The 42,803-nt window shown below is 68.3% G+C and carries 38 protein-coding genes and 1 pseudogene; 16 read left to right on the top strand and 23 right to left on the bottom strand.

What is annotated here, in order from left to right:
* Nucleotides 1–1,457, bottom strand: a 1,457-nt coding sequence (locus tag NBRGI_RS05220; protein ID WP_029893102.1) for a DUF3556 domain-containing protein, incomplete at its 3' end; no start/stop codon positions are given.
* 166 nt (nt 1,458–1,623) lie between these two features.
* A complete protein-coding gene (locus NBRGI_RS05225; protein WP_029893103.1) occupies nt 1,624–2,043 on the bottom strand; it encodes a pyridoxamine 5'-phosphate oxidase family protein in 420 nt (139 codons plus the stop codon).
* Between the two features lie 302 nt (nt 2,044–2,345).
* On the opposite strand from NBRGI_RS05225, the gene NBRGI_RS05230 reads away from it, so the two are divergent.
* Entirely contained in the window at nt 2,346–2,864 is a 519-nt protein-coding gene (locus NBRGI_RS05230) for a lytic polysaccharide monooxygenase auxiliary activity family 9 protein (RefSeq protein WP_029893104.1), read from the top strand.
* A 4-nt stretch (nt 2,865–2,868) separates the two neighbouring features.
* Here NBRGI_RS05230 and NBRGI_RS05235 read toward each other — a convergent pair whose 3' ends face one another.
* The 6 genes from NBRGI_RS05235 to NBRGI_RS05260 are packed head-to-tail and all read right to left on the bottom strand — an operon-like array spanning nt 2,869 to nt 9,657.
* Complete coding sequence (locus NBRGI_RS05235) at nt 2,869–3,924, bottom strand: N-acetylglucosamine kinase (RefSeq protein WP_051727518.1); 1,056 nt, start codon at nt 3,922–3,924, stop codon at nt 2,869–2,871.
* Between the two features lie 44 nt (nt 3,925–3,968).
* The gene (locus NBRGI_RS05240) at nt 3,969–5,258 is read right to left on the bottom strand and encodes a 6-phospho-beta-glucosidase (RefSeq protein WP_200882125.1); all 1,290 of its coding nucleotides are present in this window, start codon (nt 5,256–5,258) and stop codon (nt 3,969–3,971) included.
* Nucleotides 5,258–6,148 (bottom strand): carbohydrate ABC transporter permease, encoded by an 891-nt coding sequence (locus tag NBRGI_RS05245; RefSeq protein WP_029893107.1) that lies wholly within the window; start codon nt 6,146–6,148, stop codon nt 5,258–5,260. The genes NBRGI_RS05240 and NBRGI_RS05245 overlap by 1 nt, the downstream gene beginning before the upstream one ends.
* 3 nt (nt 6,149–6,151) lie before the next feature.
* Complete coding sequence (locus tag NBRGI_RS05250) at nt 6,152–7,108, bottom strand: carbohydrate ABC transporter permease (RefSeq protein ID WP_029893108.1); 957 nt, start codon at nt 7,106–7,108, stop codon at nt 6,152–6,154.
* Between the two features lie 7 nt (nt 7,109–7,115).
* A complete protein-coding gene (locus tag NBRGI_RS05255) occupies nt 7,116–8,450 on the bottom strand; it encodes an extracellular solute-binding protein (protein WP_029893109.1) in 1,335 nt (444 codons plus the stop codon).
* 22 nt (nt 8,451–8,472) lie between these two features.
* Nucleotides 8,473–9,657: an ROK family transcriptional regulator gene (locus tag NBRGI_RS05260; RefSeq protein ID WP_036557581.1), complete on the bottom strand. Its 1,185-nt coding sequence runs from the start codon at nt 9,655–9,657 to the stop codon at nt 8,473–8,475.
* Between the two features lie 226 nt (nt 9,658–9,883).
* On the opposite strand from NBRGI_RS05260, the gene NBRGI_RS05265 reads away from it, so the two are divergent.
* Both NBRGI_RS05265 and NBRGI_RS05270 read left to right on the top strand, forming a co-directional pair.
* Nucleotides 9,884–11,293: a metallophosphoesterase gene (locus NBRGI_RS05265; protein ID WP_029893111.1), complete on the top strand. Its 1,410-nt coding sequence runs from the start codon at nt 9,884–9,886 to the stop codon at nt 11,291–11,293.
* Nucleotides 11,294–11,390: 97 nt separating this feature from the next.
* Nucleotides 11,391–12,473, top strand: coding sequence for an ADP-ribosylglycohydrolase family protein (locus NBRGI_RS05270; RefSeq protein ID WP_235210859.1), 1,083 nt, complete (start codon nt 11,391–11,393; stop codon nt 12,471–12,473).
* Nucleotides 12,474–12,564: 91 nt separating this feature from the next.
* Here NBRGI_RS05270 and katG read toward each other — a convergent pair whose 3' ends face one another.
* A complete protein-coding gene (katG, locus tag NBRGI_RS05275; RefSeq protein ID WP_029893113.1) occupies nt 12,565–14,793 on the bottom strand; it encodes a catalase/peroxidase HPI in 2,229 nt (742 codons plus the stop codon).
* A 263-nt stretch (nt 14,794–15,056) separates the two neighbouring features.
* On the opposite strand from katG, the gene msrB reads away from it, so the two are divergent.
* A complete protein-coding gene (gene msrB, locus NBRGI_RS05280) occupies nt 15,057–15,512 on the top strand; it encodes a peptide-methionine (R)-S-oxide reductase MsrB (protein ID WP_014983723.1) in 456 nt (151 codons plus the stop codon).
* Entirely contained in the window at nt 15,509–16,024 is a 516-nt protein-coding gene (gene msrA, locus NBRGI_RS05285; protein WP_029893114.1) for a peptide-methionine (S)-S-oxide reductase MsrA, read from the top strand. Before msrB ends, msrA begins: the two co-directional genes overlap by 4 nt.
* 78 nt (nt 16,025–16,102) lie before the next feature.
* On the opposite strand, the gene NBRGI_RS05290 is transcribed toward msrA, so the two are convergent.
* The 3 genes from NBRGI_RS05290 to NBRGI_RS05300 form a co-directional block, all read right to left on the bottom strand.
* Nucleotides 16,103–17,107 carry an LLM class flavin-dependent oxidoreductase gene (locus tag NBRGI_RS05290; RefSeq protein ID WP_029893115.1) on the bottom strand — a complete coding sequence of 335 codons (1,005 nt, stop codon included), beginning with the start codon at nt 17,105–17,107 and terminating at the stop codon, nt 16,103–16,105.
* A 19-nt stretch (nt 17,108–17,126) separates the two neighbouring features.
* Nucleotides 17,127–17,420 (bottom strand): ArsR/SmtB family transcription factor, encoded by a 294-nt coding sequence (locus NBRGI_RS05295; RefSeq protein ID WP_226887405.1) that lies wholly within the window; start codon nt 17,418–17,420, stop codon nt 17,127–17,129.
* 157 nt (nt 17,421–17,577) lie between these two features.
* On the bottom strand, nt 17,578–18,354 hold the full coding sequence (locus NBRGI_RS05300) for a ferritin-like domain-containing protein (protein ID WP_235210860.1): 777 nt from the start codon (nt 18,352–18,354) through the stop codon (nt 17,578–17,580).
* A gap of 83 nt (nt 18,355–18,437) precedes the next feature.
* Between NBRGI_RS05300 and NBRGI_RS05305 the strand changes: the two genes are divergently transcribed.
* From NBRGI_RS05305 to NBRGI_RS05315, 3 genes are all read left to right on the top strand, one after another.
* Nucleotides 18,438–19,310, top strand: a complete 873-nt coding sequence (locus NBRGI_RS05305; RefSeq protein ID WP_029893118.1) for an NAD(P)-dependent oxidoreductase — start codon at nt 18,438–18,440, stop codon at nt 19,308–19,310.
* A gap of 45 nt (nt 19,311–19,355) precedes the next feature.
* Entirely contained in the window at nt 19,356–19,502 is a 147-nt protein-coding gene (locus tag NBRGI_RS45840; protein WP_014983729.1) for a hypothetical protein, read from the top strand.
* A gap of 372 nt (nt 19,503–19,874) precedes the next feature.
* Nucleotides 19,875–20,807 carry a hypothetical protein gene (locus tag NBRGI_RS05315; protein WP_235210861.1) on the top strand — a complete coding sequence of 311 codons (933 nt, stop codon included), beginning with the start codon at nt 19,875–19,877 and terminating at the stop codon, nt 20,805–20,807.
* 42 nt (nt 20,808–20,849) lie between these two features.
* On the opposite strand, the gene NBRGI_RS05320 is transcribed toward NBRGI_RS05315, so the two are convergent.
* A complete protein-coding gene (locus tag NBRGI_RS05320) occupies nt 20,850–21,842 on the bottom strand; it encodes an EamA family transporter (protein WP_051727514.1) in 993 nt (330 codons plus the stop codon).
* Between the two features lie 38 nt (nt 21,843–21,880).
* On the opposite strand from NBRGI_RS05320, the gene NBRGI_RS05325 reads away from it, so the two are divergent.
* A complete protein-coding gene (locus NBRGI_RS05325) occupies nt 21,881–22,411 on the top strand; it encodes a CGNR zinc finger domain-containing protein (protein WP_029893121.1) in 531 nt (176 codons plus the stop codon).
* Here the strand turns inward: NBRGI_RS05325 and NBRGI_RS05330 are convergent.
* From NBRGI_RS05330 to NBRGI_RS05350, 5 genes are all read right to left on the bottom strand, one after another.
* Nucleotides 22,408–22,956: a YaeQ family protein gene (locus NBRGI_RS05330; RefSeq protein ID WP_029893122.1), complete on the bottom strand. Its 549-nt coding sequence runs from the start codon at nt 22,954–22,956 to the stop codon at nt 22,408–22,410. The genes NBRGI_RS05325 and NBRGI_RS05330 overlap by 4 nt on opposite strands.
* A 12-nt stretch (nt 22,957–22,968) precedes the next feature.
* Nucleotides 22,969–23,532, bottom strand: a complete 564-nt coding sequence (locus NBRGI_RS05335; RefSeq protein ID WP_029893123.1) for a hypothetical protein — start codon at nt 23,530–23,532, stop codon at nt 22,969–22,971.
* Between the two features lie 263 nt (nt 23,533–23,795).
* Nucleotides 23,796–24,221: a hypothetical protein gene (locus NBRGI_RS05340; protein ID WP_029893124.1), complete on the bottom strand. Its 426-nt coding sequence runs from the start codon at nt 24,219–24,221 to the stop codon at nt 23,796–23,798.
* A gap of 22 nt (nt 24,222–24,243) precedes the next feature.
* A complete protein-coding gene (locus NBRGI_RS05345; RefSeq protein ID WP_235210862.1) occupies nt 24,244–25,704 on the bottom strand; it encodes a M20/M25/M40 family metallo-hydrolase in 1,461 nt (486 codons plus the stop codon).
* 44 nt (nt 25,705–25,748) lie between these two features.
* Nucleotides 25,749–27,683, bottom strand: coding sequence for an ABC transporter ATP-binding protein (locus NBRGI_RS05350; RefSeq protein ID WP_029893126.1), 1,935 nt, complete (start codon nt 27,681–27,683; stop codon nt 25,749–25,751).
* A gap of 215 nt (nt 27,684–27,898) precedes the next feature.
* Here NBRGI_RS05350 and NBRGI_RS47995 point away from each other — a divergent pair, with 215 nt between their 5' ends.
* The 5 genes from NBRGI_RS47995 to NBRGI_RS05375 all read left to right on the top strand — a co-directional run bounded on the left by NBRGI_RS47995 (nt 27,899) and on the right by NBRGI_RS05375 (nt 34,069).
* Complete coding sequence (locus tag NBRGI_RS47995; RefSeq protein WP_158439781.1) at nt 27,899–28,063, top strand: hypothetical protein; 165 nt, start codon at nt 27,899–27,901, stop codon at nt 28,061–28,063.
* A gap of 11 nt (nt 28,064–28,074) precedes the next feature.
* A complete protein-coding gene (locus tag NBRGI_RS05360; RefSeq protein ID WP_029893127.1) occupies nt 28,075–28,254 on the top strand; it encodes an FDLD family class I lanthipeptide in 180 nt (59 codons plus the stop codon).
* A 101-nt stretch (nt 28,255–28,355) separates the two neighbouring features.
* The gene (locus tag NBRGI_RS44965) at nt 28,356–29,669 is read left to right on the top strand and encodes a lanthionine synthetase C family protein (RefSeq protein ID WP_051727515.1); all 1,314 of its coding nucleotides are present in this window, start codon (nt 28,356–28,358) and stop codon (nt 29,667–29,669) included.
* 14 nt (nt 29,670–29,683) lie between these two features.
* Nucleotides 29,684–30,943, top strand: a complete 1,260-nt coding sequence (locus NBRGI_RS05370; RefSeq protein ID WP_081877933.1) for a lanthionine synthetase C family protein — start codon at nt 29,684–29,686, stop codon at nt 30,941–30,943.
* Between the two features lie 9 nt (nt 30,944–30,952).
* A complete protein-coding gene (locus NBRGI_RS05375) occupies nt 30,953–34,069 on the top strand; it encodes a lantibiotic dehydratase (RefSeq protein ID WP_029893130.1) in 3,117 nt (1,038 codons plus the stop codon).
* Here NBRGI_RS05375 and NBRGI_RS05380 read toward each other — a convergent pair.
* The 4 genes and pseudogenes from NBRGI_RS05380 to NBRGI_RS05395 form a co-directional block, all read right to left on the bottom strand.
* On the bottom strand, nt 34,062–34,748 hold the full coding sequence (locus NBRGI_RS05380; RefSeq protein WP_051727517.1) for a response regulator transcription factor: 687 nt from the start codon (nt 34,746–34,748) through the stop codon (nt 34,062–34,064). The two genes, NBRGI_RS05375 and NBRGI_RS05380, sit on opposite strands and share 8 nt — an antisense overlap.
* A 184-nt stretch (nt 34,749–34,932) precedes the next feature.
* A pseudogene (gene dnaE / locus NBRGI_RS43435) lies at nt 34,933–38,441 on the bottom strand (DNA polymerase III subunit alpha).
* 140 nt (nt 38,442–38,581) lie between these two features.
* A complete protein-coding gene (locus tag NBRGI_RS05390) occupies nt 38,582–39,526 on the bottom strand; it encodes a LysR family transcriptional regulator (RefSeq protein WP_029893132.1) in 945 nt (314 codons plus the stop codon).
* 68 nt (nt 39,527–39,594) lie between these two features.
* Nucleotides 39,595–40,368: an enoyl-CoA hydratase gene (locus tag NBRGI_RS05395; protein WP_029893133.1), complete on the bottom strand. Its 774-nt coding sequence runs from the start codon at nt 40,366–40,368 to the stop codon at nt 39,595–39,597.
* Between the two features lie 155 nt (nt 40,369–40,523).
* Here NBRGI_RS05395 and NBRGI_RS05400 point away from each other — a divergent pair, with 155 nt between their 5' ends.
* Nucleotides 40,524–41,270 (top strand): glutamine amidotransferase, encoded by a 747-nt coding sequence (locus NBRGI_RS05400; RefSeq protein WP_029893134.1) that lies wholly within the window; start codon nt 40,524–40,526, stop codon nt 41,268–41,270.
* 9 nt (nt 41,271–41,279) lie between these two features.
* Here the strand turns inward: NBRGI_RS05400 and NBRGI_RS05405 are convergent, their stop codons facing one another.
* A complete protein-coding gene (locus NBRGI_RS05405) occupies nt 41,280–41,747 on the bottom strand; it encodes a DUF6194 family protein (protein WP_029893135.1) in 468 nt (155 codons plus the stop codon).
* A gap of 62 nt (nt 41,748–41,809) precedes the next feature.
* Between NBRGI_RS05405 and NBRGI_RS05410 the strand changes: the two genes are divergently transcribed.
* Nucleotides 41,810–42,520: a MerR family transcriptional regulator gene (locus NBRGI_RS05410; protein WP_036557587.1), complete on the top strand. Its 711-nt coding sequence runs from the start codon at nt 41,810–41,812 to the stop codon at nt 42,518–42,520.
* The last annotated feature ends 283 nt before the right edge of the window (nt 42,521–42,803 follow it).

Below are 42,803 nucleotides of genomic sequence, written 5' to 3' on the forward strand. Positions count from 1 at the left end.
CAGATGCGTTCGCCGTCGGTGAGGACGTAGTCGTCCTCGTGTCCCGCGGGCATCGCCCGGTGCACCAGCGTGAACAGCGCGCGTCCGTGGGTGTTCATGGCGCGGAAGGCATATCCCATGTACATCGGGACCTCCGCGCGGTCCTTTCCGTAGAACCGTTCCAGTTGAGCCTGCGGCATGCTGGCGATCGCGACGACGTGCCGGCTGATCTTCGCCGCCGCGGACGGCTTGACGCACCACATCGTGGTATCCCAGTTGCCCGCGTAGTACCGCATGCCGGGCAGGAAGGAAATCTTGCGCGGGAACAGATTTCCGGCGACGACGATGCCCGCGGTCACCACGAACAGCACGGCCACCGGCACCGGCTGGGTGAGCGCGGCCAGGCCGAGATCGGCGTGCGCCACGAACAGCACCAGCACCCCGAAGATCATGAAGACGTTCCACTCCAGCGGCACTCCCATCGGCACTGCCGTCAGGATGGCCAGGTGGAAGCCGATCATGAGGATCGCGGCCACCACCGTCACCGGACCGCCGTGCGAAAAGAACAGCACGACCGGCACACCCATCTCGACGACGGTGCCGCCGTGCGCGAACAGCCGGGAGAGGCGGCCGGGCCGCAGATCGTCAGGGAAGTTCTCGAAGAACCTGCGTTTGAGCGATTTGCGCCGGAACACCGGGCTGTTCGACATCATCGTGGACACCACGAACGGGAAGTGCTTGTTCAGCTTCGAGGTCGCGGCGCCCATCCAGATCACCACGAAAACCACCTTCGCGGCGACGATCGGATCGGCGGCCGTGAAGAGGAAGGTGACCGTCAGTGTCCCGTACACCTCGCCGCGGGCCGCCAGGAATATCACCTTGTCGCGCAACCCGATTGCGACGAGCAGTCCGAGGATCACCGCGATCTCCCATCCGGGCAGCAACCCGACGGAGGTGCTCAACTCCGGCACCGGTCCGGTGCCGTCGGAGCACAGCGCGACCGAAACCGCCACCAGCAGTGCCGCATACAGCGCGATGTCGATGATCGTGCGATCGGTGCCCTTGGTCAACGGCACCTTGCCGGGCCAGGGTGGCAGCCGAATCGTCTTGGGCCGCAACCAATACAGGATCGAGCCGAGGGGCGGGAAGAACCTGTTGTTCAGCGGCCCGAACCCGCAACCGAGCCCGACCACCTCGAACAAGAGGGTGTAGAGCACCACCTTCTGGAAGACGATCGGCTCCGACCACCAGTCGCCCACTGCGGTGAATCCGTCGATGCCCGCGGTGGTCAGCACGACCAGCCAGCCGCCGAGGATGTAGAGGAAAATCTTGCCGACGTAGAAAAGATGCAGTGCGACCGGAGTGCCGAAACCCACTTCGGCCCAATGCCGGGCCATCGGCCGAATCCGTTCGCCGCGTGTGCCTTTACGCCATTCCGGCAGATCGACCACTGGCAGGTCGGGCTCGAGAAAACCCATCAGCACGCTCCGCTCGACAACGCCGGGGCCCACCGGATCAGGACCTCGCGGTCCCTGGATACGTTGGCAGTTGCGACATTTGCTGTCAATCAACTGCCCGGACATGCGCACACACCGGGACAGTTGATTGACATAGCGACGGCTCATGTGGTGGCCGCGGGATTCGCTACTCCTTGGAGTAGTCCGTGCTCAGCCACTTCTCCGGGCGCAGGCTGACCAGCAGCGAGGATTCGGAGAGGTACTGCTCGGCGAAGGCCTTGCCCTCGTCGGGGCCGAGATAGCGCACGGCGATGGCCAGCACGTCGTCCGCGGTGGCGCGCTCGATGCTGGTCACCGTGCCCTCCACGGTGACGTACCGGTACGGCGGCTGCTCCACCTGCGCGGTCAGCGAGAACCGCCCCGCGGCCCGGATCAGGCGCTCCTTCACCGAGCCGTTGTCGGTCCAGATCTTCACCTCGCCGCCCGGCTCGTACCCGTACCAGATCGGCACCGCCAGCGGCGCGCGATCGGCGCGTTCGATCGCGATCACCCCCACGTGCAACTCGGCCAGGAACTTCTCGCGTTCATCGCTGGTCATCTTCGCCATCGGGGATCCTTTCGGTCGGTGGACTTCCCTACGACGAACCTTGCGACATCGCGATCTATTCCGGGCGCCGGAAGATCGAAATTCGCTATTGCATAATGAGCAATGAAACGAAAATGATCTTCGGCGGAAACGCGGCGAATACCGTTCGGCTCGAGTCTATTTCGTTATTCGGGGTCCCCAGTTGTCTCCCCACTCCTGTGCACTCGACCAATTATATGACGGCGCTTTAAGGTTCGAATACCTACCGCATCGAGCCGAATATTCGGCCGACTATTGCCCATTCCGGGCACAGGGAGTCACCCATGTTCAACAGAAGAATGCTGTCCATCGTCACGGCGGCAGGTCTGGCACCGTTCGTCGTCGCCGTGCTGCCCGCAGGGCCCGCCAACGCGCACGGCTATATTTCCTCCCCGGCCAGCCGGCAGGCGCAGTGCGCGCAGAACCAATTGCCCTGCGGCCCCATCAAATGGGAGCCGCAGAGCGTCGAGGGCCCCAAGGGGCAGCGCAATTGCAGCGCCGGCGACCGGCGCTGGGCCGACCTCGACGACGACAGCAAGCCGTGGAAGGTCCACCAGGTCGGCAGCACGGTGACCTTCACCTGGACCTTCACCGCCCGGCACCGGACCACGAACTACGAGTACTGGATCGGGAACACCAAGGTCGCCGACATCAGCGGCAACAATCGGCCGCCGGGTGCGACCGAAACGCACACCGTGAATCTCGGCAGTTTCACCGGTAAGCAGAAGCTGCGCAGCGTATGGAATATCGCCGATACTCCGAACGCTTTCTACTCCTGCGTCGATCTGCAGATCGGCCGGTAACGGCTCAGGCCAACTGACCCATCTCGCTGGCGAACCCGGACCGGCCCTCCGGCGGCTCCTGCGCAGCCGGATACGCAGCGCGGAGCCGCCGCTGCGCCGCCGGGCTCGCCGCGAGATGGTCCAGCCCGAGCAGCGCCGCGCCGAGAACCGGTGGGGCGACCACGATTCGAGGTTCCGCCAGCGGTGCGGCGGCGGCCAGCCGAGCCCGGACGTTGTCGATCAACAACGGCTGCCGCGCGGCCAGCACACCGCCGCCGAGCACCACGGGGGTCGGCTCGTCGAGCAGTTCGAGCTTGCGCAGGGCGACGAGCGCGAGGCGGGTGATCTCGTCGGCTTGCCGATCGATCAGCCGCAGCGCGGTCGGATCCCCCGCTTCTGCGGTGGTGAACAGCACCCGGACCAACTCGTGCAGCCGGTGTTCGGCCAACTGGCCGAGGTGGATCGCCTCGGCGACCGCGTTGGCCCCGGTCATCCCGAAGTACGCGCCGATGGCGGCGGACAGCGCCGTCGGCTCGCCCCGGCCGTCCTCGGCCCGCGCGGCGTACCACATTGCGGCGGCGGCCATTCCGCCACCGCCACCCCAGTCTCCGGTGAGCACGCCGAGCGCCGGGAAGCGCGCCGTCCGGCCGTCCGGACGCAGTCCGGCACAATTGATTCCGGCGCCGCAGACCACCGCGACGCCGCACGGGCCGTCGGTACCGGCCCGCAGCAGGCCGAAGGTGTCGTTGGCGACGCCCACCGAGAGCCCCCACGGCCTGCCCGCGATGGCGGCGTGGAAGCGCCGCTCCTCGATCGGCAGATCGACATTGGCCATGCAGGCGCTCACCCGAGTGGTGAGCACCCGCGCGCGGGAGAGCCCGGCCTGTTCGGCCACCGCGTCGACCAGCGGGGTGAGCCCCGCGATCGCCTGCTCGGCCCCGTCCCGATAGGGCTGATAGCCGCCGCCGCGTGCTGCGGCGAGGACCGTTCCGTCGAGCGCGACCAGGGCGACGTCGGTCTTGCTGTTGCCCGCGTCGATCGCGAGGACGCCCGGAACCTGCTCGTTCTGTGGGAGTTTCATCAAACGCTTCCCCCGCCAGCAGTGCACGGTGTTGGTCGGCATGGTCACGCCCAGCTCAGGTGCGCGCGGTTGTGCGCGATCAGCCGGTCGGTGAGCTGCTCGGCCAGTTCGAACTGGCCGACCAGCGGATGGGCCAGCAGTGCGTCGAAGACGAGTTCGCGCCCGCCTTCGACGGCGGCCCGCAACGCCAGTTGTTCGTACGCGGTGACGTGCGCGATCAGTCCGCCGAAGCGCGGGTCGAGCGGCGGCTGCGGCAATGGACGCACGCCCGCCGCGTCCACCCGCGCGGGCACCTCGATCACCGCGTCGTCGGGCAGCGACGGCAGAGTGCCGCTGTTGCGGGTGTTGACCACCTGCACGCCCGCGCCCGCGCCGGTACCCAGCAGCGCGGCGATCAGCTGCACCGCCGCCTCGGAATAGAAAGCGCCACCGCGTTTTCCGAGCAGTTCGGGTTTGGTGTCCAATGTCGGGTCGCCGTACATGGTGAGCAACTGCCGTTCCAGCTCGGCCACCTCGGCGGCCCGGGAACCCTTCGCACGCAACTCCTCGACGACCGTGTCGTGCTGATAGAAGTACCGCAGGTAGTACGACGGAACGACGCCGAGGTGCCGCAGCAGCTCGACCGGCAGCCGGGTATCGGCCGCGATCTCGGCGCCGAAATCGGCGAGCAGCTTGGGTAGCGCCTCGTAACCTGTTGCCGCGTCGGGACCGTCGAGCACGGTGACGCCGCGCTCCCAGGTGAGGTGATTGAGACCGACGTGGTCGAGCCGGACCAGCTCCGGCTCGACGCCCAAGTGCCGGGCGAACTTTCGCTGGAAATCGATGGCCACGTTGCACAGGCCGACCGCCTTGTGCCCGGCGGTCTGCAACGCCCGGGTGACGATCCCGACCGGGTTGGTGAAATCGATGATCCAGGCGTCCGGGTTGGCCCGGCGAATCTGTTCGGCGAGTTCGAGTACCACCGGGACCGTGCGCAGCGCCTTGGCCAGACCGCCCGCGCCGGTGGTTTCCTGTCCGACACAACCGCATTCGAGCGGCCAGGTCTCGTCGTCGTTGCGCGCGGCCTGTCCGCCCACGCGCAACTGCACCAGCACGGCATCGGCGCCGTCGGCGCCTGCCGCGACCGACGATGCGGTGGATACCCGGACCGGATTGCCCTGCTTCTCGAACATCCGGCGGGCCAGGCCGGCGATCAACGCCAGCCGTTGCGCCGCCGGGTCGATCAGCACTATCTCGTCGATCGGCAGGGTGTCGCGCAGTCGCGCGAACCCGTCGATCAGCTCGGGTGTGTAGGTGGAACCGCCGCCGACGACGGCCAATTTCAGTGCGGGCATCAGCCTTTCACCCCTGTCAGTGTCACGCCTTCGATGAAAGCCTTCTGCGCGAAGAAGAAGATGATGATCACCGGCGCCATCACCAGTACGGTGGCGGCCATGGTGAGATTCCAATTGGTGTGGTGTGCGGCCTTGAAGGACTCCAGTCCATAGCTGAGAGTCCACGCGCCGGGGTTCTCGCTGGCATAGATCTGCGGACCGAAATAGTCGTTCCAGCAATAGAAGAACTGGAACAGCGTGACCGCCGCGATGGCGGGTCGCGCCATCGGCAGCACGATACGCAACAGAATGCGTAGTTCGCCGCAGCCGTCGATGCGCGCGGCCTCGAGATAGTCGTCGGGAATGGTCAGCAGGAACTGGCGCAGCAGGAATATCGAGAACGCCTCGCCGAAGGCCAGCGGAATGATCAGCGGCCACAGCGAGCCGGTGAGATGAAACTGCTTGGACCACACCAGATACATCGGGATGACGGTGACCTGCGGGGGCAGCATCATCATCGAGACGACCGCCATCAACGCCAGATTGCGGCCGCGGAACCGGAATTTCGCGAGCGCGTAGGCCGCCGGAATGCTCGACAGCAGGGTCAGCGCGGTGCCCGCCCCGGCGTACAGCAGCGTATTGCGCCACCAGCCGAGGAAGCCGGGCGTCTGCCACACCTCGACGTAGTTGCGCCACTGCCATTGCGCGGGCCACAGCTCCGAGGTGAGGGCCTGCCGATCCGTCATCACCGAGGTGAGGAAGACGAACACGAACGGCAGGATGAACAGCAGCGCGACGGCGATCGCGAGCGAGTGCAGCGCCACCCAGTTCAAGACGCCTTTGCGCCGTGCGCCCCTGGTCTCGATCGGATCGGCGCGCACGGGCGCCGGCAGCGTCGTGGTCATGGTCATCGCTCAGTCCTCCTGCAGGAAGCCGGATCTGCGCCGCAGCAGCAGCGAGGTGAAGGCCATCGACAGGCCGAACAGGATCACCGCGACCACACACGCCGAGCCGATATCGAAGCGCTGGAACCCCAGGTTGTAGACCATCTGCGGCAGCGTCCAGGTGGAGCCGTGCGGGTAGCCGGGCTCGAACGGCTCACCCGCACTGCCGATCTTGCCGCTGGCCACCTTCCCGGCGACGATCGCCTGGGTGTAGTACTGCATGGTCTGGATCACCCCGGTCACCACCGCGAACAGGATGATCGGCGTGATGTTGGGCAGGGTGACGTACCGGAATCGGTGCCACGGCCCCGCGCCGTCCAGTTCCGCCGCCTCGTACTGCTCGCGGGAGACGTCGAGCAGCGCGGCGGTGAAGATGACCATCAGATCGCCGATGCCCCACAGCGCGAGCATGGTCAACGCGGGCTTGGACCAGGTGGGATCGGTGAACCAACCCGGTTGCGGCAGGCCGATACTGCCGAGCAGGTGGTTGACCGGTCCGGTGCCGGGGTTGAGCAGAAACGCGAACGCCATCGTCGCGGCCACCGGCGGCGCCAGATACGGCAGGTAGAGCACCGTCCGCAGCAGCCCCGCTCCGGTCTTGAGCTTGGTGACCAGCAGGCCGATCCCGAGCCCGAAAACGACGCGCAGCGAGACCATCACCACGATCAGCCACAGCGTGTTGCCGAGCCCCTTCCAGAAGTACGGGTACTTGTCCAGGACGTAGTTCCAGTTCTTCAGGCCCGCGAAGGTCGGCGCGGCGAAGCCGTCGTACCGCATGAACGAGAAGTAGACCGTGGACAGCAGCGGGTAGGCGAAGAAGCAGCAGAAGCCGATCAACGCGGGGGACAGGAACGCGAGGGTGCGGACAGTGTCCCTGCGGCGCTTGCGTTTCAGCGCCGCGGGGACGGTCCGTTGCCGGAGTGCCATCGCCCGGTCACTTCGCCTGGTCGATCGCCTCGTCGATCTCCTTCGCGGTGGCGGTCAAGCCCGCGCGCAGGTCGGGCTGTTTGCCCGCCTCGTACTCGTAACCGAAGTTGCGCAGCGAAAGCTGGTACGCGCCACCGTTGATGCTCGACGGGGTGGTGGACGAATGCGGGTGTTTCGCGATATCGAGGAAGGTCTGGAAGTTGGCGTCGACCTTCAGCCGGGGCGAGCTGAGCGCGGCAAGGGTACTGGGCACGTTGTGGATGGCGTTGGCGAAGTCGACCACCGCGTCCGTGTCCGTGGTCAGGAACTTGACCAATTGCCATGCGGCGGATTGCTTTCGGCTGGAATTGGCGACGCCGATGATGGTGCCGGTCTGATAGCCGCGCCCGTAGGTGGCGGCTTGATCGTCGGGGACCGGGAACGGCGCGGTGGCCCACTCGAAACTCACCGGGTCGACGGCGAGCGAGGCGGTACGCCACTCGCCGTCGAAGGACATCGCCACCTGACCGGTGTGGAAGGGGTTGTTGGCGCTGAACTCGTCACCGAACCCGGTGCGGTACTTCTCCAGCTTGTCGAAGCCGCCGAGCGCCGCGATCATCCGCTTCTGCCACTCGAACATCGCGGCCACCCTGGGATCGGTGGCGATATTGGACTTGCCGTCGGGGCCGAAATAGTCCGCGCCGTACTGGCCCAGGTAGTGCATCACCGAGGTCTCGTAGCCGTGATAGTTCGGCATGAAGCCGAGCTGCCGGAAGGTATCTCCTTCGGGGATGGTCAATTTCACGGCGGCGGCCTCGAACTCGCTGAATGTCTTGGGCGGTGCGGTGATCCCGGCGGCGGCGAACGCGGTCTTGTTGTAGAACAGGCCGTAGGTGTCGCCGAGCAGCGGCAGCGCGCACTGATTGCCCTGGAACCGGGTGTATTCCAGCATCGTCGCCGGGAAGGTGGCCGCGGGGTCGATGCCGTCCTTGCGCAAGAACGGCGTGAGGTCGGCCCACACCTTCGCCGAACAGAACTTTCCGACCTGGTCGGTGGTGAAGGAGGACACCACATCCGGCGCCTCCGGGCCGCCCGCCCGCAGCGCCTGTTCGCTCTTGTCGTCGGCGATGTTGCCGACCACCTTCACGTCGATGTTGGGGTGCAGTTTCTCGAACGCGGCGACGTTGGCCTCGATGGCCTGCACCTCGTTGTCCTGGCTCCAGCCGTGCCAGAAGGTGATGCTCACATCCTTGCCCTCGGCCGAACCATCGTCCCCGCCACCGGAATCGGTGCCGGTGCAGGCGCTGACCAACAGGGCGACGGTGGTGCATGCGGTGAGCGCTGCGAGTGTTGTTCTGCGCATGTGACGGTACTCCTGGCGTCGATCAATGAGTCGAGAAGACGGCGTCTCTCGTAGTGGCCAAGGCGCGCTGGAGCGCTCCGTGCAGCACCGGCGAGCCCGGCACGGTGCTGGCGCGCACCTCGGTGCGCGGCATGGTGAGTTCGTCGAGTGCGTCCTGTACGAGTGCGCGCAACCGTTCGCCGCCCGCGCTCGGCATCGCACCGGCCAGGATCAGGACCTCGGGGTCGACGACCGAGACGATGCTGGCGAGACCGAGTGCGAGCCGGTCGGCGAGCTCGCGCAAGAAGGCGTCGCCGGCGTCCGGTGTCTCCAGCGCCTCGGCTACGACCAGTGCGGCGGTCGGCGCCGTGAGTCCGTGTCGGCGGGCGAGCGCCAGGACTCCGGGCGCCCCGGCGAGTTTCTGGAATCCGCCCGAGTTCTTCCGGCGGACATCGTGCACCACCGGTGCGCCGGGCAGCGGCATGTAGCCGACTTCGCCTGCGCCGCTGTGGAAACCGCGATGCAGCCGACCGGCGATCACGATCGCCGCGCCGACGCCCTCGCCGGTCCAGAGCAGCGCGAAATCCTCGCACCCCTGGGCCGCGCCGTGGGCCTGTTCGGCCATGGCCGCGAGATTCACGTCGTTCTCGATCGAGACCGTCGTGCCGATCGCGGCTTCCAGTTCGGCGACGAGCCTGGGGGAGTGCCAGCCCGGCAGGTGGGTGGCGTAGCGCAGCTTGCCGGTGGCGGGGTCGAGCGCGCCGCCGATCCCGATCACCACCTCGCGCACCGCGCCCGCGGCGAGTCCGGCCAGTCCGATCGTCTCGGCAACGGCCTCGGCCACCTTGGTGAGCGTCTGCGCGGCCTGCCAGCCCTTGGTGCTGACCTCGTGCTCGGCCAGGGTGGCGCCGGTGATGTCGGCGACCGCCAGGCGGATCGACGTGTTGGTGACGTCGACCCCCGCCACATATCCTGCGGCCGGATTCACTTGGTAGAGCTGTGCGTTCGGGCCCGGACCCCCTGCCGCGGTACCCACCGGCACGACCAGTCCCGCGGCCTCCAGGCGGCCGAGCAACTGGGACGCTGTCGGCTTGGACAACCCGGTCAGCGTGCCGATCTGGGTGCGTGAGAGCGGGCCGTTGTCGAGCAGCAACTCCAGGGCGGCGCGGTCGTTGATCGCGCGCAGCAGGCTCGGCGTCCCCGCGAGTGGGTGTCGAGGATAGGTCACGCGATACACCCCATTCCGGATCAGGCGGCGACGCCCGGATAAACTATTAGGAAAGTTTCCAATTGATGTGAGCTAGGACACTAAACCAGGCTCGACCGCATGTCAATCGCTGTGCGTGTCGAATGGCCAAGTACTGGAGGCTGACTCGTCAACTGCGCAGTCCGGGACGTTCAACTCGCGGTTATACCGTTCGGCTGTAACCGGTGCACAGCGGACGGAGATCCCCATGCTCGACCCGCGACTTCGGACCGCCTGGCTGGCGAATGTGGCGGTCGGCGCGGCCACGGTGTCCGCGCGGACCCCGATCTATCTGCGGCCCGCCGCCCGGCGCACGGATTCGATACGCACGCATCGAGATTCGATCATCGCGTCGGACCTGGAGGTGGTGACGGTCACCGCAGACTCGGTGATCCTCACCTGGACCACGCGGACGCGCGACGGCGCCGGTCGGCTGCGCCCCGTCCCCGCCGATACCGAGGTGCGCCTGGCCCCGGTCGACGGGCGCGCCGCGGCGCGCACCCACTTTCTGGACCCGACGCCGACTCCTTATCACTACGCCGAGGTGACCGGGCTGGAGCCGGGGCGCGGCTACCGCTTCGAGGCGTACTCGAACGGCCACCGCGCCGGGCCGGCTCGGACGCTGGTGACCCGCCGATCCGGAACCCCGGAATCCACCGGTGTTTTCACGACCGCGCCACCGCCCCCGGGGCGGCTGCTGCGCACCCTCGCGCTGGCCAACGACGTGCACTACGGCGAGCAGGTCAGCGGTCTCGTGCTCAGCGGGTTGCCCACCGGCCTGCGCCACGACACCGGCCGCTATCCGGAGGTCATGCTCGATGCTCTGCTCGACGACGTGCGCAGGTCCGACCGTGCGGCCGACCACCTGATCCTGGCTGGTGACCTCACCGACAGCGGCACTCTCGACCAGTCGCGGGGAGTCCGGGCCCGATTGGATTCCTGGGGTGTGCTCGGTTCGGACTACTTCGTCTGCCGGGGCAACCACGACAAGCCGCAGGAGCAGCGCGGGGTACGAACCGATCACTGGGGCACCGTGTTTCACGCCCGTCAGCAGCTGGTCGAGTATCGGCTGGACGGCCTGCGCCTGATCGGGCTGGACACCACCCGGTTGCGCGGGTCCGGTGGCACCATCGCCGCTCCGCAACTCGATCGGCTTCGCGACATCCTGTCCGCCGACCCGGACTGCCCCACCGTGATTTTCGGCCACCACCCGGTGACTTCGCATGCGGCGGTGAGCAATCCGGGCGGCCCGGGATTCGTGCTCGACCGTACCGATGCGGGTGCGCTGCAGGCCGTCTACCGTGCCGCACCCGGAGTGTTCCTGCAGCACAGCGGCCACACGCATCGCAACCGGGTGAACCGCCCGGATGCCGGGACCGGCGTCGAATTCCTCGAAGTCGCTGCGGTGAAGGAGTATCCGGGCGGGTACATGCTGCTGCGCCTCTACACGGGCGGTTACACGCTGAACTTCTACAAGACCCGCTCGGCCGCCGCCCGCAGCTGGAGCACCCGTACCCGTCGGCAATATTTCGGGCTGCATCCCGACCACGCCCTCGGCAGCTGTGCCGACCGCAACCACGGCGCCCGTCGCGACTTCTCCGGGGTGGACCCGCGCTGACCGGCGGATTCGCCGAGCCCGGCACACGGTGAAACACCACTGGGTATGATCCGTCGAACAGTGGTGGCGGGCATGTTCATCCGGATCGGGAGGGACTGTGGTGGGGGATTACGCGACGATCTTCGATCGGGTGCGCGGCTCGTTACTGGGCGGCGCCGTCGGTGACGCGCTCGGCTGGCCCATCGAATTCCTGCGGCTCGAACAGATCCGTGCACAGCACGGCCCCGACGGCGTGACCGGATTCCTGCCCGCGTATGTCCAGGACGAGGCGCAGCAGATCACCGACGACACCCAGATGACGTTGTTCACCGCGGAGGGACTGCTGCGCGCGACGCCGGGTGTGGACGCGTTGCCCGCGCTGCGCCGGTCCTACCTGCGCTGGTTGCAGACGCAGCGACAGGAGGAGCCGACGGCGCAGCCCGACGGCTGGCTGGCGAGCCTGCCGTTCCTGTACGCGGTGCGTGCACCGGGGAACGCGTGCATGTCCGGGCTGGGCAAGCAGGCCCGCGGGTACATCGCGCCGAGTCCGCTGGGTGAGCCCGGCCCGGTGAATCCCGAGTCGAAGGGGTGCGGCACGGTGATGCGCTCCGCGCCGTTCGGCCTGGCCGGAATGGGTTCCGAGCGTGCGTTTTCGCTCGCCGCCCAGGCGGCACAGCTGACCCACGGCCATCCCACCGGCTACTTCGCCGCGGGTGCGTTCGCGGCGCTGGTCGATCGGGTGGTGAGCGGTATCGAATTGCCGATCGCCCTGCAGCAGACCATCGCTCAGTTGGCCGAGTTCCCGGCGGCCACCGAAACCGTTGGCGCCCTGGAACGCGCCATCGAGGCGGCCGAAACTCCGGCCACCGCCGAACAACTCGAAACCGTGGGCGCGGGCTGGATCGCGGAGGAATGTCTGGCGATCGCGGTCTACTGCGCGCTGCATGCGGCCAAGACGGGCGATCCGCGTGCGGCACTGCTGCTCTCGGTCAACCACTCCGGCGACTCCGACTCCACCGGCGCGGTCGCGGGCAATCTGATCGGCGCTGTGCACGGGTTGTCGCGGCTGCCGATGGATCTGGTCGCCGCGGTCGAGGGGCGCGACGTGCTGATCCAGGTCGCCGACGATCTCGTGATGAACTACGGCCTGGGCGACCGAGCCGCGGTTGCCATCCGATACCCGGTCGACGAAGGTCTCTGAGGTTCCACCACGCCGCAGCCCCGCACACCGGGTCGGCGTGCGGGGCTGCGGGGGAGTGGTCGCGGACCGGTGTGCCGGTCAGCGCACCAGGTCAGACCAGCTCGAAGCGATCCAGGTTCATCACCTTCACCCAGGCGGCGATGAAGTCCCGCGCGAACTTCTCGTTCGCGTCGTCGGTGGCGTAGACCTCGGCGAGCGCACGCAGCTGCGAGTTCGAGCCGAAGACCAGATCGACCCGGCTGCCGGTCCAGCGCACCGCGCCGCTGTCGCGATCGGTGCCGTCGTAGCTGCCCTCGTCGCCCGCCGGCGCCCACCGGGTGCCCATGTCGAGCAGGTTCACGAAGAAATCGTTGCTCAGCACACCCGGGTTCGCGGTGAACACACCCGCCGCGGACTGTCCGTGGTTCGCGCCGAGCACGCGCAGTCCGCCCACGAGGACCGTCATCTCGGGCGCGCTGAGGGTCAGCAGGTTCGCCCGATCGACGAGCAGGTACTCGGCGGGCAACCGATTGCCTTTGCCCAGGTAGTTGCGGAAGCCGTCGGCCGCGGGTTCCATCGCGGCGAAGGACTCCACGTCGGTCTGCTCCTGCGTGGCGTCGGTGCGTCCCGGTGTGAACGGCACCTCGAGCTCGAAGCCCGCGCTCTTGGCGGCCTGCTCGACCGCCGCCGAACCGGCCAGCACCACCAGGTCGGCGAACGACACCCGGGTGTTGCCGGTCTGAGCCGCGTTGAACGACTCCTGGATGCCCTCGAGCACCGGCAGCACCAGCGTGAGCTGATCGGGTTCGTTGACCTCCCAGCCACGTTGCGGCTGCAGCCGGATGCGTCCGCCGTTCGCACCGCCGCGCTTGTCGCTGCCGCGGAACGACGCCGCCGCCGACCAGGCGGTCGAAACGAGCTGTGCGACAGTCAGACCCGAGGCAAGGATCTGGCTCTTGAGCGCGGCGATATCGGCCGCGCCGATCAGGTCGTGGGTGACGGCCGGAATCGGGTCCTGCCACAGCAGCGTCTCCTGCGGCACCAGCGGACCGAGGTAGCGCACGACCGGTCCCATGTCACGGTGGGTGAGCTTGAACCAGGCCTTGGCGAACTCCTGCGCCAGTTCCTCGGGGTGTTCGAGCCAGCGGCGGGTGATCCGCTCGTAGCTCGGGTCGAAGCGCATCGAGAGGTCCGTGGTCAGCATGCCGGGCTGCTGGGTCTTGGCCGGATCGTGCGCGTCGGGCACCAGGCCCGCGCCGCCGCCGTCCTTGGGAATCCACTGGTGCGCGCCCGCCGGGCTCTTGGTCAACTCCCACTCGTAGCCGTAGAGCGTCTCCAGGAAGCTGTTGTCCCACGCGATCGGGGTCGGCGTCCAGGTGACCTCGAGACCACTGGTGATCGCGTCCTTGCCCGCACCGGTGCCGAACGAGCTCTTCCAGCCGAGGCCCTGCTCTTCCAGCGGCGCGGCTTCGGGCTCGGGGCCGACGTGATCGGCCGGGCCCGCGCCGTGCGCCTTGCCGAAGGTGTGCCCACCGACGATCAGTGCCGCGGTCTCGATGTCGTTCATCGCCATGCGGGCGAAGGTCTCGCGGATATCGATGGCGGCCGCGAGCGGATCCGGATTACCGTTGGGGCCTTCCGGATTCACGTAGATCAGACCCATTTGCACTGCGGCCAGTGGCTTTTCGAGATCGCGATTACCGCTGTAGCGGCCGTCGCCGCCGAGCCAGGTCTGCTCCGGGCCCCAGTAGACGTCCTCCTCCGGCTCCCACTGATCGACCCGGCCGCCGCCGAACCCGAAGGTCTGGAAGCCCATCGACTCCAGTGCGACGTTGCCGGCGTAGACGATCAGATCCGCCCACGAGAGCTTCTTGCCGTACTTCTTCTTCACCGGCCACAGCAGGCGGCGGGCCTTGTCCAGGCTCGCGTTGTCCGGCCAGCTGTTCAGCGGCGCGAACCGCTGCATGCCCGCGCCCGCGCCGCCGCGTCCGTCGCTGACCCGGTAGGTGCCCGCCGAGTGCCAGGCCATCCGGATGAAGAACGGCCCGTAGTGCCCGAAATCGGCCGGCCACCAGTCCTGCGAGGTGGTCATCACCGCTTCGATATCGCGCTTCACCTCGGCCAGGTCGAGGGTCGCGAACTCCGCGGCGTAGTCGAAGTCCGGGTCCATCGGGTTGGCGACGGCCGGGTTCTTCTGCAGGATCTTCAGGTTGAGCTGGTTCGGCCACCAGTCACGGTTGCCACCGCCCTCGGTCGGGTACTTGAGGCGACCGGCCACGGGGCAACCGCCTGCGGCGGGTTCCGTGTTCGCCTCGGCGATGGGCGGGTGTTCTTCGGGCACGGATATTCCTTTCGCGATGCCTCGGGCTGCCGGTCTCGCGCACGAGACACCCCGAAGTTATGGATACGTTCATAAGTATGAACGATTCCAGTCTTGGCCGCGCGGTTTTCCCCGGATTGCTCTGAGTGCGCACGTCGATCGGGTACCAGGGCTGTCGCGCGGCCGTGTTCCGGCGAATAATGACCGAAGTGTGACGCCCGGCTGAGCGGGGACTTTCCGGATCGGACCGTTCGTTGTACGGGAAGCCGATATGAGGAGGTCATGTGGCACAGGAATACAACCGGAACCCTGCGGCGGTCTCCGCGCTGTCGCCGGAGCAGTACCACGTCACCCAGGAGAACGGGACCGAGCGCGCGTTCACCGGCGAGTACTGGGACAACCACGAGCCGGGGATCTACGTGGACGTGGTGTCGGGCGAGCCGCTGTTCGCGTCGGTCGACAAGTTCGACAGCGGCTCCGGCTGGCCGAGCTTCACCAAGCCGATCGACGCCGCGAACGTGGTCGAGAAGCGGGACTTCAGCCATCTGATGATCCGGACCGAGGCACGTTCGGCGCATGGCGACAGCCATCTCGGGCACGTGTTCAAGGACGGCCCGCGCGCCGCGGGCGGCCTCCGGTACTGCATCAACTCGGCGGCACTGCGGTTCATCCACCTCGACGACCTCGAGGCGCAAGGGTATGGACAGTACAAGGCACTTTTCACGAAGGAGGACGCGTGAGCGACACGCGAAAGGCGATTCTGGCCGGCGGCTGCTTCTGGGGCATGCAGGAATTGATCCGCAGGCAGCCGGGGGTGTTGTCGACGCGCGTCGGCTACACCGGCGGCAGCAACGACCACCCGACCTATCGCAATCACCCCGGTCACGCGGAGGCCGTGGAGATCGTCTACGACCCGGCGCAGACCGACTACCGGGCGTTGCTGGAGTTCCTCTTCCAGATCCACGATCCGACGACCAAGGACCGGCAGGGCAACGACATCGGCAGCAGCTACCGCTCGGCGATCTTCTATCTGGACGACGAGCAGAAGCGGGTCGCGCTGGACACCATCGCTGACGTCGACGCCTCGGGCCTGTGGCCGGGCAAGGTCGTCACCGAGGTGACCCCGGCGAGCGAGTTCTGGGAGGCCGAGGCCGACCACCAGGACTACTTGCAGAAGTACCCGAACGGCTACACCTGCCACTTCCCCCGTCCGGGCTGGAAGCTGCCGAAGCGGGCGGCTGCCACGCAGTAACCGCGGTCGAACGAGTTCTGGCCGGTGCCCCTGTCGCGGGGGTGCCGGCCAGAGTCGTTGTGCGTGGGTGAATTCCCGTCAGCCGACCGTCTGCGCATCGGCCATGGCGGCCGCGGTCAGCTCTACCGAGCGCACCCGGTCGGCGATGCCCGTGGCGTGATGGGCGGTGATGAGTTCGTCGGCGTCGATGGACGCGGCGAAATCGTCCAGGTAGGCCCGGACCTCGGCGGGCGTGCCGACCGCGGTGTACTTCGTCATCGCGGTGAGTTGCCCGCCGTTGGGCGAGGCCAGGAACGCGTCGATGTCCGCGTCGGAGAACTCGGCGCCCGCCGCGCCCCGTTTGATCATCATCCGGGCGCGCGCCCGGTAGGCGACGGTCTTCTGCTCCGTCGCGTCCTCGGCGTCCGCGGCGGCGAACACGTTGACCCCGGCCATCACGTACGGCTCGGCCAGCTGTTCGGACGGCCGGAACACGTCGCGGTAGACCGAGACCGCCTGGTGCAGCGCGTCGGGCGCGAAGTGCGACGCGAACGCGTACGGCAGGCCGAGCTGCCCGGCGAGCTGTGCGCCGAACAGCGACGATCCCAGGATGTACAGCGGCACAACACTTTCCGCGCGCGGCACGGCGCGCACGCCTGGTACCCGGGTGTTTCCGGTCAGGTAGCCCTGCAGCTCCAGCACGTCCTGCGGGAAGGAGTCGGCCGATGCCGGATCGCGGCGCAGCGCGTACATCGTCTTCTGATCGCTGCCGGGCGCGCGGCCCAGTCCGAGATCGATCCGGCCGGGGAACAGCGTCTCCAGCGTGCCGAACTGTTCGGCGATCACCAGCGGGGAATGGTTGGGCAGCATGATGCCGCCCGCGCCGAGCCGGATGGTCGCGGTGTGCTCGGCGACATGGCCGATGAGCACGCTGGTCGCGCTCGACGCGATGGATCCCATGTTGTGGTGCTCGGCGTACCAGACGCGGCGGTACCCGCTGCGCTCGGCGGCCTGCGCCAGCGCGACACTGTTGGCGAAGCTGTCGCGCGCGGTCTGGCCGGGCGCGATCGATGCCAGGTCGAGGATGGACAGGGCGATGGGCATGGGACGCCGCCTTTCGAGATCAGAGAACGCGCTGCAGTTGTGCGGTGAAGGCCCGGATGCGGGCGTCGTCGCGGCGGTAGTAGATCCATTGACCGCGCCGGGTGCCGGTGACGAACCCCGCGCGCTGCAGGATCGCCAGGTGCGTCGAGATGGTCGAGGCCGAGGTGCCGGCCTTCTGCTGGATCAGGCCCGCGCAGACGCCGAGCTCGGCGGTGTCGCAGGCCCGCCCGGGGAAGTGCACGTCCGGCTCCTTGAGCCACTCCAGCACCCGCAGCCGGGTCTCGTTCGCCAGCGCCTTGCATTCGTCCAGCACGCGCACCGTCCTTCGTTATTTCGCTAATTAACGAAACTACGCCGCGTGCTGCCGCTCGGCACCATGACGCAAGTCACTACAAGACGCCACGCTCGCTCAACCCACCAAGTGCAACGCCGCGGCACTCGATTCCATGCCCTCGCGTACGGAGTGCGATTCAGCCGCCGACCACGGCCGGTTGCGGTCGTGCCGGCAGGGCGGTGGGCGCGATGGCGCCGAACAGTCGCAGGACGTCGCGCACGAATTCGATGCGGCCGACGCCGAGCCGGGCCAGCGCGGGTCCGTGGTCCGCGGCGACCACCACCGTCGAGCCGGCCAGGAACAGCCACCACAGCGCCACGATCACCCGTCGCGCGCCGGGCGTGGTGGTGGCGAACGCGACCCGCAGGCGCTGGCAGTGGAACGGTACGTGCCGGAGTTCGTCGTTCAGGATCAATCCGGCGACCTGCGTGGTCAGCCGATCGTCGGTGCCGTCGCGCAACGCGCGGTAATAGCGCAGCGCGACGATCTCCGCGACCATCAGCACGGTCAGTTCCAGCCGCAGCCCGAGCATCCGGCGCAGTCGCACGAAAACCAGGTCGCTCCAATGGCTTCCGATGGTCCGCCAGCCGCCTGCCCGCAGCAACAGGCCAAGCAGCCGCGCGTGGTCGATCTCCTCGGCGATGAACAGTCGTACCGCCGCGGCGTACTCCGGATCGCCCGCGCGCTCGGCCTTGGCGATGAGATTCGCGCCGTCGCCGCTCTCGCCGACCTGGAAGCGCTGCACACTGCGCGCGACGGCCGGATGCAGCCGGGCTCCACTCGCCCATTCCGGATCGCCGAGCGCGGCCCTGGCCGCCGCCTTCGCCTCGAATTCGCTTGTCCACCGTGAGAACTCGTGCACATCCACCCTGGCGACCTCCATCTCGTCGAGCGCGCCCCCTCGGCGGCGCACCCGTTGTTCCGGCAAACCTAAACAGCCGGTGTGGAGTTCGGCAGCGCACTTCGTGGAGATCCTGTGCAGGTAGGGTCGCGGCAATGGCGAAGATTGCTTTTCTGGGGACCGGCCGGATGGGCACGGGGATGGCGGCGCGGTTGATCGCCGCCGGGCACGACGTCGCGGTGTTCAACAGATCGCCGGAGAAGGTCGCGGACCTGGTGGCCGCGGGCGCGGTCCGGGCACAGACACCGGGTGCGGCGGCCGAGCAGGCCGACGCAGTCTTCGCGATGGTCGCCGACGACGCCGCCTCGCGCGCGGTGTGGCTCGGCGCGGACGGCGCGCTCGCGGCGTCGGGCGCGCCCGGCCGATTCGCGATCGAGTGCTCGACCCTGTCCCGGCCCTGGGTGCTCGACCTCGCGAAACAGGCCGCGGCCCAGGGGTTCCGGTACATCGACTCACCGGTCACCGGACTGCCCACGGCCGCCGCGGCCGGCGACTTGCGGCTGCTGGTCGGGGCCGCGCCCGCGGATCTCGACGCGGTGCGTCCGCTGCTGGAACCGCTGTGCGGCAGCATCGTTCATTTCGGTGATGTCGGCGCCGGCACCGCGTACAAGCTGGTGCAGAACCTGTTGGGCTCCGTGCAGATCGCCGCGACCGCGGAGGTGCTGCGGATCGCCGAACTCAGCGGACTCGACCTGACGGCCGTGGTCGACACTCTCGCCCTGAGCGTTGCGGCCAGTCCGACGGTGACGCGGGTCAGCCGGCTGATGCTGGACGGCGTGCACGACCGCGATATCGCGTTCACGGCCGCGCTGCGCTCGAAGGACACCCGCATCGGGGTGGAACTGGCCGAGGCCGTGCACGCGCCCGCCGCGCTGGGGCACGCCGCCCACGACCTGTTCGTGCGGCTCGTCGAGGCGGGTCACGGCGAGCTCAACGAAACCAAGGTCATCGACCTTTTACGGGAATGATCGCGTCGAGCGCCTAGACTTCGTTTCGAAAAGGAAGGACAGCTCATGAAGCGGAATCTGAACTGCCCCTGTGGCGAGGCGATCGTCGGCGTGGACGAGGACGACCTCGTCGAGAAGACACAGGCCCACCTCGCCGCGAATCATCCGGGGCACGAGTACTCGCGCGACGAGATCCTGTTCATCGCTTACTGATCGAAGCGTGCGCAGCGATCGCTGCGCCGGTGCGGGCGAACTGGGGAGGAGTGGGGACACGCCACTCCTCGTCCCGCTACGTCTCAGTTCCAGTGCCGCACAGGGTATTTCATAATCAAGTTCACTTCTGTCGGGCGCGCGGGTCGCGGCCGGGTGAGTCGCGCCGTCGACTGCTTCGTTTGCGCGACATATTGTCTCGATTACATTCGAGCTCGAGTGACCTCGCCGCAGCGCGAATCGGCTCCCCACACCGTGTGAAACGGCAAATCCATTGCCGCGCAGCCGTGCCGGCCGTTCGCGCTGTATCCCGCCGCCGTCGCGCCCGCCGCGCGGCTCCTCTGAAGTGGGGTCCCTGTGAACCGCAAACTTTCTGTGCCCATCGTCGCCGCCTGCCTCGTCCTCGCCCTCGGACCCGGTTCGCTGGCCGTCGCGACGCCCCTGTCCAGTCTTCCCGAATCTGCCCCGGCCGCGCCTTACTGTTACGAGGAGCCGTCGCAGCCGCAGGCCGATATCAGCGACCTGAAAGCTCGCTTCAATCGGTCCAATTGGATGCCGACGCTGCAGGCCATGTATCAGCGGCGCTGGCCGAGCGGGGAGAAACTCGCGATCGCCCAGGCCAAGGACAAGTACTGGAATCAGTTCGTGGACACCAGCAGTTTCGAGGCGTTCGCGGAATCGATGATGGTGGCGATCCACGAGGAGACCCACATGTGGGATCTGGACGGTGCGCGCACCGTGTGGGATGTGCGCACCGCGTCGTGGGTCAACGCCACCCAGCAGATGCTGAACATTCCGCTGCACGGCGGCTTCCCGCGCAAGGAGATCCTGCCGCTGATCAAGGACAAGCTCAGCGACGACATGGACGGCATCTACCTGCGGGACCGCCAGCAGGGCGACTATCGCCTGCAAGGCGTGCTCGCCGAGTTGAACGCGGGGCTGACCGGTCTGCCCGCGGTCACTGTGGTGCAGGAGTACATCAAGGGGGTCGGGGCGAGCAATGCCCGCGACATCGCCGCGACCAATCTGCGGTACCTGCTGCTGTACCTGCGCGTCGCCAAGGACAAGCACCCGGACTACTGGGCGAAGATCAAGAACGAGCCCAAGGTTCGTGAGCTGGTGCTGACCCAATTCCTACGCACTGCTTACTGGTTGGAGAAGTCCGCGCCCTACACCGGCAAACTCGGCAGTCCGGATGCGGACAAGATCACCGCGAAGAACTATGCCCCGGAGAACATCTCGATTCTCGAGGAGTTCACCGGTCGCAAGGTGCGCACCGACGCACAGAAGAATTGCACCGTCTCCTGACGGGCCGGCCGGGATCACCGATGGGTGATCCCGGCTTTCGGATCAGTGATGTTCCGCCGCGACCTCGCTCCATGTGGCGTCGACGGCCGGGGTGCGGGCCGCATCGGCCAGTTCGCCGCGCCGCACGACCACCACGCCGGTGAGAATCAGGACGCCGCCGAGCAATTGGATCGCCCGGGGCGTCTCGCCGAGCAGCGCCCAGGCGAAGGCCAGCGCGGCGAGCACCTCGAACAAAGCGACGAACGAGGCCAGCCGGGAGCCGAGCAGGCGGGTGGCGACGATGCCGGAGACGTAGGCCAGGGCCGCGGTCACCGTGCCCAGAATCAGCAGCACGGGCCAGGGGGAGGCGGTGAAGTCCTGGAACACAACGGGATTCGTGGTGGCGTGCAGTGGGACGAGCCCGATCGCGCCCGCGGCGAGCAGCGTGAGCCCGCCGATGAGCAGCGCGCCTGCCGCCAAGACGGTGCCCGGCAGCGTGCCCTCGCCCTGGGCGGAGAGCAGGAAGTACGCGGCAGCGCCGATCATGGCGGCCAGGGCCCAGGCGATGCCGACCCAACTGGTGGACAGCCCGGACCGCAGGTCGATCACGAGTGCGAGGCCTGCGATGCCGAGCAGGCCGCCCGCGACGGTGGCGACGCCGGGACGTTGCCGATGGCGCAGCCAGAGCCAGCCGACCACCGCGATCGGGGCGGTGTACTCGATGAGCAGCGCCACCCCGACCTCCATCTCGGCGACCGCGTTGAAGTAGGCCAGCTGTGTGCCCGCAACGGCCAGCAGCCCGTAGGCGATGATCAGGGATGCGTTGCGGCGCAACAGCTGCCAGTCGCCGCGCAGCTGGACGAGGGCGATCGGCAGCAATACGGCGGCGGCGATGAGCACCCGGACCGCCACCACCGACGCGGCGCTCCATCCGGCGTTCATCAACCCGCGCGCCAGGGAGCCGGAGAGGCCGAACGACGACGCGGACAGCAGCGCGAACAGCAGCCCGGATCGCAAACGTCGCGGAACGGCACTGTCATGAGCAATGGTCGTCATGGGTAATGACGCTAAGGTGGTGTGTGTAACATGTCAACATGACTTTTGCTCATGACACCGAGGCGTCGCTGCTGGCCGCGGTCGAGCTGGTCAATTCGGCCGAAGAACCCGATACGCTGACCGAAATCGCCCAGCTGGAAGAGTTTTTCGTGCGGCACGTGTATACCGGCGTGCGGACCGGCGACGCCGCCGAGCTCGCGGCGGTGCGCGCGCAACGCGCCCCGCTGCGCAAGCTGCTGACCAGCGATCGGGACACCGCGGTGCGGTTGGTCAACGAGACCCTCGCCAAGCATCGGGCGACGCCGCAACTGGTCCGCCACGACGGGTTCGACTATCACATCCACGCCGTCTCGCCGGACGCGCCGCTGCCCGTGCGCATCGCCGTCGAGACCGCGATGGCGATGATCGACCTGATCCGCTCCGACGAACTGAGCAGGCTTTCGCTCTGTGCCGACAGCGCGTGCGAGGGCATCGTGCTCGATCTGTCCCGCAATCGATCCCGGCGCTACTGCAGTACCGCGTGCGGCAACCGCAACGCGGTGGCCGCTTATCGGGCAAGGCGGCGCTAGGGCTGCCCGATGGTGTGCTCCTCGACCGCCGTGCTGAATCCGGTGCCGTTGAGGTCGAGGTAGAGCGAGCGTTCGGTGACCGACAGGGTGACGGTATTGCGGCGTTCGACGACGGCTACGGCCGTGTCGATGAAATCCCGGTCGAAGCTGTACAGCGGGATCTCCGCGGCGCGATGGATGCGTTTTCCGGCGAGCTGTGCGAGCACCTTCGCCGGATCGCGGTGGGTGTAGACCGCGGTGCGTTCGGCCGCCTTGCTGCCGCGGTGCAGCCGTTCTGCGTCCGGTGCGCCGACCTCGATCCAGGCGAGGAGGCGGCCGGTGAGGTCGCGCACCAGTACCGCCGGTTCGTCGGTGGAGGACACGCCACCGTCGCTGAACGCGATGCCCTCCTGGTATTCGAGGCAGTAGGCCAGCAGCCTGGTCAGCATGAACTCCGCGGTTTCGGACGGATGCCGCGCCAACCGCAGGTCCAGTTCCTGGTAGACGTCGCGGTCGACGTCGGCCAGCTGGACGGTGAAGTTGTGCAGGGTTGCGCTGAGGGCCATAGGAGCAGGAGCTTAGTTCGGCGGCCAGAGCACCGGCTCGGCCGGGCAGAGGCTGGCCGAGCGGGTGGTCGGCACCGGACCGGTGCCGGGGGCGAACACCCACTGGGTGATCGGCCCGGCAGCTTGCCAGCGCAGCGCGCCCGCCGCGTCCGCGACTACCTGATACACCGCCTCGCTACCGTCGATCAGCTGACTGCCTACGCAGTAGTCGTTGTATTCGGTGCCCGGTTGCTGCGCACCGCGGCTGAACGTACCGGCGGGGCGGGTGCGCGCACCGGGATTCGCGACGGTGCTCGGCGCACCGGTCACCGCGCCGCGCACCCAGACCGGCGCCCCGCGATCGGCCGCGCAGGTGAAGATCCGGCCGCCGGCCGTCACCTCCATACCTTGTGCGTAACCCGTCCCGGCCCACAGGCATGCCGTGGCGGGCGCGGCTACCGCGCTGCCCGCCGCGGCCCCGGCCAACCCGAGTGCGGCGAGCGCGGCCACCGACGCGGCCATACCGCGACGCCACCGCTTCGGGGCGGCCTGACCCATGACTTCGCCAGCGAGAGAATCGTTTTCCACGTTGCCCATGCCTCGAAGGTAGGAACCGAACGGCCCCGCCCGAATCCCACCGCAGCGCCATTCCCGGCTGATACTGCGGTGGTAGGGGTGCAACCCGGAGCTCACCCCTGACCGAAACCCGGAGTGGCGCGGACGTTCCCGCGCGCGGCGCACGGAAGGCCCAGCTGGCGCCGTGGGCTGCGGCCGCACAGACCCTGAAAAAGATTCCCGCACCGGCGGCCGATCCCTAGGTGGTACGGGAAAATTCAGGGCCGCAGCACGCGAGTCCGCAGCTAGTGCAGCGCCTGTAGCACGCCGTCGGCCACCGCGTAGGTGCCGATGAACAGCTTCAGCATCCAGTGCGTGCCGTGCAGCGCGGCGATGGTCCGGGGCACGCCGGCTTCCCGCCCGAGGAAGACCGCGACCGGCACCCCGGCGATCAGGCCGAGTACCGCGCCGAGCACCGCGGCGCCGGGCAGGTCGCCGACGCCGCTGACCGCGACGATGCCTGCGAGAGCCACGGCCAGCACCGCATGTCCCGCCGAGCTGAGCAGCATCGTCCGGGTCGACCAGGTTTCTTCGGTGCGATACCCGAGCGGTGTCGCGACTTCCGGCAGGAACGCACGAAACATCGCGTCCAGCAAGAACATCAGCAGGACGGCGACCGGAAAGGTCCAGAGCGAATCGGCGGCGATCGCCGGTCCTGCGATGGCGAGCATGCGATGACGCTGTCGGTCGAAGCTACTGAGCGAGCTTTTTCACCAGGCGATAGAGGAACTCACGGCTGGCTTCGAGCCCGGCGATCGGTGCGCGTTCGTTGATGCCGTGAATCCGCCCGGCGTCGGCGGGCACCATGAACAGGCCGCTCACCCCGTACATCGGGATGCCTTTGCTCCGCGCGTATTTGCTGTCGGTCGCGCCGGTGGACATGAAGGAGCTGACGGCCGCGGTGGGGAACAGTTCCTTGGTCAGCGACGTGACCGCGGCGAGTACGTCACCGTTGATCGGCGAGATGCCGCCCGCCGGATCGAGATTGCGGGTGATGGTCAGCTTGCCGCCGTCGGCGAACGCCGCACGCAACTGCTTGTCGACGTCGTCGGGATTGTCCTGCGGGAGAATTCGGCAATTGACCGTCGCTTTGGCCTTCTGCGGCAAGGCGTTCTCCGCCTCGCCCGCGGTGAGCATGGTCGCCACACAGGTGGTCCGCAGCTGGGCGTTGTACTCGGGTAGGGCCGAAAGCCGTTCGATCGCCTCCGGACTCGGGTTGCCCGCGGCGACCGCGCGCATGTCCTCGGCTTCCGGTCCGCTGCGACTGGCGGCCAGCGCGCCGAAGTTGTCCCGGGTCGCGTCGCTGAGCGAGGCCGGGAAGCGATAGGCGGCAAGGCGATTCAGCGCGGCGCCGAGGGTGTAGATGGCGTTGTCCGGCGTCGGCACCGAACTGTGCCCGCCGTTCTCCTTGGCCTCGACCTGATAGGTCACATAGGTCTTTTCGGCAACCTGCACGCCTTGCAGGGTGGGTTTGCCGTCGACGAGCAAGGCCCGGCCGCCCTCGTTGAGCCCGTATTCGGCGCTCATCAGGTCGGCTTTGTTCTCCATCAGCCATTTCGCGCCGTTGTCTTTACCGGCCTCTTCGTCCGCGGTGAGCGCGAGCACGATATCCCGGTTCGGCTTGAACCCCTCGCGCTTCAGCTGCACCAGGCCGGAGACCAGCGCCGAGACCATGGCTTTGTCATCGATCGAGCCGCGGGCCGCGTAGAAGCCGTCCACCTCGGTGAGCTTGTACGGGTCGGTGGTCCAGCCGTCCTCGCGCTTGGCCTCGACCACGTCGAGGTGCCCGAGCAGCAGCAGTGGTTTGCGCTGGCCGGTACCGGTGAAACGGAGCACCAGGTTGCCCTTGCGGGCGACCGGCTCGAAGATCTGGATATCGGACTCGGCGAATCCGGCGTCGAGCAGCCGCCGCTTCACCGCGTCGGCGGCCACGGTCGTGCTGCCGGTGGAATGCGAGGTATCCGTCTCCACCAACTGTTTGTAGATCTCGTGGAAGAGCTTCGTATTGTCCTGCGTCGTCGCGCTCGACGAAGAGCTCGCCTCGTTCTTCGCGGCGGAATCGGAATCCGAGCTGCAGGCGGATGCGGTGAGCGCCGCGACAAGTCCCAGTGCGGCCACCGAAATCAACGGGGTACGGCGACTGAATACAGACACGTGCTGAAGCTAGCACGGCCCCAGGTGCTTCGCGGGGGGAACGACTACCCCGCCTGCGTGCTCGGTTCCAGCTGGTAGGCGGCGGCTTGCAGGGCGAACAGCTGCGCGTAGCCGCCGTCCGCGGCCATGAGTTCGCAGTGCGTCCCCACCTCGGTGACCCGGCCGTGGTCGAGCACGACGATTTTGTCGGCGTGCCGGATATTGGCCAGGCGGTGCGTGATCAGGATGGTGGTGCGGTTGCCCGGCCCCCGTCCGTTGCCGCGGCTGAGTTCCTGCAGGGACTCGAACACCGCGTGCTCGGCGCGCGCGTCCATGGCCGCCGTCGGCTCGTCCGCCACCAGCACCGGCGCGTCGCGAAACAGCCCGCGGGCCACACTGATTCGCTGCCACTGGCCGCCGGAAAGATCCCGGCCCGTGGCAAAGCGCCGGGAAAGGACGGTCGCCTCGCCCGAGGGCAATTCATCGATCACCGCGTCCGCGCCGGACTTGCGTGCCGCCTCGCGCAACGCCGCCGCCGGATCGGCGCGCTCGATCCGCCCGATGCGGATGTTGTCCCGCGCGCTCATCGGCCAGCGCGCCGGATCCTGCATGACCACCGCGACATTGCGGTAGATCGACTGCTCGTCGACGGTGGCGAGGTCGACGCCGTCCCAGCACACCCGGCCGGTCGTCGGCAGGTACAGGCCGGTGATCAGTCGCGCCAAAGTGCTTTTGCCCGAGCCGTTCTCGCCGACCAAGGCGACGACTTCGCCGCGCCGGACAGACAGGTCCACCGTCCGCAACGCGGGTTCGTCCTGGCCCGGGTAGGTGAACGAGACCGCGTGGAGCGTGATTTCGTGTGGGTCGGCCGGGGCGGTGCGGTGCGAGGCGGGCCGCGTGCGCAGCTGCGTCTGTTCCAGCAGATTCGAATAGAAATCGAGGTAGAGGATGTTCTCGTAAAGGCTGTTCACGCCGATCATGGTCTGCGACAGGGCGGTGGTGGCCATCCGCATCGCGACGACCGCGGTGCCGGCCAACGCCAGGGGCAATGCGTCGAGATAGAGCAGCAGTCCGAGTACACCGTAGGCGGCGCCGGTGCCGAGACCGGCGATCGCGCGCCCGGCCAACCGCACCCGCGCCTTCGCCAGTTCGACCCGGCTGGTCTCCGCGGTGATCTGGGTGCTGATCCGGCGATACTCGCCGAGCAGGGCGGGGCCCGCCGTGCACGCGCGCAGTTCGGCGGCGGTCTCCCGATCGGAGAGCAACTCGCTCGCGAGCGCCGTGCGTAGATGCCGGGTGACCAGGCGCACATACGACTGATAGGAGAGTTTCGCGGCGCGGGCCGAGGCCCACACATCGGGCAGCACGGCCAGCAGGACGAGCGGTGCGAGCGCGGGGTGCAGCACCGCGGCCGTGCCCACTGCCGCGCACACGTGGACGAGCGCACCGGACACATCGGTGATCGCCTCTACGCAGCGGGCGATGCTGCCCGTACCGCGTTGCAGTCCCTGACGGACGAGGTCGGCGTACTCGCTGTCCTCGAAGGCGATCAAGTCGACGCCGGCGATGGCGGTGTGCGCCCGGTCCCGCGCGCGCTGTTCGACCCGTGGCTTCAGCAGGGCTTCGGCTGTGGCGGTGCCGCTTTCGATGAGCGCGCGGGCCGAGAGCGCGGCGACGACCGCGCCGATCGCGGGCAGCGCCGACAACACCCGATGCGACGCCGGTCCCTGCGCGAGCAAGGTGGTCAGGACATCGGCGGTGGCCAGCAACCCGAACGCGGTCGCAGCGCCGCTCGCCACCGCGAGCACCGCCGTGAGCAGCGTCCAGCGCCGGGAAGCCTGCCAGGCCAGGCCGATCACCACGCGGGCGCCCGCGGGCAAGGCGAGCAGCGTGCGCCCCAGCCCGGCCTCGGCCACCTGCTTGTCCACCGTCATCCAGCTCGGTGTGCTCAGCTCGTCCACGCCGACCAGCGGGGCGGCCGCGGATTCGGTTGTGCCCATGCGGTTCTCCGTGTTCGCCGCGTCGCCCCGTAGTCGCACCATCGATCCAGGTTCGTCCGCCGGTGCTCCCGACCGGCAGAGGTCGCGGCCGGGAAAGATCGGGAAATCGTCCCGGATCGCCGGGGTCGCCTGCTCTGTCGCCCAGGGATGCCCGTGCCGCACGGTGGGAGAGGTGTATTCCACGGCGGTACTCGGCCGACGCGAAAGGAAGCCAGATGAGCGCTCCGGTAGACGAATTCGATCTCGATATCCGCCTCGGCGAGGTACCGGCACCGATGCCGCACGCTTCGCCGATGGTGATGCGCACGGCGGAAGGGGCCTGTCCTTCCGACGACTGCAGTAGTTACCCGATGTGCAAGACCACCGAACGGACTTGCTGAAAGAAGGAACCATGTCCGCACCAGTTGACGATTTCGATCTCGACATCCGCATCGGCGACCCCACTCGCGTGGTCGAGCCGGGAATGGTGACGAAGACAACCGACGCCGAGTGGTGCAGCGATTCGCACTGCCCGACCTGCGGTACGACCTGTCCGACGCACCACGGCCCGCGGTGCACGGACTACTGCTGACATCGAGGAGACGAGATGTCTACGGTGCACTGCCCGACGGACCGCAGCGGGTGTTGTCCGCTGCCCGGTGTCGATTTCGAGTACTGAGAGGAACCGCCGGAATGAACGCGGACCGTGCGTCGGTGATCGTCGATGAACTCCACCCGGCCGGGCGGTCGTGGCGCAGCCTGTTGCCCGCCGACCTGGCCGCATCGGCGATCGCGATATCCGTGGAAGTCGGGAAACGGCTGCGGGATACGGCATCGACGCCGGAGTCGGGCAGCGCGGGGTGCGCCGTGTTGTTCGACCAGTTGGACCGGCTGGGGCCGGACCACGGTTGGGCGGTGCATTCGCATGCCTGCCTGACCGCTGCCGCGCGCACCGCCGAACGGGCCGAGCGCGGACGGCTCGGCCTGTTCGGCGGGTTGTGCGAGGTGGCTTTCGCCGCTGACGCGTTGTCCCGCGACGGCACCCGCTATCGACGACTGCTCGATGATCTGGACGAGGTGATCGCCCGGGCGGCGGCCGAGCTCGGCGCGACGATCGTCGCGCAACCCACCGGGCTGCCCTCGGCGGCGTTCGATGTAATCGCCGGATTGGCCGGCGCCGGAGCCTATCTGCTGCGTCGTACGGGGCGGCCGCGGGTCGATGACGCGCTGTGCGAGGTGCTGGCTGGGCTGACAGCTTTGTGCGGCACCATCGACGGTGTCCCGAACTGGCATACCCTGCCCGCCGCGATGGTACCGAACAGCCCGATGGCGCGGGCCTATCCCACCGGTGTGTTCAATTGCGGTCTGGCGCACGGTGTCCCGGGCCCGTTGGCGGTGTTGGCGCTGGCCGCGTCGGCGGGTATCGCGGTCCCCGGCCAGCGCGCGGCGATCGCACGGGTGGCGCACTGGTTGGTCGCGCAGCGCCGCGACGACGCGTGGGGACCGAACTGGCCGACCGGGGTGGCGCTGCCCGATTCGACCGGCACGGCGCCGACTGCCTACGGCCCCACGCACAACGCGTGGTGTTACGGCAGTCCGGGCGTCGCACGAGCGCTGTGGTCGGCGGGCGCGGCGCTGGCCGATCCGCAGCTCGGCGAGCTGGCGGTCGCCACCATGCGCGCGGTGTACCGCCGCACGCCGGACGCGCGACGGATCGACGGGTCGCCCGGCCTGTGCCACGGCGTCGCCGGTCTGTTGCAGATCACTGTGCGTTTCGCCGCCGACACCGGCGATCCGGCCTGTGTCGCCGCGGTGCCCGTCTTGACCGCTCAACTGCTCTCGATGTTTCAGCCCGAGCGCCGGTTCGGCTATGTCTCGATCGCCGAGAACGGCCACACCGCAGACGATCCCGGGCTGTTGGACGGGGCGGCGGGCGTCGCGCTCGCACTGCTGGCCGCCGCCACCGATCTCCCACCGACGTGGGACCGAACCCTGCTGCTGTCTTGAGCCGGGCCTCGACGATGACGTGGGGGAGCGTGCTGCCCGCTGCGACGGCGGGACAGGCGGTCGCGGTCGCGCGCGCGGTCGCGCACCGCCTCGCTGCGCCGGAGAGTTTGCCGCCGCTGCCGGATCGGCCGGGCCTGCTCCGCGACGGAGCATCCGGTGCCGCCGGATGCGCGGTGCTGTTGAGCCGATTCGACGGCGGCGAATGGGATCGCGCCGCTCACCGATGCCTCACGCTGGCCGTGCGCGAGCTGGAGCACGCCGACGTCCGGCGGCCGGGCATGTTCGACGGGCTGACCGGTTTGGCGTTCGGCGCACTGCTGATGTCCCGCGACGGCACTCGCTATCAGCGCCTGCTCGCCGAGCTGGACCGCGGCATCGTGCGTGACGCGACGAGTCGTGCGGCGGTGCTGGCGCACGCCCGGCACGGCCTGCCGTTCGAGTCGTTCGATCTCGTCTCCGGTATCACCGGCACCGGCGCATACCTGTTGCGGCGCAACGCCTGTCCCGCCGCACTGCGGGCGGCGCTGACCGGTCTGGTCGCGGTGTGCCGCTGGGAGACCGACCTGCCCAACTGGCACACTCCGGCCTGGAGCATCGCGCCGAGAACCCCCATGGCAGAGTCGTTTCCCGGAGGCGTGCTGAACTGCGGTCTCGCCCACGGCGTGCCGGGGCCGTTGGCGCTGCTGTCGCTGGCCGAGCTGTCGGGCGTTTCCGTGGCCGGACAGCGGGAAGCGATCGCGGTGGTCGGGCACTGGCTGGCCGCGCACCGCGCCGATGACGCGCACGGACCCAACTGGCCGACCGGTATCCCGCTGCCGGGTACCAGCGCGGTCGGGACGCGACCGCGCAATGCGTGGTGTTACGGCGGGCCCGGCGTCGCCCGCGCACTCTGGTTGGCGGGCAACGCGATCGACGACGGGCAGCTGCGGTCCCTCGCCGTCGAGACGATGGTCGCGGCATCGAGCCGGTTCGCCGCGACGGCTGAGACGGACCCGGCACTCGGCCTCTGTCACGGCGTCGCGGGTCTGCTCCAGATCACGCTGCGCTTCGCGCACGACACGGGCGACTCGCGATTCGGCCGTGCCGCAGTCGAACTGACCGACCGGCTGCTCGCGGGGTACGACCCGGCACACCGATTCGGCTTCCGTTGTGCCCGCGAGCTGCCCGCGGATCGGCCCGGCCTGCTCGACGGCGCCGCGGGGATCGCGCTCGCTCTGCTCGCGGCGAGCACCGGCGAAGCGCCGGACTGGGATCGAATGCTGTTGCTGGCGTGAGGAGATGAGATGGCGACGACCGGCTCGAACATGTACCGGCCACTGGACTGGCTGGTGGTCCGCACCCCGCTGCTGCCCCTCGGGGAGTACCTCGCGCTCGGTGCCGACCCGGCGGCCGACTGGCCCGCTCGCACCGCCCCCGGCACGCTGGTGCCCGTCGATCCCCGGGTCCAGCGGGCGCTCGCGGTGGGCGGCGGGGAGTTGCTGCGGGCCTTGGAACGTCCCTGCGCCGACGGTCGCGCGCGGCAGCGCCTGGCCGGGAAGCTCCAGCGGTATCTGATCCGGATGTCCAGTCGGCCCACGCCGTTCGGCATGTTCGCCGGGGTCGGTCTCGCGGGCTGGGGTCCGGCCACCGACCTCGAGCTCGCCGACGCACCGGCCGTGCTGCGGACCAGGCCGGACATGGGTTGGCTGCTCGACTTCGTGCAGACGCTGGAGCAACGCGACGAGATCCGCGCGCAGCTGCGCCTGTGCACCAACCCGGCCGCCTTCGTGCAGGCGGATCGGGTGTTTCTCAGCGAGCGCACCCCCATCGGGGAGGCCGCCGAATCGGGGCGCGCGATGTCGTTGCGCGCCACCACGCCGGTGCGCCGGGCGCTGGAGCGCGCGCGGACCCCTACGCGTTATTGCGATCTCGTGGAGGAGCTGGCCGGAGAACTCGATGCGAGTGCCGACCGAGTACGCGGTCTACTGGACCAGCTGTGCGAACAGACCCTCTTGCTCACGGACCTGCGGCCGCCGGTCACCGCGGCCGATCCGGCAGGCTATGTCGCCCGCCGCCTCGCGGAGATACCCGCGGCCGGCGCGGCCGCGACCGCCCTCGGCGAGCTGCTCGAACAACTCGGCGACTGGGATCGGCTCGACCACGATCAGGCCGCCGCCGGGTACCCGAAGCTGCTGGACCTGGCGCACTCGGTGCATGCGGTGGCGACGCCGAAAGGACCGTTCCAAACCGACATGAGCAGACCGTTCACCGGGCGACAGGTGCATGCGGCGGTCGCGGCCGAGGCTGTCCGGGCGGCCGAACTCACGATCCGGTTGAGTTCCTGGCCGACCGGAACGGCCGAGTTGGACAGTTACCGAGCGGCTTTCACCGACCGGTACGGTCCGGACCGGGAGGTGGGGCTGCTCGAACTGCTCGACCCCGAGATCGGACTGGGCGCACCGCGCAAGGCCGATAAGGGCGGGGCCGACGACGAGCGCCGGCAGGTGCGGCACCGCGCGCTGACCGATCTGGCGCTCGACGCGATCAGAGAGCGCAAGTCCGTCGTCGAACTCGATGATGCGACCATCGCGAAGCTCGAACTACAGTCGGCTGACCTGACGAAAGCGCCTGCCTCGCTCGATCTTTCGCTGTTTGTGGTCGCGGATTCGGCGACGGCGGTGGACGCGGGCGAGTTCCAGGTGGTGGTCGGTCCCAACCTCGGGGCCTCGACGGCGGGCCGGGTGCTCGGCCGCTTCGCCGACCTGATCGGACCGTCGGCCGAACAGGCGTTGCACGAGGCTGCGGCGGCGGAAGCGCAGTGCCGACCCGGGCGGTTGTGGGCCGAGGTCAGCTATCTGCCGCGACCCGGCCGGCTGGCGAACGTCACGATTCGACCGCTGGCCCGCGAGTGGGAGTTGCCCTTCGACACCACGCCCGGCGCGCGGGCGGAGCGGGTGATTCCGTTGTCCGAGTTGGTGGTCGGGCTGCGGGACGGCCGATTCGTGGTGCGCTGGCCGCGCACCGGACAGGAGGTCCTCACCTGTGCCGGGCACATGCTCAACGCGCAGGTGGCGCCCGCGGTGGTGCGGTTTCTCGACGAGATCAACCGGGACGGCAGGCCGGTGCCGATGACCTTCGATTGGGGCCCGGCGACCGGGTTCCCGTTCCTGCCGCGGGTGCAGGCCGGCCGGGTCGTGCTGGCGCCGGCGCGGTGGCGCTTGCCCGCCGCCGACCTGGCGCCGAAGTCGGCGGCCTCGTTCGCGGCCGCCTTCACCGCGTGGCGGCAGCGCTGGCAGCCGCCGCGTCAGCTGTATCTCGCGATGGCAGACCATCGTCTGCTGCTCGACCTGGACGCCCCGGATCAAGTCGAACAGATCCGGGACGAGGCCCGGCGCACGCCCGGCGGCAACCTGTACCTGGAGGAAGCGCTACCCGGTCCCGGGCACGCGTGGCTGCCCGGCCCCGATGGGCACTACCTCAGTGAGCTGGTGGTGCCGCTGGTGCGCACCGCCGTCGAACCCGAACCCGTTCGCGTGCAAGCGTGTTCGGCTCCGTCGGCCGCTTCGGCGGCGCGGTTGCGGCCGCCGGGCAGCGATTGGCTGTTCGCGAAGCTCTATCACGTGCCGACGTTCGAAGAGGATCTGCTCGCGCAGCAGATCCGGTCCTTCTGTGCGCAGGCCGTCGCGGACGGTTCGGCCGACAACTGGTTCTTCCTGCGCTATACCGACCCGGACCCACACCTGCGGATCCGCTGGCACGGCGACCCGGACCGGCTGACCGATCGGCTGGCGCCCGCGCTGTTGCGCTGGGGGGCGCGATTGGTCGCCGACGGGTTCTGTCGCAGAGTGTCGGTGGACACCTACGACCAGGAGGTGGAACGGTACGGCGGTCCGGCGGGGACCGCGGTGGCCGAGGACCTGTTCGCCGCCGACAGCGCGGCGGTGCTGGAGTTGCTCGCGCTGGTCGATCGGCGCATTGTCACGCTGGACCGCACGCTACTGGGGATGGTAACGGTGGACGACTTGGTCACCGCGTTCGGCTTGACCGAGGCCGAGCGGATCGACCTGTACCGGAACGGTGTGCTCGAGCGGCGCGCCACTGCGGACGAATACCGCAGGCAGAATTCGACATTCAGGTCACTGCTCGGCGATCGCAGTTGGCTGGCGAGTCAGAGCGGGGGTGCCGCTGTCGCGGAGATACTGGATCGTCGCCGAATTCTGCTGGAGGCGGCGGCATCCCGGCTCGAGCTGCTCGCGGCCCGAGGCGAACTCACCAGGTCGCGGCCGGAGCTGGTCCGCAGTTTCGTGCACATGCACTGCAACAGGCTGCTCGGCTGCGGGCATCCGCCGGAGCAGCGGGTGCTCGGATTGCTGTGGCGCACCAGGGAAAGCCTGCGGCACGCACCGGTCGCGCTCAGCTGAGCGCGACCCCGAAGCCGGCCTCGCGCGCCCGCAGGATCGCGTTCGCGCGATCGCACACCCCGAGCTTGAGAAAGATCGCCGAGAGATAGTTGCTCACCGTCTTGGAGGCCAGATGCAGCCGTCCCGCGATCGCCGCGTTGGACAGGCCCGCCGCGACCAGCTCCAGCACCTCGCGTTCGCGGACGGTGAGGTCGGCGAACGCGACGACCTCCACCGCGGCCGGCTGCCCGGTGATCCGCGCCAGCGCCTCGGCGCTACCCGGGCTGAACACCGCCCATCCGGCGGCCGCGCCGGCCACCGCCCGGACGATGCCCTCCGCGGTGCTCGACTTGTCGACATAACCGCGCGCGCCCGCCTTGATCGCGGCCCGCACGGCGTCGTCGTCCTCGTCCATGCCGAACACCAGCACCGCCAGTCCCGGACAGGTGCGCAGGATATCGGTGATCACCCGGTGGGTCCGCTCCTGCGACAACAGCAGGCCGAGCACCACGACGTCCGGTCGCTCCCGCAGGGCCTGCCGGGTCAGTTCGCTGACCGTCGCGGCCTCCCCGACAATGGTGAATTCGGCGACCGCGGCCAGCATCGAGCGCAGGCCCGCCCGGACCACGGCATGCTGGTCGGCCAGCACCACGGTGATCTGCGGAACCGGTGCCTCGGTTACCGAATCATCTTGCGCCACATGCCATCCGGCGCTCTGCGTCGACCGGAGCCGCCGGTGACCATTTCTCGTGTTCACGCCACCCCCGGACGGGTTCGAACGTCGGATGTCTCAACTGACTGAGAATGGCCGACGCCGCCGCTCAGGGGAAGATCCCGGACCGCTGGTCGAACCTCGTCGCGCCGATCCGCCGGCGCGACGAGGTTCAGGTCAGGACTTTGACGCCGCGGACCGCGCGTAGCTCACCGAGCAGCGCCGGGCTGACGGTGACCGGGTAGTCCTCGATCGCCAGCATGGTCCGCCGCTGCCGATAGCACAGTGCGAGGTGCACCGGCGTGCCGCCGGGATGGGCCAGCAGCACCGACTTCAACTCCCGCACGCTGTCGCGATCGGTGTTGCGGGCGTTGATCTCCAGCATCAGGGGTGCCTGTCGCCGGTGCTCGTCCAGGTGTGCCAGGTCCAGAGCGGCCAAGTGGGCGCCGAACAGCGCCAGTTTGTCCTCTCGCCAGTTCACCCTTCCCTCGACGACCACCACCGCGTCCACCATCAGCTCCGCCGCGAAGACGCTGTAGCTCTTCGGGAAGAACAGCACCTCCACGGCGGCGTCGAGGTCCTCTATCACCGCGATCGCCCAGCTCTCGCCCTTCTTGTTGACGCGTCGCTCCAGCGCCGAGATCATGCCCGCGATGGTGACGGTCCCGTCCCGCGGCGGATTGGCGAGCAGCGCCGCGATCGGCTTCGGGGCGTGCTTGCGCAACAGGTGATCGGCACCGTCGAGCGGGTGGCCCGAGACATACAGGCCCAGCATTTCGCGTTCCAGCCCGAGCAGTTCGTCGCGCGGCCATTCCGCTGCCTCGAAACTCAGATGCGCCAGGGGAGAGGATGATTCGGTCTCCGCGTCGCCGTCGCCGAACAGATCGAACTGGCCCATCGCCTGCTGGCGTTTCAATCCGGTGACGGCGTCCACCGCGTCCTCGTGGACATCGGCGAGCGCCTTGCGCGAGTGACCGAACGAATCGAACGCACCCGCCTTGATCAGCGACTCCAGCACGCGCTTGTTGCAGCAGACCAGCTCGGACTTCTCGACGAAATCCGCGAATGAGGCGTATTTCCCTTTCCGCGTGCGGGTTTCGATGATCGAGTCGACCACATTGGCGCCTACGTTGCGGACGCCGCCGAGCCCGAACCGGATGTCGGTGCCGACCGCGGCGAACCGCAGCGAGGACTCGTTGACGTCCGGCGCCAGCACCTTGATGCCGAGCTGACGGCACTCGGACAGATAGACGGCCGACTTGTCCTTGTTGTCGGCGACCGAAGTCAGCAGTGCCGCCATGTATTCGGCGGGATAGTTGGCCTTGAGGTAGGCCGTCCAATAGCCGACCAGCGCATAGCCTGCCGCGTGCGATTTGTTGAACGCGTACCCGGCGAACGGAAGCACGGTATCCCACAGTGCCTGCACCGCTTCGTCGGAGAAGCCGTTGTCCCGCATGCCCGCTCGGAAGCCCTCGAACTCCTTCTCCAGCACGTCGAGCTCTTTTTGCCCATCGCCCGGCGCAGCACGTCCGCGCGGCCCATCGAGAACCCGGCGACCCGCTGCGCGATCTGCATGATCTGCTCCTGATACACGACCAGGCCATAGGTTTCGGCCAGGATGTCGCGCAGCGGCTCGGCGAGTTCGGCATGGATCGGCACAATCTGTTGCCGGTCGTTCTTGCGGTCGGCGTAGTTGTTGTGCGTGTTCATCGCCATCGGTCCCGGCCGATACAGCGCGTTGACCGCGACGATGTCCTCGAATCCGGTGGGGATCAGCCGCCGCAGCAGATCACGCATCGCGGCGCCGTCGAGCTGGAACACGCCCAGGCTCTCGCCGCGGCCCAGCAGCGCATAGGTTTTCGCGTCGTCGGTGCCCAGTGTGTCGAGATCGACCGTCTCGCCGCGATTGGCCCGGATGTTGTCGATCGCGTCGCCGATCACGGTGAGGTTGCGCAGGCCGAGGAAGTCCATCTTGAGCAGGCCGACGGCTTCGCAGGACGGGTAGTCCCAGCCGGTGATCATCGCGCCGTCCTCGCGCCGCCACAGCGGTACCACGTGCAACAGCGGCTCCGCGGACATGATCACCGCGCAGGCGTGCACGCCCGCATTGCGGATCAGCCCCTCGAGGCCGCGCGCGGTCTCCATGATGGTGGCGACGTCGCGATCGGTGTCGAGCAGCGCGCGCACCTCCGCTGCCTCCGGGTAGCGCTCGTGCGCCGGATCGGTGATACCGGACAGCGGAATATCCTTGGCGGCGACCGGCGGCGGCAGGGCCTTGGAGATGCGGTCCGCGATCGCGAAACCGGCTTGGCCGTAGTGCACGCGCGCCGAATCCTTGATGGCCGCTTTGGTTTTGATCTTGCCGAAGGTGATCACCTGCGCCACGCGGTCGGCCCCGTACTTCTCGGTCGCGTAGCGCACCATCTCACCGCGCCGGCGATCGTCGAAGTCCATGTCGATATCGGGCATGGACATGCGCTCGGGATTCAAGAACCGTTCGAACAGCAGCCCGTGCACGATCGGATCGAGGTTGGTGATGCCCATCGCGTACGCCACCAGCGATCCGGCCGCCGACCCGCGCCCCGGGCCCACCCGAATACCCTCGGCGCGTGCGTGTTCCATCAGATCCGCGGTGATCAGGAAGTATGCGGGAAAGCCCTTCTCGACGATGATGCCGATCTCGAACTCCGCCCGGTGCCGGTACTCCTCGGTGACCCCGCCGGGTAGCCGCCGGGACAGACCGCGCATGACCTCCGCGTGGAACCACGAGTTCACATCGTGGCCGGGCGGCGGTGCGTAGACCGGCATCCGGTCCCGGTGTCGCCACACTTCGGCATAGGATTCGACCCGCTCGGCGATCGCGACGGTGTTGTCCGCCGCGCCGGGCACCTGCGCGTCCCAGCAGGCGCGCATCTCCTCGGCCGAGCGCAGGTGGTATCCGTTGCCGTCGAATTTGAACCTGGTCGGATCGTTCAGGGTCTTACCTGCTTGTACGCAGAGTAGCGCGGCGTGGGCCTCGGCCTGATCCTTGCGCACGTAGTGCGAATCATTGGTGGCCAGCGGTGGCAGGTCGAGTTTGCGGCTGATCTCCAGTAGGCCGTCACGCACCGATCGTTCGATCGGCAGGCCGTGATCCATCAACTCCACGAAAAAGCTGTCCCTGCCGAAGATGTCGCGATAGTCGGCGGCGGCCTGCATCGCTTCCGCGTGCTGTCCCAGGCGCAGGCGGGTTTGCACTTCGCCCGAGGGGCACCCGGTCGTGGCGATGATCCCGGCGGCGTGCCGGGCGATGAGCTCACGGTCCATCCGCGGTTTGCGGTAGTAGCCCTCCATGCTCGCCAGCGAGGACAACGCGAACAGATTGCGCAGGCCCTGCGCGGTGCGCGCGAGCATCGTCATGTGGGTGTACGCGCCGCCGCCCGAGACATCGCCGCCGATGCCCTCCCCGTTGGCGCCGCGCTGGCCCGAGTGTCCCCAGAACACGGGCTTCTTGTGCAACCTGCTGCCGGGTGCGACATAGGCCTCGATGCCGATGACGGGTTTGATGCCGACTTTCGTGGCGTGCTGGTAGAACTCGTCCGCGCCGAACATGTTGCCGTGGTCGGTCATGCCCACCGCGGTCATGCCGAGCCGGTCCGCCTCGTCGAACAACGGTTTGATCTTCGCCGCGCCGTCGAGCATCGAGTACTCGGTGTGCACGTGCAGGTGAACGAACGAAGACAACAGACGCCCTCCAAGGCTGCGACCCGGGTTCGGATCGCCCTATTCGAGCCGAGGGGGTGCGGGGCGTCAAACAATCGACAGGCGTTACGGAACAACCATCAGTTGTCGTCCCAGCGTCCGCCGCCGGCTTCGGCCGGCGGCAGCCACTGGGTTCGCGGATCGAAGGGCCGGAACCCGGCCGCGACGTAATCGGCGAGGTGCCGCAGCGCGGAGCGCTGGTTGTCGCGATGCCACAGCATCGAATGGGGGTAGCCGGGTGCGGGATCGACGACCGGAAGCTGCACGATCTCCGGATGCCAAGGGGCACGCAGACGTTCGCCGGTGAACACGTAACTGTCCGTGGTGCAGGCGATGTCGTCGAGCAGATGATCCAAGCCGAAATCGGGGCCGGTGGTATCGATGGTGAGGCCGAAAGCCCCGGCGAGATCGTCATAGAACCGGGCCCATTCGCTGCCCGGCACATTGCTCGGCATGCGGGCGATCGACTCTGCCAGCTCACGCAGGCGGACCTGACGGCGAGTCGCGAGCGGGTGCTTGCGGCTGACAAGGATGTGCAGCGGCTCGAAATAGGCGGGAATATGGGTGATCACAGGGTCGAGCGGGCCGATCGCGCGGGCGAACGCGACATCGATCGTGCCGTTGGCGAGGGCGGGTAATCCGCTGCGCAGCCCGCTGGAGGTGATGATGTCGATCTCGAAGTCGGGGTGGGCCGCATGGAAGGCTCTGATCAATTCCGTTGCCGCGAGGCGGGTTCCGAGCACGTCCACCCGCAGCGGACGCTCCCGTTCCCGCACCGCGGCGGTGGCCTGGTCGGCGAGCGCGAGCAGGGCCCGGGCCTGGGGCAGGAAGGCCGCGCCGACCTCGGTCAAGCCGGTGCCGGTGCGGGTGCGCCGCAGCAGTGTGGCGCCCAGGCCCGCTTCGAGTTTCGCGATGCGCTTGGAGATCGCCTGCTGGGTCAGTTTCAGTTGGTCGGCGGCGTCGCCGAAATGCTGGTGATCAGCGATCGCGAGGAAGGCGCGCACCGCACCGAGGTCCAGTTCCACCCGGCTGTCCTTTCACAACTGACAGTTGTCGACAGCGGGCACGGTACGGCATTCGGCGGCGACGGCTCTCAATACCCGCGCCAGACCGGTGTGCGTTTCTCGAGAAACGCGTGCATGCCCTCCTGCGCGTCGCAGGTCATGGCATTGGTCGCCATCACCTCGCCCATCTGCTCGTAGGCCTGGGGTTGCGGCAGGTCGATCTGGTGGTAGAAGGCTTGTTTGCCGATGCGCAGCGTGGAAGGGCTGGCCTGCGCGATCGACTCGGCGAGTTCGTGGGTGCGCGCGGCCAGGGCGTCGGCGGGGACCACCTCGTTGATCAAGCCCCAGTCCGCAGCGGTCGGCGCGTCGATCACGGCGCCGGTCAGCAGCAGTTGCATCGCCCGTTTGCGGCCGATGGCCCGGCTCACCGCGACCATCGGTGTCGAACAGAACAGGCCGATCCGAACCCCGGGGGTCCCGAACACGGCGTCAGGAGTGGCGAGGGCGAGATCGCAGGTGGCGACGAGCTGGCACCCCGCGGCGACAGCAGGTCCTTGCACGGACGCGAGCACCGGCTGCGGGATCTGCTGGATCGTCTGCATCAATTCGATACAGGCGGCGAAGAGGGCGCGTTCGTCGTCGAGCGAACGGTCCACCAGTTCGCCGAGATCGTGACCCGCGCAGAAGGCGCGGCCCGCCGCTCGGATCACCACCACGGCGATCTCGCTGCTCCCGCCGAATTCCCGCAACGCGGCAGTGAGCTCGGCCATCATGTTGGCGGACAACGGGTTCCGCTGATCGGGGCGGTTCAGCGTGAGATACCCGATCCGAGCTCGCTGCTCGGTCACAACGTAGCTGCTCATATCGGCATGTCTACCAGTCGGGTGGTCCGTCGGCGGCGCTTTCGGCGGCGGTCCCGGCATCGGAGCCCGACGTTGTGCCGGAGTCGGCGTCGCGGTTCGAACACGCCGACGACCGGGGGGCTCCCTTCCGGCCACCGGTCTTGCACAATCGGTGCATGCCCAAGCCTTTTCTGCTGCTGCAACTGCGGCCCGAGCGTGCCGCCGCGGATGACGAGTACCACGCCATCCTGCGGGCGGGCGAACTCGACGCCGGCGACGTGGTGCGCGTGCGGATGGAGGAGGGCTTGCCCGACCTCACCCTCGACGACTACGCCGCGGTCATCGTCGGCGGCGGACCCAGCAATGTCGGCAATGCCGACGCCGAAAAGTACGACTATCAACGGCGCTTCGAGCCCGCGTTGAAGAAGCTGCTCACCGAGGTTGTCAGCCGTGACTTCCCCTACCTCGGGGCCTGCTACGGACTCAGTGTGCTCGCGGATGTGCTGGGCGGCACGGTCAGCACCGAGAACTACGGCGAGACCGCGGGCGCGCAGACCATCGAACTGACCGACGAGGCCGGCGAAGACCCACTTCTGCAAGGGATTCCGCGGACCTTCCGGGCCTTCGTCGGGCACAAGGAGGCGTGCCAGGCGGTACCGCCCGAGGCGGTTCTGCTCGCCGGTTCCGCCGACTGCCCGGTCCAGATGATCCGCGTCGCCCGCAATGTCTACGCCACCCAGTTCCACCCCGAACTCGACGGCGACGGCCTCGCCCTCCGCATCGAGATATACCGCCACGCAGGCTACTTCGACCCGGACGAGGCCGACTATCTCACCCGCCTCGGCCACCAGGAAACCATCACCGCACCCAAACAGATCCTGCGCCGCTTCGTCCTGCGTTATGGCGGTGCGGCGGCGGCTTGACCGGGGAAGCTATCCGGCCGCTGTGCGTCGCTCGTAGCGCGACCGTGCGCGGTCGTAGGCGGCGCGCAGGAACCGACGGGCCGAATCGCTGGTCCGGGCAGCGGGATCGACGACGGAGAGCCAGCCCGCGGCGGCGTAGGTGGGGTGGGGGAGGAAGATGTCGGTTCGGCTGTAGTCGAGGTCGGCGGGCACCTCGCGGGGCGGGTAGCCGAGGGTTTCGGTGAAAATGTCCTTACCGGCGGAGATGTTGAGGCGGAAAGCGTCCGGGCGGTTCAGGCGAGAGTTCTGATCGTCGGGATAGTCCTTGGTGACGACCGTGGCGAACGGTTGGGTGTTGGTCGGGACGACACCGTCGGGGGAGTAGTAGAAGAACTTGTCGCCCCACGCGATCTCCGGGGTGCCGTCGCCCGGACCCGGCGCCAGGACGAGGATGCCGTCGAGGCCGGTGAGCAGGTCGATGATCTCGTCTATCGTCATAGGTTCGAGCGTCTCATTCAATTGCTTGTGTGGACCTAGGACGCAGTGACGAGGAGTTCTGCGTGAAAAACCTCAACTCGCAGGTCATGCGAACCGTAGACGTCGCCCGACGGGCGGGGTACTCGGTGCAGCAGATCCGCAATCTCGAACGCGACGGTGTGCTGCCGGCCGCCGAGCGCACCCCGACGGGGCATCGGGTCTATCGCGAAGCGCATCTGCACGCCGCGCTGGCCTATCGTGCGCTCGCCGCGGGCGCGGGGCCGGTGGCGGCCAAACAGGTTCTCCGCACTGTGCACACCGGTTCCTTCGCCGAGGCCCTGGCTCTGCTCGACGCCGCACACGCTCAGTTGCACACCGAACGCGTCGAACTCGCGCACGCCAAGGCGGCCGCCGATGCCATCGCCGCCGAACCGATTGCGGCCGTGCGCGATTCGGACTCGATGACGGTGTCCGAACTGGCCGGTGCACTGGGCGTCCGCGCATCGACGCTGCGGTATTGGGACGCAGCAGGTCTCGTCGTTCCCGACCGTGACCGAACCGCCCGCCGCTACACCCCGAGCCAGGTCCGTGACGCCCGGATCGTTCACCAGCTGCGGCGTGCGGGTTACCGAATCCCGCAGTTACGCAACGTTCTTCCGGAGCTTCGCCGGGCGCACGATGCTGCCGATGTGCACGTTGCGCTCGCTGCTCGGGATGCTGCGCTCGCCGCTCGTTCCCGCGCGCTGCTCGCTGCCGCTGCCGCCCTGCAGTCGCTCGTCGGCGTTGGGCCCTGAGTAGGGGGTTGGGGCAAGTTCGGTTGGGGTTTCTTGCGTTTGGGCTTGTTGGCTGGCTGCCGAAGGGTGACTTTCCCAGTGTGGTGTACCTGCCGCGGGAGTTACAGGGATGGTGCTGAGCGCGTCGTGTGCCGTACCCGGCTGTAGGCGCAGGTCAGGTGCGCGGGGTGGGGGTTCCGGCGTGGTCGTCTGGCTGTGGTTGCGTTTCGAGCGGCTTAGGAAAGAGAGGGGCGGTTGGGTAGCGGGCCGGTTGGTCTGTACCAAGCGACAGATAGGTTGGGGG

This window comes from Nocardia brasiliensis IFM 10847 (assembly GCF_000710915.1).
Taxonomy (GTDB): domain Bacteria; phylum Actinomycetota; class Actinomycetes; order Mycobacteriales; family Mycobacteriaceae; genus Nocardia; species Nocardia brasiliensis_A.

Coding starts and splice junctions, on each gene's coding strand:
- NBRGI_RS05225 (WP_029893103.1), bottom strand. CDS start 2,043: ATGGCGAAGATGACCAGCGATGAACGCGAGAAGTTCCTGGCCGAGTTG.
- NBRGI_RS05230 (WP_029893104.1), top strand. CDS start 2,346: ATGTTCAACAGAAGAATGCTGTCCATCGTCACGGCGGCAGGTCTGGCA.
- NBRGI_RS05235 (WP_051727518.1), bottom strand. CDS start 3,924: ATGAAACTCCCACAGAACGAGCAGGTTCCGGGCGTCCTCGCGATCGAC.
- NBRGI_RS05240 (WP_200882125.1), bottom strand. CDS start 5,258: ATGCCCGCACTGAAATTGGCCGTCGTCGGCGGCGGTTCCACCTACACA.
- NBRGI_RS05245 (WP_029893107.1), bottom strand. CDS start 6,148: ATGACCATGACCACGACGCTGCCGGCGCCCGTGCGCGCCGATCCGATC.
- NBRGI_RS05250 (WP_029893108.1), bottom strand. CDS start 7,108: ATGGCACTCCGGCAACGGACCGTCCCCGCGGCGCTGAAACGCAAGCGC.
- NBRGI_RS05255 (WP_029893109.1), bottom strand. CDS start 8,450: ATGCGCAGAACAACACTCGCAGCGCTCACCGCATGCACCACCGTCGCC.
- NBRGI_RS05265 (WP_029893111.1), top strand. CDS start 9,884: ATGCTCGACCCGCGACTTCGGACCGCCTGGCTGGCGAATGTGGCGGTC.
- NBRGI_RS05290 (WP_029893115.1), bottom strand. CDS start 17,107: ATGCCCATCGCCCTGTCCATCCTCGACCTGGCATCGATCGCGCCCGGC.
- NBRGI_RS05305 (WP_029893118.1), top strand. CDS start 18,438: ATGGCGAAGATTGCTTTTCTGGGGACCGGCCGGATGGGCACGGGGATG.
- NBRGI_RS45840 (WP_014983729.1), top strand. CDS start 19,356: ATGAAGCGGAATCTGAACTGCCCCTGTGGCGAGGCGATCGTCGGCGTG.
- NBRGI_RS05320 (WP_051727514.1), bottom strand. CDS start 21,842: ATGACGACCATTGCTCATGACAGTGCCGTTCCGCGACGTTTGCGATCC.
- NBRGI_RS05325 (WP_029893121.1), top strand. CDS start 21,881: ATGACTTTTGCTCATGACACCGAGGCGTCGCTGCTGGCCGCGGTCGAG.
- NBRGI_RS05330 (WP_029893122.1), bottom strand. CDS start 22,956: ATGGCCCTCAGCGCAACCCTGCACAACTTCACCGTCCAGCTGGCCGAC.
- NBRGI_RS05335 (WP_029893123.1), bottom strand. CDS start 23,532: ATGGGCAACGTGGAAAACGATTCTCTCGCTGGCGAAGTCATGGGTCAG.
- NBRGI_RS05340 (WP_029893124.1), bottom strand. CDS start 24,221: ATGCTCGCCATCGCAGGACCGGCGATCGCCGCCGATTCGCTCTGGACC.
- NBRGI_RS05350 (WP_029893126.1), bottom strand. CDS start 27,683: ATGGGCACAACCGAATCCGCGGCCGCCCCGCTGGTCGGCGTGGACGAG.
- NBRGI_RS47995 (WP_158439781.1), top strand. CDS start 27,899: ATGAGCGCTCCGGTAGACGAATTCGATCTCGATATCCGCCTCGGCGAG.
- NBRGI_RS05360 (WP_029893127.1), top strand. CDS start 28,075: ATGTCCGCACCAGTTGACGATTTCGATCTCGACATCCGCATCGGCGAC.
- NBRGI_RS44965 (WP_051727515.1), top strand. CDS start 28,356: ATGAACGCGGACCGTGCGTCGGTGATCGTCGATGAACTCCACCCGGCC.
- NBRGI_RS05370 (WP_081877933.1), top strand. CDS start 29,684: ATGACGTGGGGGAGCGTGCTGCCCGCTGCGACGGCGGGACAGGCGGTC.
- NBRGI_RS05375 (WP_029893130.1), top strand. CDS start 30,953: ATGGCGACGACCGGCTCGAACATGTACCGGCCACTGGACTGGCTGGTG.
- NBRGI_RS05395 (WP_029893133.1), bottom strand. CDS start 40,368: ATGAGCAGCTACGTTGTGACCGAGCAGCGAGCTCGGATCGGGTATCTC.
- NBRGI_RS05400 (WP_029893134.1), top strand. CDS start 40,524: ATGCCCAAGCCTTTTCTGCTGCTGCAACTGCGGCCCGAGCGTGCCGCC.
- NBRGI_RS05405 (WP_029893135.1), bottom strand. CDS start 41,747: ATGACGATAGACGAGATCATCGACCTGCTCACCGGCCTCGACGGCATC.